Genomic DNA, 45,970 nt, shown 5'->3' on the forward strand with positions numbered 1-45,970 from the left:
CGGTTCAGCACCCTCGCATCGCAGAGGTCGTTGAGATCCTTGCGGATCGTTTGCGGGGTCACCGAAAAACGCTGGGCGAGTTCCTCGACGAGCACGCGCCCCTCTGTTTTTGCCAGTTCCAGAATTTCCGCTTGCCGCCCGCTGAGATACATTTCGGCTCCCCTGTTTTCGTTTTTTTTCATAATATGCAAAAACGAAAGCCATGCAATTTCAGAAGTCAGCGTTTTTTTAGGACATTGATTTCGCGGCAATCGCCGTCGCGCCGTGTTGCATTCCGGCGACGGATGGACGAGCTTGTTGGTCTGTCAGAGCGAGAGAAGGACGTTCAGGCGCTTTTTTCTCCTGCATTCTGCTCCAACTTTATAAATGTTGATCGCGCTGATGATCCGGACTGGTCCTGTCGGGGATCGTGGGTCAGAGGGGGAAGGCATGTTTCATCCGGCCTTGTTCAAGGGCACGAACGTGGTGGTGACCGGCGGCGGCCGGGGTATTGGGCTGGAGGTCGCGCGGCAATTCCTCGATTGCGGCGCGCGCGTCCTCGTCCACATGGGCAGGACAATTGCCCGCGAACATCACGATTTTCTCGAACTCGCCGCCACGGAGGGCAGGGCATTTCTTTACGCCGCCGATTTTCTCGCCGCCGGTGGTGTCGAAAGCCTCGCCGATGCCGTCCGGGAGCGGTTCGACAGCATCGATGTCCTCGTCAACAATGCCGGTACGATGGTCGGGCGCTTCCCCGCGGCCGACCTGACCGACGATGACTATCGCACTGTCGTGCAGCTCAATCAGACGTCGGTCGTCGAGATGACGCGGGCAATGCTGCCGCTCTTGCGTAAGGGCACGCATCCCGCGATCGTCAACACCGTGTCGATCTCGGCGTCGACAGGCGGCAGCTCCGGTTCGTCGATTTATTCCGCCACCAAGGCCTTCGTCGCGACCTATTCGAAGGCGCTGGCGCGTGAACTGGCGCCAGAGGGCATTCGCGTCAATTGCGTCTCCCCCGGCACGATCGCGACGGATTTCCATGAGCGCTATTCGTCGCCAGAGAAGCTGGATGCGACACGCAAATCGATCCCGCTGGCGCGGCTCGGCACCGCCGAGGATTGCGCCCCCGCCTATCTCTTCCTCGCGTCGCATGCGCTTTCGGGCTACATCACCGGTCAGGTGCTTGAGGTGAACGGCGGACAGTTGGTCTGCTAGAGTGGGGTGATGGAAAATATGCGCGGTTTCCAGCCCACGTGCCCTCATCCGCCTGCCGGCACCTTTTCCGCGGGGAAAAGGCACTAGCCGAGTGCCCCTCTCACTAGGTGCGGGAGAGGCCCAGGCTAAGGGCGACTTCAATCATCGCGATTCAAAGGCCCAGGAATGATCGACAAGTTGGAGTTCTTTCTCGCGCTCGCCCGCGAACGACACTTCGGAAGGGCGGCGGAGGAATGTGGCGTGACGCAACCGACGCTGTCGGCGGCGATCCGCCAGCTCGAGGATCAGCTCGGCGTCATGCTCGTCAATCGCGGGTCGCGTTACCAGGGCTTGACGCCCGAAGGCCAGCGGGTGCTCGAATGGGCGCGCCGCATCGTCAGCGATAGCCGCACCATGCGCGAGGAGATGCGGGCGGCGCGCAAGGGACTGTCGGGACATATCCGGCTTGCAGCAATCCCGACGACGCTCTCCATGGTGCCGATGATCACGGCGCCATTCCAGGAGAAACATCCGGACGTCACATTTTCGGTGCTTTCAACCACTTCGCTGCAGATCCTGGCGCTTCTCGAAAATCTCGAGATCGATGCCGGATTGACCTATCTCGAGAACGAGCCGCTTGGTCGCGTCACCAGCGTGCCGCTGCAAATCGAGCAATATCACCTCGTTACCGCCGCCGGTACGCCCCTGTCGGATCGCGAAAGCGTGACCTGGAAGGAAGTTAGCAACATTCGGCTTTGTCTATTGACGGCCGATATGCAGAACCGGCGCATCATCAATCAACACTTTGCCGAGGCCGGTGCTGTTGCTGCTCCGACGCTCGAATCGAACTCGATGATCGTGCTTTTCTCGCATGTCCGCACAGGGCGATGGGCCAGCATCATGCCTTTCAACGTCGCGAAATCATTCGGTTTTCATGAAGATATCCGGATGGTTCCAATCGTTGAGCCGGATGTCCGCCACACGGTCGGTCTGGTTGCCACGTACCGGGAACCCTTCACACCGCTGGTGTCGGCGCTGCTGCATGAGGCGCGCATTCTTGGCGAGCGCAACGTCGATCGATAGATTTTTTCTATCGATCGACGGGACAGCGTTATTGACCCTCCCGGCCTTAAGCGCGAAGCTTAGGGACTGTGGGCGAGGAGCGAAGAGGCTCCGATCCTCGTCCAAGCCGTTTTTGAGACATTCGGTGCGCCTGCCGCCGTGGGTCGAAGGCCCCCTTGGGAAGCGCGCCGCGAGCCGGGAGGGCTCCCCTAGTGAATATCCATCTGCCGCGTGCAGACGTGACCGAGCGAACGCTGAAGATTGTCGGCGAACTCAAGGAGCTCGAAGGCCCACTTCTTCCGATCCTGCATGAAATCCAGGAAGAGTTCGGCTATGTGCCTGAGGAGTGCCTGCCGGTGATCGCCCGCGAACTCAACCTGTCGCGCGCCGAAGTCTATGGTGTCGTCACCTTCTATCATGACTTCCGCAATCATCCCGCCGGGCGCCATGTGCTGAAGCTCTGTCGCGCCGAAGCTTGCCAGTCCATGGGCGGGGACCGGCTTGCCGAACGCGCCAAGGTGCTGCTCGGGATCGATTTCCATGAGACGACGCCGGACGGCGCCGTGACGCTTGAGCCTGTCTACTGTCTCGGGCTCTGTTCCTGCTCGCCGTCGGCGATGCTCGACGGCGAAGTACATGGCCGGGTCGATGACGCCGGGCTCGACGCGCTGGTCGCGGAGGCGCGCCGATGACCGTGAAGATTTACGTTCCGCGAGATGCCGCAGCGCTTGCGCTTGGCGCCGATCGGGTGGCCAGGGCAATGGCGGACGAGATCGCCGCGCGCGGGCTCGATGCCGTCATCGTCCGCAACGGTTCGCGCGGCATGCACTGGCTGGAGCCGCTGGTCGAAGTCGAAACCGCCGGGGGCCGTGTGGCCTACGGGCCGGTAAAGGCGGGTGACGTCGCCTCGCTTCTCGATGCCGGTCTTGTGTCCGGCGGCGAACACCCCCTCTCGCTCGGGAAGACCGAGGACATCCCGTTCCTGAAACAGCAGACCCGGCTGACCTTTGCCCGCTGCGGCATCGTCGATCCGCTGTCGCTCGACGACTATCGCGCCCATGGCGGTCTGCGTGGTCTCGAAAAAGCGGTCGCCATGCAGCCCGCGGCGATCGTCGCGGAAGTCACCGAGAGCGGACTTCGCGGGCGCGGCGGTGCCGGCTTCCCGACCGGGATCAAGTGGAAGACCGTTCTCGATGCGGCGGGTTCGCGCAAATACATCGTCTGCAATGCCGATGAGGGCGACAGCGGCACCTTTGCCGACCGGATGATCATGGAGGGCGACCCCTTCGTATTGATCGAGGGCATGGCGATCGCCGGCATCGCCACCGGTGCGACCAAGGGTTATGTCTACACGCGCTCCGAATATCCGCATGCGATCGCCGTCCTGACGGAGGCGATCGCGATCGCCCGCGCCGCCGGCGTGCTCGGCCCGTCGGTGCTCGGATCCGGCCGCGCTTTCGACATGGAGGTTCGCACCGGTGCCGGCGCCTATGTCTGCGGCGAGGAAACGGCGCTCCTCAACAGCCTCGAAGGCAAACGCGGTATCGTTCGCGCCAAGCCGCCGCTTCCCGCGCACAAGGGCCTGTTCGACCGTCCGACCGTCATCAACAACGTTATCTCGCTCGCGTCCGTGCCGATCATCCTGGATAAGGGCGCCGCCTTCTACCGCGACTTCGGCATGGGGCGGTCGCGCGGCACGATCCCGATCCAGATCGCCGGCAATGTCAAGCATAGCGGCCTCTACGAGACGGCGTTCGGCTTGCCGCTCGGCGAAATCGTCGATCGCATCGGTGGCGGCACGGCGAGCGGCCGCCCGGTCAAGGCGGTCCAGGTCGGCGGTCCGCTCGGCGCCTATTTCCCGCGCGCGCTGTTCGACACTCCGTTCGACTACGAAGCCTTCGCGGCGAAGGACGGCCTGATCGGCCATGCCGGCATAGTTGTCTTCGACGACACCGTCGACATGCTGAAGCAGGCACGCTTCGCCATGGAGTTCTGTGCGGTCGAAAGTTGCGGCAAGTGCACTCCCTGCCGTATCGGCTCGACACGCGGGGTCGAGGTCGCGGACAAGATCGCGGCGGGCATCGAGCCGCAGAAGAACCGCGACCTGCTCGCCGATCTCTGCAACACGATGAAATTCGGTTCGCTCTGCGCGCTTGGCGGCTTCACGCCCTATCCGGTGATGAGTGCCATGACGCATTTCCCGGACGATTTTTCGCCGGCGCCGGCGGTGGAGGCGGCGGAATGATGGAGTTCGCTGGAAGGCATTTTCTTCTCACACACGGCAGCGATGTACAGCGCGATGGGATGTATGTTGAAGTCAGCGAGCAAATTAGTGGCGGAACGCACGTAGTGCTCGAAGTGTTTTATTGGGACCAAGACGGTCGTATGACCTTCTCGGCCTTCTGCGAAGACCTGCCGCTAGAGCTTATCGAATTTGCTGCGCAGGCAGCGCGAGAACGATTGACCCCCAGTGTGGTCGGCATGGGAGCAGTGCAATGAATATGGTGCGTGAAGTCGACTACGGCACTCCTGCTTCGAAATCCGAAAAGCAGGTGACGCTCACCATCGACGGTCGTGAGATCACGGTACCGGAGGGCACCTCGATCATGCGGGCGGCGATGGAAGCCGGCATCGAGGTGCCGAAGCTCTGCGCCTCCGACATGATGGACGCCTTCGGCTCCTGCCGCCTCTGTCTCGTGGAAATCCAGGGACGCGCCGGCATGCCGGCCTCCTGCACAACGCCGGTGGCGCCGGGGATCGTGGTTTCGACGCAGACGCCGCGATTGAAGGATGTCCGACGCGGCGTGATGGAGCTCTATATCTCCGACCACCCGCTCGACTGCCTGACCTGCGCTGCCAACGGCGATTGCGAACTGCAGGACATGGCGGGTGCCGTAGGCCTGCGCGACGTGCGCTACGGCTATGATGGTTCCAACCACGTCAAGGCGCGCAACAATGGCGATGAGATCAACCTCAAATGGGCGCCGAAGGACGAATCGAATCCCTATTTCACCTACGATCCCGCCAAGTGCATCGTCTGCTCGCGCTGTGTCCGCGCCTGCGAGGAGGTGCAGGGCACCTTTGCGCTGACGATCGGCGGACGCGGCTTCGATTCACGCGTTGCGGCCGGCATGAACGAGGATTTCGTTTCGTCCGAATGCGTTTCCTGCGGCGCCTGCGTCCAGGCCTGCCCGACGGCGACGCTCACCGAGAAATCGGTGATCGAGATCGGCCAGCCGGAGCACTCGGTTGTGACCACCTGCGCCTATTGCGGCGTCGGCTGTTCCTTCAAGGCGGAAATGCGCGGCGAGGAACTGGTACGCATGGTGCCGTGGAAGGACGGCCAGGCAAACCGGGGCCATTCCTGCGTCAAGGGGCGTTTCGCCTATGGCTACTCGAGCCATAAGGATCGCATCCTCAATCCGATGATCCGCGAGAAGATCACCGACCCCTGGCGTGAAGTCACCTGGGAAGAGGCTTTCGCGCATGTCGCCTCCGAGTTCCGCCGTATCCAGTACCAGTACGGCCGCGATTCCGTCGGCGGCATCACCTCGTCGCGCTGCACCAATGAGGAGACTTATCTGGTGCAGAAGCTGGTGCGCGCCGGCTTCGGCAACAACAATGTCGACACCTGCGCCCGCGTCTGCCATTCGCCGACCGGCTATGGCCTCGGCCAGGCCTTCGGAACCTCGGCGGGCACGCAGGATTTCGACAGCGTCGAGCACACGGACGTCGCCGTCATCATCGGCGCCAATCCGACGGACGGTCACCCGGTCTTCGCCTCGCGGCTGAAGAAGCGGTTGCGCGAGGGCGCCAAGCTGATCGTCATCGATCCGCGTCGGATCGATCTCGTGCGCTCGGCCCATGTCGAGGCATCCTACCATCTGCCGTTGAAGCCCGGCACGAACGTCGCCATCCTGACAGCGCTGGCGCATGTCATCGTCACGGAGGGGCTCGCCAACGAAGCCTTCATTCGCGAGCGCTGCGACTGGTCGGAATTCGAGGACTGGGCAGCCTTCGTCTCCGAACCCTACCACAGCCCGGAAGCGACAGAAGCCTACACCGGCGTTCCGGCGGAACTGCTCCGCGGCGCCGCCCGTCTCTACGCCACCGGCGGCAACGGCGCGATCTATTACGGGCTCGGCGTCACCGAACACAGCCAAGGCTCGACGACGGTGATGGCGATCGCGAACCTGGCGATGGTCACCGGCAACATCGGGCGGCCGGGCGTGGGCGTCAATCCGCTGCGCGGCCAGAACAACGTGCAGGGCTCGTGCGATATGGGCTCGTTCCCGCATGAACTGCCCGGCTACCGGCACATTTCCGACGATGCGACGCGCGAGACTTTCGAAAAGCTCTGGGGCGTGGCGCTCAACAACGAGCCGGGTCTTCGCGTTCCCAACATGCTCGACGCCGCCGTGGAGGGCACTTTCAAGGCTCTCTACATCCAGGGCGAGGACATCCTGCAGTCGGATCCGGATACCAAGCATGTGGCCGCCGGGCTCGCCGCGATGGAATGCGTCGTCGTGCACGACTTGTTCCTCAACGAGACGGCCAACTACGCTCATGTCTTCCTGCCCGGCTCGACCTTCCTCGAAAAGGACGGCACCTTCACCAATGCAGAGCGGCGCATCAACCGCGTTCGCCGCGTCATGACGCCGAAGAACGGCTATGCCGACTGGGAGGTGACGCAGAAGCTCGCCCAGGCGATGGGGCTCGACTGGACTTATCGCCATCCGTCCGAGATCATGGATGAGATCGCCGCGACGACACCGAGCTTCGCGCTGGTCTCCTACGACTATCTCGACAAGATGGGCTCGGTGCAGTGGCCTTGCAACGAGAAGCATCCCGAAGGCTCGCCGATCATGCATGTCGACGGTTTCGTGCGCGGCAAGGGCAAGTTCATCCGCACCGAATATGTGGCAACTGACGAGAAGACCGGACCGCGCTTCCCGCTCTTGCTGACGACCGGCCGCATCCTCAGCCAGTACAATGTCGGCGCCCAGACGCGGCGTACCGAGAACGTCGTCTGGCACGCCGAGGACCGGTTGGAAATCCATCCGCACGATGCGGAGCAGCGCGGCATCCGCGACGGCGACTGGATCAGGCTTGCCAGCCGTGCAGGTGAGACGACGCTCAGGGCACTGATCACTGACCGCGTCGCACCGGGCGTGGTCTACACCACCTTCCATCACCCGACGACGCAGGCCAACGTCATCACGACGGACTTCTCCGACTGGGCAACCAACTGCCCGGAATACAAGGTGACCGCCGTGCAGGTCTCGCCCTCGAACGGCCCGTCCGACTGGCAGCGCGACTACGACGAGCAGGCCCGCCAATCGCGCCGCATCAGCGGCAAGCTGGAGGCGGCAGAGTAGGAGAGTGCGGGAGCACGGCGCATGACCGGTTTCAAGACAAGCGTGAAGGTCTCCGAATCCGCGCGCCGCGCCGGCACTCTTGTCGCCGGGTCACGGGTGGTGCCCGAGGAGACGCCGATCGCGTTCACCTATGGTGGCTCGACTCACGCGGTGATGATGGCGACACCCGGCGATTTCGAGGATTTTGCCGTTGGATTTAGCCTGACCGAAGGCATCATCACGGATCCGGACCAGATCGAGACCGTCGATGTCGTGACCGAGGACCGGGGCATCGACCTGCAGGTCACGCTCAAGGACGAAGAGAACGAAATGCTGCGCCAGCGTCGCCGCCACATGGCCGGTCCGGTCGGCTGCGGTCTTTGCGGCATCGAATCGATCGAGCAGGCTGTCCGCCACACCCCGGACGTTTCCGGGGCCACGCTCAGGCTTTCGCAGGCGGACGTCGTCAAGGCCGTTGCGCTTCTGAACGGTCAACAGCCGCTGCATTTCGAGACGCGCGCCGTGCATGGAGCAGCGTTTTACGTGCCGGGAAAGGGGCTGATCGCGGTCCGCGAGGATGTCGGACGCCACAATGCGCTCGACAAGCTCGTCGGCGCGGCGGCGCGTGCCGGGTTCAAGGGTGCCGAGGGCGCCGTCGTCGTCACCTCGCGCGTGTCGGTCGAGATGGTTCAGAAGACGGCGATTATCGGGAGCCCCGTGATCATTGCAATATCGGCGCCGACGGCGCTCGCCATCCGCACGGCCGAGGAGGCGGGCATGACGCTTATCGCGCTCGTGCGCGGCGACGAATTCGATATTTTCACCCATGCCTCACGCATACATTCCGGAGCTGTTGCCGATGTCGCCTGATACCAATGCCAAGCTCATCTACATGGCCAACCAGATCGCCACGTTCTTCAAGAGCCAACCGGCGGCGGAAGCAGCGGAGGGCGTTGCGACCCATATCAACAAATTTTGGGAGCCGCGCATGCGCCGCAAGCTCTTCGAGCACATCGATCATGGTGGCGGAGGGCTGAGCCCGCTGGTGATCGAGGCGGCTTCGAAAATCAAGCGCCCGGAAGCCGCGTAATATCCCTCGCAACAGGCGAGCGTGGCCATCCTAGCGTCTTGCTCACGCCTTTTGGCAAGATCCAAATTTCGGGAACAGTCGAGGGGAGGCGGCGACCGATCGGCCGGAAGCGGCGCCGAAGCTGAGCCGTCGTCCGGCGAATAGAAAAGCCGTTTTGCCGGCGGGCAAAACGGCCTTGTCGGATTCAGCTTCGACCGATGCTCAGGCGGCGAGTTCTTCCACGTCCCGTTCCTTGAACATGCGGGAAAGATTGAGGAAGCAGATCATGCCCGCTTCGTTGGCGATGATGCCTTCCGCAAAACTCTTGTCGAAGGAGGCAGTCACTTCCGGTACGGGCTGCACCTGGCTGCCCTGCACCGTGAGAATGTCGGAGACGCGATCGACGACGAGGCCGATGACCATGTTGTGCACTTCCGCGACGACGATGGCGCTGCGTTCGTTGGCGACGGTCGATTTCATTCCGAGCTTGTGGGCAAGATCGATGATCGGGATCACCGTGCCGCGCAGGTTCATCACGCCGATCACCTCCGGCGGCGAATGCGGAATGGGCGTCGATGGCGCCCAGCCGCGGATCTCGCGGATCGTCGTCGTCTTGACGCAAAATTCCTGATCGTGGAGACGGAACGCTATGATTTCCAGCGTTTCGCCGTCAAATCCGGCAGTTCTCAATGTACCTGTCATCGAAGGTCCCTCAGCTTTCCGATCGACGCCCGTGAGGCGCGACACCGCCAACTCGCGACGCCCCCTGCGGATGCTGCAGGCAAGCGCAGTTTCCCGTACAATCAGGAAGTGTCATTAGATCCGCCGACGACATTCGGCGCGGCGCAAGCCGCATCATGCGCGGAGGAACCCCGCCTTGCGCTTTGGGCTAATCTAGGCCGGGATTCGTTAAGACTTGCTTTGCGACGGCGATCCGCCTCCGTACTACAGCATCCCGTGTCATATCGGACGCGCAAAGGAGGCTGTAGCACTTTGCATGCAGCAGGCGGATCGCGAGAGGTATCAGGCGGAAGCGAGCACGGCGGCGAAATGTTCGACCGCCCAATCGACCTGGTCTTCGGTGATCACCAGCGGCGGAGCGATTCGGATCGTGTCGCCATGGGTGTCCTTGGCGAGGATGCCGCGTGCCTTGAGCGCCTCGCAATATTTCCGGGCGCCGCCGGCTTCCGGAACGAGTTCGACCGCGAGCATGAGACCGCGGCCGCGGACGTCCTTGATGATGTTGGAGCGGATATCGCGCAGGCCGGTCTGGAAACGCTCGCCCATGCGGGCGGAATTCTCGATCATGCCCTCTTCGGTGAGCGCTTTCAGCGCCGCCCTGGCGATCGCACAGGCGAGCGGATTGCCGCCGAAGGTCGAACCGTGCTGGCCAGGCTTCAGAACGCCCAGCACTTCCGAATTCGAAAGCACGGCGGAGACCGGGTAGAAGCCGCCCGACAGCGCCTTGCCGATCAGCGTCACGTCGGCCTCGATGCCTTCATGCTCTTCCGCAAGCAGCTTGCCCGTGCGCCCGAGCCCTGTCTGGATTTCGTCGAGAATGAGCGTGATGCCATACTTCGTGCAGAGCTCGCGGACGCCGGCAAAATATCCCGTAGGCGGCACGATCACGCCGGCCTCGCCCTGGATAGGCTCGACGAGGAAAGCGACCGTGTTCTCGGTGATCGCTTCGCGGAACGCGTCGATGTCGCCGAAGGGAACGACCTTGAAGCCCGGCGCGAAGGGCCCGAAGCCGGTGCGCGCGTCCGGATCGGTCGAAAAGCCGACGATGCCCATGGTGCGGCCATGGAAATTGTTCGAGCAGACGAGGATCTCGGCCTTTTCTTCGGTGACGCCTTTGACCTCGTATCCCCATTTGCGCACGGCCTTGATGGCGGTCTCGACCGCTTCAGCGCCGGAGTTCATCGGCAGCACCTTGTGCGAGCCGGTGAGTGCTGCGATCTCCTCGTAGAAATGCGCGAGCTGGTCGTTGCGGAAGGCGCGCGATGTCAGCGTCAACTTCTGCGCCTGCTCGATCATCGCCTTGAAGATCTTGGGATGACAATGACCCTGGTTGACGGCGGAATAGGCGGACAGGCAGTCAAGATAGCGATTGCCTTCCATATCCCAGACATAGACGCCTTCGCCGCGCGAAAGCACGACATCGAGCGGCTTGTAGTTGTGGGCGCCCAGCCGGTATTCGGTTTCAATCAGGGCCGCGGTTGTCGACATAAATGATCCTCCGGTTCGTATCCTGGCGCCGCGCTCCTCATGGGGTAAATGCGCGTGTCGCCGGCATATCTGCGTTACTTCAGGCGCTGCGGGTCGGCCGGTCCAGAATGCGGCGGCCGAAGAGGCTTGCCGTCAACTCGACCAGGATGCGGGCGCTCTTGCCGCGGTCGTCGAGGAAGGGATTGAGTTCGACGACGTCGAGCGACGAGACAAGGTCGCTGTCGCAGAGCATCTCCATGATGAGGTGGGCCTCACGGAACGTCGCTCCGCCCGGAACGGTGGTGCCGACACCGGGGGCAATTTCCGGATCCATGAAATCGACATCGAGGCTCACATGCAGCAGGCCGTTGGCGGCGCGAACCTCATCGAGGATCTGGCGCATGATGTGAGCCATGCCCATCTCGTCGACGGTGCGCATGTCGTAGACGTTGACGCCGTGCTCGGCGATTTCCTCGCGCTCGCGGGCATCGACTGAACGGATGCCGATCTGATAGACCCTCTTCGGGTCGACCAGCGGCCGATCGCTGGCGAGGATCGGCGCGAATTCCGCCTCGCCGCAGAAGAAGGCGACGGGCATGCCATGCATGTTGCCGGAGGGCGAAGTGGTCGGCGAGTTGAAATCGGCATGCGCATCGAGCCAGAGGACGAAGAGCGGCCGGCCGACGTCATCGGCGTGGCGCGCCATGCCCGAGACGCTGCCCATGGAAAGCGCATGGTCGCCGCCGAGAATGATTGGAACATGCCCCTTGCGCGCGGCGTCGTGCACGGCATCGTTCAGCGCGCGGGCGAAGGCGCCAACCATCTGCAGATTGTTGGCTTGCGGATGATGGGCGAGGTCACGGGCGGGCAACGGCCGGACGTCGCCTTCGTCATGAACCGTATGGCCGAGTTCGGCCAGAACCGTATCGATGCCGGCGATCCTCAGCGCCGTCGGCCCCATGGCCGCGCCGCGCCGTCCGGAGCCTTCTTCGATGGGTGCGCCGATCAAGGTGATGGTCTTCATTTCCGCCCTTTTCCTTCCTCTGAGTCCTGCGAGAATGAGGCGGATTATCGTCAAAAGGCATGACAGCAAAAAGATGGAAAACTGTCGATTGGAAGGCTAAAATCGGCATATTGGTAAGCCGAATTTGTCAACTTGCGAATCATGGACGATCTTGATCAAGCCCTCATCAGCGCGCTCAGACAGAATGCGCGCACACCGGTCTCGACGCTTTCGGCGATGACGGGCGTTTCGCGCGCAACCGTTGCCGCGCGTATTGATCGGCTGGTGGCAAACGGAACGATCGCGGCCTTCACGATCCGGACCGGCTCGGAAATTCCGGCGTCCGGCGTGCGCGCCGTCGTCATGATCGAAGTTCACGGCAAAATGGCCGATCGCGTTGCGGGTCAACTGCGCGGCTTGCCGCAGGTGCGGGCGCTGCACAGCACCAACGGGCGGTGGGATTTCATCGCAGAGCTCGAGGATCGCGACCTCGTCAGCTTCGACGAGACGCTCAGGCGCATTCGGCTCATCGACGGCATCACCGTGACCGAGACCAATATCCTTCTGAAGACCAGCAAGATGAGCGGGACGTTCTGACGCCGCTGCATGTTTCCTTACATCGTAGCCGATTTACGAAAGTGCTGCGGCGTCCTTTGGCGCGTCACATAAGACGCGCGGCGCTGTTGTGCGACCGTCGGTGCTGTCCGTCTTTCGTGGCCGCGAAGTGGTTTTTGTTCTTGATTTGTTCCGATTCCCTTGTAAGATGTTTCACCTCAGCAAAAAGCGAAGCATGAGGAAAGTACGCGGCGTCCGCCCGCATCCCGTTCTCATTCATTGGAAATGATCACGTTCATCGGTCCAGGGAGGTTGTCATGGCCACTTATAATGGCGGCCCGGCGCGGCAGATTTGCATAAAGCTGTTCGTCAGACATGGGGACGAGGAACGGGCGATTGCCTTCTACCGTGACGTCTTCGGCGCCGAGCTTCTCCAGCGTCATGAGTGGAGCGGCATCCTGACGAGTGCCGACCTTTGCATCGGCGATTCCATCTTCCGGGTGGCTGGCGCCAATCCGCGTCGGGATGCCGAGCCGCGGCTTGGCGGCCCGCGGTCGCCGCATGCGCTTGGGACGACGGCGGCGATCCTCGAGTTGCACGTCGACGACGTGGATCGCGTGCTCGGACGGGCGATCGGTGCCGGTGCGAGCCTGCGCAATGCCGCCGAAACGCTGCCGACGGGAGATCGGGTCGGCGCGCTCATCGACCCATTCGGGCACATCTGGGCGCTGTTCACCGGCATTGAGGACAGCGAGATCTTGGACGCGTTTGGGGTCGACCGAAATGCCGCTTGACCGATGACGGCATCGCTCCTTGTCTACGCTCCGCCTTGTGGAGAGGGTGGAGCAAAACCAGGTAAGCCACCGCGGAATATCCTGGCTTCGTCTAATATTCCCTCTCGAAGAAGATGCCGCCGGCAGCGGAGCCGTCACCGGCGGCTTCGCCCTTCAGCTTTACACCCCGTCCCACATCGAGATTGATCACGGCCTTGCTGGAGCCCGCGTCCTCGCCTTGCTGCAATTCGAGGTAGGTCCGGTCGTTCAGGTATTTGCCGGCGCGCACCTGCGCGCCGCCGCTCTCGTCGGTCGTTATGTCGAGATCGTCAACGCCGAGCTTGTTGCGCAGGCCGTCGAGCACGGACGTCGAGCCACCGCCGGCGAGTTGGCTGACGGCCGAGGCGAGCTGGGCGATCTGGAATGCCGACAGGTTGGAAAGCGACCGGTTGAAGATGAGCCGCGCCAGGATCTCGTCCTGGGGCAGTGCCGGGGAGGAGGAGAACGTCACCTGCGGATTGTTGGCAGGCCCGGCGACATTGACGGTGATGGTCGTCGAACCGGCGGTGGACGTGGCGTCGAGGTCGAGGATGGGGATCAGGTCGCCGCCGAAGCTGATCCGGCCGTTGGTGAAGGTCAGTCGCTTGGCGAGAATCTCGAGGCGTCCGCGCCGCATGTCGAACCCACCGGAAACGATCGGCTGGACGGCGGTGCCGCGGATCGTCAGGTCGCCGCCGAGCTCCGCGTCGATGCCGCGCCCGCGCACGAAGAACTGTCCCGGGGAACTGACGGCGAGATCGAAGGCGATGATGCCGCGGGCCTGGGCTCCGACCCCCGCGGAGGGATCTCTGCGCACGTCCCGTGCCATCTGCCGCACTCTGGCCGGCGCATTCCTGTGCTGGATATCGATCTCGGATAGAGAGGTGGGCAATTTTTCAGGAACGGTGATTGCCGCGCGGCGGACGGTCAGCCGGCCGCCGAGCACCGGTGTGGCGACGAGCGGACCTTTCAGCGTCAGATCGCCGGCAAGATTTGCGGTGAAGAGCGTGCCGTCGACATAGCTCGCATTGTTGAGCCGGATTCTCAGATCCGCGGGGAAACCGGAGTCGGCTGCGATCCCGATGGTCCCACTTGCCTCGATCGAGCCGCCGGTGGCGAGATTGGTGGAAAGCCTCGAAATCGTCGCCTGCCTGCCGTCGAGCGTGACATTTGCTGCCAGGTCGTTGAAGGCGAGATTGCGCCGCACGTCGACCAGTCGGCCGCCGGCGGTCCTGATCGTACCGCTTATTTGCGGCGCCTTCGCCGAGCCGGAAAGCGAGAGATCGACAGTCGCGGAGCCGGTAAGCGTGAAACCGTTTTCTGCCATGAGATTGGCAAGCAGCGCGAAGGGGACGTTGCCCGAGAATTTCATCGAAAGCGGCATGTTGCCGCCAAGCTCGACGGTTCCGCCGCCCCTGATGGAAAGCCCGGAAGCGCCCGACAATACGGCGTCGAGCGTGACGCGATTGTCGACGAGCCGACCTTTCGCGGTAATGTCGACCGCGCCGACGCCCGCCGAACGCACCTGCGCCACGGAAGCGCCGCTCCACCTGAGATCGTATGCGACCACCGGCGCGGCCGGAGTTCCGTCGATGTCGACCGTTCCGGCGACCGTGCCTTCCGCACCGACCGTGGGCGCGAAACTGTTGATAAGAGCGGCGGGCATAGCATTCAGTCGCGCCGAGAGATCGAGCTTTTCCCCCGCCGTGCCGGTGACCGTGATGGTGCCCCTCGACGCCTGGATGACGAGGTCCTTGAGACGCACGATGGTATCGTCGATCGCCACGACGGTCGGCTTGGCGAGTTTCAAGGGAATTTGCTTCGGCGTCGCCGAGAAGGAAGCAAGACGGACTTCCGTGCGGCCACCGCTGCTGGAAAGGTCGCCCTTTGCCGCGAGCGGTCCGCCGTCATATTTCCCGTCGATCGAGAAGCCCGTCCTGTCCCCCTGCTGCTCGAAAGCGAGATTGAGGCCGGAAACGCGGTTCTGCCCTTGCGCGATGCTTTCCGCCCTGACGCTGCCTCTGATCGCGAGGGCTGCGACGTCCGCGATGCTGATGTCCGCGACGGGTTTGGCGATCGTCAGGGCATCACGCTTGATACCGCTGCCGCTCGCCTTGAGCGAAACGGAGGTGACGCCGTTCGCAGTCCTAATCGTCGCCGAGCCGGCGAGATCGCCGGATGCCCTCTGGCCGGCTATCGCCGCCAGGAGGCCGAGATCGGGCACGTTGAAGTCGACCGATCCGTTTGGCTTGAAGTCGGGCGTCAGGTCGAGTGCGCCGGTCAGCCGGTTGTCGCCGACCTTCGCCTCCAGCGTCGGGATCGAGGTGCGGCCGTTCTCGGAAACGACGTCGGCCCGGATGTCGATCGCCTGGCCGCCGCGCGTCGAGCGAGAAGCCGGTTTTTCCCGCCTGCTGCTCGAAGGCGAGATTGAGGGCGGAGAGCCGGTTTTCTCCCTGCCCGAGGCTCTCCGCGCCGATGTTACCCCTGATTGCCAGCTTGGCGACATCCGCGATGCTGATGTCGGCGGTGGGCCTGGCGATCGTCAGCGCATCGCGGCTGATGCTGCCGCCGTTCGCCTTGAGCGCGATCGACGTGACGCCATCGGCGCTGCGCACCGTTGCGGAACCGGCAAGATCGCCGGATGCGGTCTGGCCGGCCATGGCGGCCAACAGGCCGAGGTTCGGCAGGTTGAAGTCGATCGTGCCGTTTGGCTTGAAGTCGGGCGTCAGGTCGAGCGCACCGGTCAGCCGGTTGTCGCCGACCTTCGCCTCCAGCGTCGGGATCGAGGTGCGGCCGTTCTCGGAAACGACGTCGGCCCGGATGTCGATCGCCTGGCCGCCGAGGGCGCCGGTCGCGGTCAGCTTCGCCTGCGGGCTGCCGGGTTTCGCCGTCGCATCGGCATTGATCGCCAGGTCCGTCAGCGTGCGCCCGGCAAGCGTCGCGCCGCTGGAAGTCATCTGCGCCTTCACGCCGAGTTCACTGAGCGGACCGGAGATCGCGGCACGGAACGCCGCCGCGCCTCTGGCGTCGGCGAGCAGCCTGCCGATATCGGGAAGGTTTCCTTCAATATCAGCGGTCAAGGTACCGTCGGTGAGCGTGGCGGTGCCCGAGGCATCCAGTATTCCGGATTTGACGTCAAGCCCGCTCAGCCTGACGCTGCCGTCTTCGCCGGTCGCGACGTTTCCTGTTGCCGCGATCGTATTTTCGAACTTTGCGGCGATACCGGGCGGCAGAACGCCAGGCATCGCGAACAGCTTGAACGCCGCCTCGACCGTGGTTTCGGCGCGGTTCAGACTGCCGGTGACGCTGCCGCCGATACTGGCGCTTTCGATCGTCAGCGGATCGAAGCGGATGTTCTCCGGCCCGACGACGATCGTGCCGTCGAGTTTCATGGGCGCTTTGATTGCCCGGTCGAGATCGGCGCTTGCAAAACGGCTCTCTCTGACCTCGACCGTCGTCTTCAGCGGTCCGGATTGTGTTTCCAGATTGAAGGCGTCACTTTGCGCGGATAGCCGAACCGCCGCAAGGTTCATCTCCGGAAGCGAGACGGAACGGAGATCGGCGGCGATGTCGAGGATCGCCGATTGTCCGTCGCCGATCAGGGACAGATTGGCGGTGTCGATCAGCGCGCGCAGCTCGCCTTCCCTCAGCGGCCAACGAAAGTCGATGGCGCCACTGGTGCCCGCAAGGCTTGCCTGAAGATTGTTCTCGCCCTTGCTGTTGACCGTACCGGATGCGTCGAGCGTCAATGCGCCGGTCGAAACCTTGCCGGCCTCGATCTGCACCATGCTCGATCCGTCGAAGCGGGCGGTGACATCGATGTTCGTCGTCCCCTCGAACAACGGCTTGAACCCCGCCGGCACGAGCGACACCAGGGCGCCGCCGCCGGTGACCGTCAGCCGATGCATGCCGTCGCCCGCCTGCATATGGCGTCCATCGAGCCGGAGGATTTCGTTGCCGCCGAGCGAAGCGGTGCCTGATCCGGCCCAATCTGAAAGCGGACCCTCGCCGGTCAAGGCGATGTCGACGGCAGGCTCGCCCGGGATGCGGAGTAGCTTGGCGAGAAGCCCTCCCTTCGGTTCGGTCACCTTCGCTTCCAGTTTCAATTGATTGCCGGCCGGATCGAAGACGACATCCGCGACCGCGCGCGCGTCCGGGCGGTCGCGCTCAGCGGCATCGAGGGCAAGAGCAATGCTCGAATTCGTGGCGTTGACCCTGCCGCGCGCGGTCAGGAACTGATCTTCGCCGGCGATCGCCTTGCCGATCATGATCTCCTTGAGATCGAAGGCGTCGATCTTGACGTCGACGGGCAGCGCGAAAGTCTCCCGTACTTCCTTGGTTTCGGCAGAGGGAATGGGCGTGCGTTCCACGCGGACGGAGCCCGCGGAAATCTGGCTCGCGTCGAACCGCATCGACAGGAGTTCGGCCGGCGACCAGTTCACCGAAAGGTCCCGGACTTCCGCATAGATCCCCTCTCCGTCGAAGAGGGTGACCGTGCCGGCGGTGAAATGCCCGGTGAGCAGGGCGCCCGGATCCGAGATGCGGACGATCTGGTCGGGGGTTGCGGCGTATTTTTCGATTGCCCAGGCGACGAGCCGCGCGCCGGGCGTCGTGAAGCCGACAAAGACGGCGAGCAGGAGGAGCAGGACCACAAGAGTGCCGAGGCCGGCAAAGAAATAGCGCAGCCCAGATCGAAGGAAGCGGATGACCTGATTCATATCCTACCCATAGACCAAGTTACGCCGTTTCGGAATCGGCAGGGAACCTGCGGAAATTATCTGCCTGAACTATCAACAAAATCAGGCGCAATTCAGAAGGACTGTCCGATGCCGGCATAGATGCCGTAGTCTGTCCCGCCGGGGTATTTGTTGAGCGGGACCGCAAAATCCAACCGGATCGGTCCGAAAGGAGTGGCATAGCGCAGACCGACGCCGGCGCCGGCGCGAATGTCGGAAAAATCGGGCGTCGTATTTTCCGAAACGGTTCCGGCATCGAGGAAGGGAACGATGCCGATCGTGTCGGTAATCGAGATGCGCGCTTCCAGCGAGCCGCTGACATAGGAGCGGCCGCCGGTGAGATCATTGTCCTCGTCGCGAGGACTGATCTCCTGAAAAGCATAGCCGCGCACCGAACCGCCGCCGCCGAGGAAGAAGCGCCGGGGCGCGGGTATGTCGACAAGTTCGTCGCCGCCGATGAGCATGCCGGCGCCAAGCTTGCCGGCAAGTACGAAACGCTCCTCCTCGCCCAGCGCGTAATAGCCGGAGGCGGAGGCCTCGAACGAGGTGAAGAAGGTCTGTCCTTCGATCTCATAGCTCGGTTTGGCATTGATCAGCGCCCGGTAGCCCTCGGTCGCGTTCAGCTTGTCGTCGCGGGTATCGCGGACATATTCGAGCGGGATGCTGGCGGTGAGATAGGAATTCTCTCCGAAGGCGTCGTCGACGTCGGCCCAGCTCAATTCAGCGCCGCCAGAGAATGTATCCTGTGGCGAAAGCTCGAAGGTCGCACCGGCTGCCGCGGTGATCATCTTCGCGCTGTAGGCGTCCGGATCGACGATGCTGGCTTTGACGCTCGCGGTGAAAGTCGACGCTGGCCCGAACGCGCCGGGCTTCGCGAACAGGATGCCGGCGGAATAGTCGAGGCCGCCGACGTCCGTGGTCTCGCCGATGCGGTCGACCGAGCCTTCTATTCGCAAGGATTCCGCGCGGCCGAAAAGGTTGCGGTGGCCCCAGTAGCCCTCTACGCCGACACCGTCGGTGGTCGAGACCTGGGCGCCGAAGCCGAAGTAGCGGTGCTTGCCCTCCGAGACCTCGATGTTCATCGGGATCTTGCCGTCCGGCGTGAGCGCGTCGGCTTCCTTGATGGTGACGCTCGAGAAAACGTTCAACTGACGCAGGCGCTCGGCGGCCTTGCGGATATTTTCCGGCGAATAGGGGCGGCCGTCGTTGAGGCGGGAGTAATCCCTGACGAAAACCGGATCGACGGTTTTCGTGCCGGTCACTGTGAGCTGTCCAACCGGAGCGACGGGTCCGCCGGCGGCACTGATCGTCACGTCGACGGTGGATGTGGCATGGTCCGCGACGACACTGCGTTCCGTCAGCTTCGCCAGGGGGCGGCTTTGTTCCTTCAGATCGTTCACGATCTGCTCGCCCGCTTTGATTATCAGCGTGGAGTCGGCGCGGGCGCCGCGCTTCAGATCGTAAGCGGCCGGATCGAACGCTGCGGCATCGCCTTCGAACCTCACCGAGCCCAGCGTGAACACCGGCCCGGGCGTGACGCTGACCGAAACGGGCACAGGCCTCCCGTCCGGAAAGGACGGATCGGGCGGCAGACTGTCGACATCCTGACCGTTGATCAGAACGCTGACTGTTCCGCCGTAGCGTGCTTTCTCATAGAGGCCCGCGAGAATGCGGTCCCGGTCGTCGCGCGCCTTGATTGCAAGCCCGAGATCGCCCGATACCGGTTCTTCCCGGTCCTGGAAAAGCATCGAACTGTTCTCGAGCGCCTCCCGGAGCTCCTTGTCGTCAGTGCCGGGCTCGAACGTCAGGGCGTAGTTGACCGGGTCGATGACCTGGACCTCTTCTTCCTCGCTTTCGAAGAAGCGCATACCGAAGAGCTCGAACGCCCGGGCCTGATCGAGGGAAAGCGGGCCGAACAGTGCCGAAGCCACAACTGCGAGCGCGGTTGCTGCCTTCCAGTGCACAATGCTCGACCGTGATGGAGACATCCCTCTCCGCATCCCGTTTCAGGCGACTCTCAACAAACTGCCTGCATATGCGGCAACCGCCACTATTGCATGGCAAAGTTTTCCATCTGTTAACGATCACGGCGTGCCGCATCCACCCCCGAAGCTCTGATTCGGGTCGGATTTTTGCAAAAAGGACTCATTATGTTGTCCTTCAGGCACAAAAGTCGCCATATGGCTGTGCGGCCGTCTTCGCAATCGCCCGCCGCGTTCAGCTCTTGAAACGAGCCGCCTCCTCGGAGCCGCTCGTGGCATCTCCCGCACTGTAGGAATGCGCGCCGGCGCCGGCGAGTTTGCCGCTGGCAACGATCAGATATTCCTCGCGGATCGGCTTGCCTTCGAACCAGCATTCCAGAATCTCTCGCGTGCCGGCGGCATAGCGCGCCTGTGCGGAGAGCGACGAACCCGAAATATGAGGCGTCATGCCGTGATGGGGCATCGACCGCCACGGGTGGTCCTTGGGCGCCGGCTGCGGGAACCACACATCGCCGGCATAGCCAGCGAGCTGGCCGCTTGCGAGCGCCCGCGCGACCGCATCGCGATTGCAGATCTTGCCGCGCGCCGTGTTCACCAGATAGGCACCGCGCTTCATGCTGGCGATCATCGCCTCGTCGAAGAGATTTTCCGTCTCCGGGTGAAGGGGCGCGTTGATGGTGACCACATCGCAGATAGGCACCATCTCCGCCGCGGTCTGGTGGAACCTGGCGCCGAGCTCCTTCTCGAGCGAGTCCGGGAGCCGGTGTCGGTCGGTGTAGTGCAGCCTGACGTCGAACGGCTTCAGCCGGCGCAGCACCGCGGTGCCGATCCGCCCGGCGCCGACCGTGCCGATCTCCATGCCCTCGATGTCGTAGGAGCGCGCGACGCAATCGGCGATGTTCCAGCCGCCCTTCATGACCCACTGGTAGGAGGGGATATAGTTCCGCGCGAGGCTGAGGATCATCATGACCACGTGCTCGGACACGCTGATCGAGTTGCAGTAGGTCACTTCGGCGACGGTGATGCCGTGGTCCATCGCGGCCTGCAGGTCGACATGGTCGGAGCCGATGCCGGCGGTGATCGCGAGCTTCAGCTTGCTCGCCTTGCCAATCCTTTCGGCGGTCAAATAGGCTGGCCAGAAAGGTTGCGAGATCACGATATCGGCGTCGACGAGCTCCCGTTCGAAGACGCTGTCGGGACCGTCCTTGTCCGAGGTGACGACGAGGCTATGCCCCTGACTTTCGAGAAATTTCCTCAAGCCGAGTTCGCCGGAGACGCTGCCCAGCAGTACACCCGGCTGAAAATCGATGGCTTTCGGGGTGGGAAGCGTCTGGCCGCCGGGATAATTTTCCAGTTTCGGCAGGCCATCCCGCGCATAGGCGGTCGGATATCCATCAACCGGATCGTCATAGAGGACGCAAACGACCTTTGCCATTTCCATCTCCCTTCAGTGAAACGAAGAGGAAGGCCGCGAGTCTTCAAGACTGCCGGTCAATGCGGACGAACATCAGGGCGATATGCTCTGTTGAATCTGTGGCCAGCAGGGTTGCTCCTGGCTCTCCCACGTTCGTAGAGTTGCTACTATTCCCAAGAAGGTGGAGGAGCCGGAGGCCGTTTCAAGTGGGCGGCCTTGCGCCTGGATGGTTCGCTACAGCGCCGTGCGTCTCTTCAGACGCACAAAGGTTGCCGTAAGAGTTTGAAATTCGGCATGTTTCCTTAAATCGGCCCCGACTTAAGGAAACATGCCGAAGCGTAGCTGGGGCCATTCCCCGCATCGGCACCCGCCCCGACAACACAAGAAAAAGCCCCGGATCGCTCCGGGGCCGTTCGCTTGCGGATCGCTGCGGCGATCAGCAACGGTCGATGTAACGGCGGCCGTAGCGGTCGCGGTAGTAGCATTGACCTGGCTGCTCGCTGACATGGCCGATCAACGCGCCGGATACACCGCCAATGGCCGCGCCGACCGCAGCGCCGCGTACGTTACCGGTGATCGCGCCACCGATGATCGCGCCCGATGCAGCACCGATGCCGGCGCCCTTTTCCGTCTGCGTGCAGCTTGCGACCGACAAGGCGACCAGCACAAGGGCTATGGCTTTTTTCATGTTGTCCTCTCCGATCTCTACGGATTTCAGCCTGTCGCTTCGTCCGTCCCTGGTTGGATGGCAGGTCGACCGAAACGTCGCCTTCCACTTGAACTTGCAATTCGGAAAATAACCCGCCGTCAGCGAATGTCTACTGGACCCCGGCGAATCTTCCGTCGCAAGATAATGCGATCCTTCCTGAACGGAACATGAAGGCGCTGTTCCCGACGTCACAGCCGCTGCGGAATTTTTTTGTCGTGCGCAGACCGAAACGGTTGCGACATTCCAAAAAAAAACAAATGATACAAAGCGCCGCGTCGGTCCGGGAGGAGCGGGCCACGGGCAGTGGGCATTGATATCAGTTGGCGCGTACTTCAGTCGCGTGAACGCATCTCACCCGAGTTGAAGCCGCGCTCAAGTTGGCACTGACCGACCCCGGAGGAGCGAAATGGCGAAAATAACGATGACGGTCAACGGCCGCCAGGTCAGCGGCACATGTGATGACCGCACGCTGCTGGTGCACTTTATCCGCGAAAATCTCGGACTAACCGGCACACATGTCGGCTGCGACACGTCGCAGTGCGGCGCCTGCGTCATCCATATGGACGGGCTGTCGGTCAAAAGCTGTTCCATCCTTGCGGTGCAGGCGGCAGGCTCGTCGATCACGACCATCGAAGGCTTGGCCAAAGACGGCGAACTTCATCCGGTCCAGGCAGCGTTCAAGGCGCATCACGGGCTGCAGTGCGGTTTTTGCACGCCCGGCATGGTGATGACGGCTGTCGACATGATCGCCCGGCACGGCAGCGGCCTCGACGAGGCGACGGTGCGCTCCGAGCTCGAGGGCAATATCTGTCGCTGTACCGGCTATCACAACATCGTCAAGGCGATTCTCGCCGCCGCGGCCGAAATGGGCGGCGCTCGCCAGGCGGCCGAATGATGCGCTTTCAGGGGGGCGAAGGAAAATCGTCCGCTACGGATTTCGTCGCAGCACTTTCACTGAATATCTCGGGAGGAGATAGGCAATGGGCGTTGAAGGAATTGGCGCGCGGGTGGCGCGCAAGGAAGACAAGCGCTTCCTGACCGGCAAGGGCCGCTACACGGACGATATGAGCGTGCCGGGCATGAAGTACGCGATCTTCGTGCGCAGCCCGCATGCGCATGCGAAGATCAGGAGCATCGATGCCACGGCGGCAAAAGAGATGCCCGGCGTCATCGACGTGCTCGACGGCAGGCAACTCACGGCAGACGGGATCGGCAACTTGATCTGCGGCTGGATGATTCACTCGAAGGATGGCTCGCCGATGAAGATGGGCGCCTGGCGGCCGCTCGCCGACCAGACGGTGCGCTATGTCGGTGATGCGGTGGCGGTGGTCGTCGCCGACAGCGTCGACGAAGCGCGCGATGCCGCCGAGGCGGTGGCCGTCGATTACGAGCTGCTGCCGGTGGTCACCGACCCGGTCAAGGCGATGGCCGACGGCCAGCCGCAGCTTCATCCGGAAGCTTCGAACAATCTGATCTTCGACTGGCAACTCGGCGATGCGGCGGCAACGGACGCGGCGATTACGGCGGCGGCGCATGTGACGGAGGTGAAAATCTTCAACAACCGCCTGTCACCGAATCCGATGGAGCCGCGCGCGGCCCTCGGCATCTATGACTCGGGCGACGATCACTATACCTGCTACACGACCAGCCAGAATCCGCATCTGGCGCGACTGGTGATGAGCGCCTTCTACAATGTCGCGCCTGAGAACAAGTTGAGAGTGATCGCGCCCGATGTCGGCGGCGGCTTTGGCTCGAAGATCTATATCTATCCGGAGGAGATCGTCTGTCTCTGGGCCTCGAAGCGGACCGGCGTGCCGGTGAAGTGGACGTGCGACCGCACCGAAGCCTTCCTGACCGACGCCCACGGCCGCGATCACATATCGACGGTGAAGATGGCGTTTGACAGTTCCAACCGGATCACCGCGCTGAAGGTCGACACGATCGCCAATCTCGGCGCCTACATGTCGCTCTTCTCCTCGTGCGTGCCGACATATCTCTATGCGACGCTGCTCTCGGGGCAATACGATATCCCGGCGATTCACGCCAATGTCCGCACCGTCTATACCAACACGGCGCCGGTCGACGCCTATCGCGGCGCGGGGCGGCCGGAGGCCACCTACCTCCTGGAGCGGACGATGGAGACCGCGGCGCGGGAACTCGGCATCTCGCCCGCTGAGCTGCGGCGCATCAACTTCATCCGCACCTTCCCCCATCAGACACCGGTGATCATGAACTACGACGCCGGGGACTACGAGGCGTCGTTGAACGCCGCGATGGCCGCGGCCGACTGGAACGGCTTTGCCGCCCGAAAGGCGGAAGCGGAGCGGCGCGGCATGAAGCGCGGCATCGGCATGAGCTGCTACATCGAGGCCTGTGGGCTTGCGCCCTCTTCCGCCGTCGGCTCGCTCGGCGCGGGTGTCGGCCTCTGGGAATCGGCGGAGGTCAGGGTCAATGCGGTCGGTACGATCGAAGTGATGACCGGCTCGCACAGCCACGGCCAGGGACATGAGACGACCTTTGCCCAACTCGTCGCAGACCGCTTCGGCGTGCCGATCGACAGCGTCAACATCGTCCATGGCGATACGGACAAGGTCCAGATGGGCATGGGAACCTATGGCTCCCGGTCGGGCGCCGTCGGCATGTCGGCGGTGGTCAAGGCCTTGGACAAGGTCGAGGCCAAGGCCAAGAAGATCGCCGCCCACCTGATGGAGGCGGACGAGAGCGACATCGTCATCGAAAACGGCGAGCTAAAGGTTGCCGGTACCGACAAGTCGGTCCCCTGGTTCCAGATGGCGCTCGCCGCCTACACCGCTCACAATCTGCCCTCCGGGATGGAGCCCGGCCTGAAGGAGGGCGCCTTCTACGATCCGTCGAATTTCACCTTTCCGGCCGGATGCTACATCTGCGAGGTGGAAGTCGATCCCGATACCGGCCGGACCGAGATCGTCCAGTTCGTGGCGGCGGACGATTTCGGCAACATCATCAACCCGATGATCGTCGAAGGCCAGGTGCATGGCGGGCTGGCGCAGGGTATCGGTCAGGCGCTGCTCGAAGGCGTTCATTACGACCCCGAAAGCGGCCAGCTGCTGACGGCGAGCTACATGGATTACGCCATGCCGCGCGCGGACGACCTGCCGTCCTTCAAGGTGTCGACCTCGAATACGCCCTGCCCGAACAACCCGCTCGGCGTCAAAGGGTGCGGGGAAGCGGGGGCGATCGGTTCGCCGCCGGCGCTGATCAATGCGATCACCGACGCGATCGGCAACAACACGCTCACCATGCCCGCGACGCCTGAGAAGGTCTGGGCGGCGGCACACGCCGCCAATTGATCGGAGGACGAGAGATGTATGAGACGAACTATCACAGAGCGTCCTCTGTTCAGGAGGCCGTGAAGCTGATCAGCGGGGCGGCCGAAGGCAAATATCTCGCCGGGGGCATGACGCTCATCGCCACGATGAAGCAGCGGCTTGCGGCGCCGAGTGATCTCGTGGACCTTCGGCACATCGCCGAAATGAAAGGGATCACCGTCAATGGCCGGTCCGTGCGGATCGGCGCGGCGACGACCCACCACGACGTCGCGTCGTCGGCCGAGCTCGAGGCGGTCTGTCCGGCGATCTGCGCGCTGGCCGGCCATATCGGCGACCCGCACGTCCGCCACATGGGGACGATCGGCGGCTCCATCGCCAACAATGATCCGGCAGCCGACTTTCCGGCGGCGATGCTGGCGCTCGATGCAACGATAGTCACCAACAGTCGCGAGATCGCGGCGGCGGACTTCTTCACCGGGCTCTTTGAAACGGCGTTGAACGATGACGAGATCATCACCGCCATCGCCTTCGAGGCGCCGGCGAAGGCGGCCTACCGGAAGTTTCCGAACCCGGCCTCGCGTTACGCCATGACCGGGGTCTTCGTCGTGCGCCGCGACAATGGCGATGTGCGTGTTGCCGTGACCGGGGCGGGTTCCAGCGGTGTCTTCCGCCACCGGGACATGGAGGCAGCACTTGCCCGCAACTGGTCGCCGGATGCGGTCGGCAATGTCTCCGTGGATGCATCGGATTTGATGACAGACCTTCATGCCAGCGCGGCCTATCGCGCCAACCTTATCAAGGTTATGACCAAGCGCGCCGTGGCCGCGGCTTGATGGGACTTAAGTATTGAAAAAGGGCGGCCTTGGCCGTCCTTTTTTGCAAAAGCTTGACTTCGATCAAAGTTGAGGGGATTGAGTTGCACTAGTCATTTTGGAATGGTTCAAAAGTAGAGGCCTTTTGCCGCAGGGGCAAAGCGGGGGCCTTTCCGGGGGTTGACCCCTGATCGCTTTGAATGAAGAAAGCGGCAGGGCACTGGAGATGATGATGGATTTCGAGAGTTTCTTCAAAAACGAGCTGGACGGGCTGCATCAGGAAGGCCGCTATCGGGTTTTCGCGGATCTCGCCCGCCATCGCGGTGACTTTCCGAGGGCGACGCGCCATACCGCCGATGGCACCCAGGAAGTGACCGTATGGTGCTCGAACGACTATCTCGGCATGGGCCAGTCTCCGGTCGTCACCGAAGCGATGAAGCGGGCGATCGACGAATGCGGCGCCGGCGCCGGCGGCACGCGCAACATCTCCGGCACCAATCACTACCACGTCCTGCTCGAGCGCGAGCTCGCCGATCTGCACGGCAAGGAATCCGCGCTCCTGTTCACCTCCGGCTATGTGTCGAACTGGGCCGCGCTCGGAACGCTCTGTTCCAAGATTCCCGGCATTATCGTCTTTTCGGACGCCGGGAATCACGCTTCGATGATCGAGGGGATTCGCCATTCGAAATGCGAACGCGTCATCTTCAAGCACAATTCGGTGGCCGATCTCGAAGCCAAGCTTGCGGCGGCCGATCCGCGTGCGCCCAAAATCATCGCCTTTGAATCCGTCTACTCGATGGATGGCGATATCGCGCCGATCAAGGAATTCTGCGATCTCGCCGACAAGTATGGCGCGATGACCTATCTCGACGAAGTGCACGCGGTCGGCATGTACGGCCCGCGCGGCGGCGGCATTGCCGAACGCGAAGGGCTGATGCACCGGCTGACGGTGATCGAGGGCACGCTCGGCAAGGCCTTCGGCGTCATGGGCGGCTACATCACCGGCTCGGCGGCACTTTGCGATTTCATCCGCTCGTTTGCGTCAGGCTTCATCTTCACGACGGCGTTGCCGCCGGCGCTTGCAGCCGGTGCGCTCGCCTCCATCCGGCATCTGAAGCGAAACCAGGTCGAACGTTTCGCGCATCAGGAGCGCGTACGGCGATTGCGCTCGCTGCTCGACCAGCGCGGCATCCCGCACATGGTCAATCCGAGCCATATCGTGCCGGTGATGGTGGGTGACGCCGCCAAGTGCAAGTGGATCTCCGACCTGCTGCTCGACAATTTCGGCGTCTATGTCCAGCCGATCAACTATCCGACGGTGCCGAAGAAGACCGAGCGCCTGCGCATCACGCCGACGCCGTTGCATTCGGATGCCGACATCGACCATCTGGTCGGCGCGCTGCATTCGCTCTGGTCGCGCTGTGCGCTGGCAAGGGCGGTGGCGTAAGCCTCTGCTTCCCGCAGTTGGCGCGGCAAATTCAGCCGAAACAGTGCGCTACTCGATCAGCCCGGCGGCCATCTGCCGGGCTTTTTCGTCCGCGGCGAAGACGTCGTCCATGCTCGATGCAGCCGGCAGGTCCGCGAGCTCGTCCATCACCTTTTCGACGATCTGGGCCATCGCCAAAAATCCGACCCGCCCCTTGATGAAGGCCTCGAGCGCGGTTTCCTTGGCGCCGTTCAACACGGCACCCTGGACGCCGCCGGCTTCCATGGCGCGTCGCGCGAGGCGCAATGCGGGAAAGCGGATTTCATCCGGCGCCTCGAAGTCGAGCCGCGAGAGTTTTGCGAAATCGAGCCGCTCGACCGGCAGATCGCATCGGCTCGGATAGGAGAGGGCATAGCCGATGGCGGTGCGCATGTCGGGGCAGCCGAGCTGCGCCAATACCGATCCGTCGCTGTAGCCGACCATCGAATGGATCACCGACTGCGGATGCACGATGACCTCGATCTGCTCCGGTCGCAGCCCGAAGAGATGGCGCGCCTCGATCATTTCGAGCGCCTTGTTGAACATCGAAGCGCTGTCGATCGAGATCTTCAGCCCCATCGACCAGTTCGGATGGGCGCGCGCTGTTTCGGCGGTCACGTGCCGCATCTCTTCAAGCGACTTGGTGCGGAACGGGCCGCCGGAGGCCGTCAGGATGATCCGCTCGACGGCGTGGCGCTGATCGTTTTCCAGCACCTGGAAGATCGCATTGTGCTCGCTGTCGACGGGCAACAGCCGGCCGCCGCCCTTTGCGACCGCCTCGACGAAGAGGCTGCCTGCGGAGACGAGGCATTCCTTGTTGGCAAGCGCAATATCGGCGCCGCGCTTTGCCGCGGCGAGCGTCGGGGCAAGACCGGCGTTGCCGACGATTGCCGCCATCACCCACCCGGCATCGCGTTCGGCCGCCTCGATCAGGCCGCTGCGGCCCGCGGCAACCGCGATGCCGCTACCGGCAAGCGCCGATTTGAGGTCCTGATAGAGATTGTCGTCCGCGGTGACGGCCAATTCTGCACCGAGACGGCGCGCCTGTTCGGCCAGAAGCGGGATATTGCCGTTTCCGGTCAGCGCGACGACGTCAAAGCGATCTCTCCCGCCCAGCCGGTCGATGACGTCGAGCGTGTTCGTTCCGATCGAGCCGGTGGAGCCCAATATCGTCAGACGGCGCTTCGTGCTGTCGCCGGATGCCATTGCCAAATCCCGTGTTCTTCTCATTTGTTCGTTAGGCTCTACAGCCGAAAGCCGCCGGCAACAAGGGCGACGGTCGCCGGTCTTCAATCTCAAGCGGCGCTCCGCTAAGAATTACCGATGGCAAGCGAAGACGCACGATCGGTGCGAAGGAGTTCCCGATGCTGAAGGCCCTGATCGCATTTTCCTGCGCTTGCGTGCTGATCGATCTTGCCTCGATGCAATCGGTCGCCGCCGAAAACGTGCCGAAGGAGCTTGTCGGCTCCTGGCTTGCCGAGGATATCGGCGGCGGAGGCGTGATCGATGACCTCCAGTCAGTGCTCGAGATCCGCGAAGACGGCACCTATGGCGGCATGGCCGGCTGCAACAGTTTTACTGGATCGTTCAGCATTTCGGACGCCAGCATCACATTTGGGCCTACCGCTGCGGCGCGCAAGATGTGCGCACCGGCAATCATGGACCAGGAGCAGAAGTTCTTCGACACATTGAGAAGCGAGCTGGCATGGAGAGTCGATGGAGCCAAGCTCACGCTGGCAAAAGCGGACGGTACGCCGGTCATGCGGCTTGTCTCGACGGACTCACGCGCCGGAGGCGCGGAAGTGACGCTGCGCATTCCCGATGCGGGCGCAGTCGATCGGCAGGCGGTCCGCTACAGTTGCGGCGGCGAGACGGTCGAAGCCGAATATATCAATGCCGGTCCCGTCTCGCTGGTCACTTTCTCGATCGGCGGCACCTACATCGTCGCTTCCGGTGTCATTTCCGGATCGGGCGCAAGATACGCGGGCGGCCGGTACATCTGGTGGACCGAGGGCGAGGAGGCGACGCTTTTCGACGTGACGAAGGGGGAGGAGGATCCGGGCGTTGTATGTGAGAAGCTGGAATAGCAAATGGTGATCCCGGCGCGATTCGAACGCGCGACCCCCAGATTAGGAATCTGATGCTCTATCCTGCTGAGCTACGGGACCACTCGGAATAGACCCATACAAAAGCAAGGCTCCTTCGCCAAGTGTTTTTGCGCGGCGCCCCGCCGATTTGCGGACCACCCGGAGTGCCGCTTTACACTTTTCCGTTTCCCACTTCACAGCGCCGCACGTCTTATCAGACGCGCAAAGGTCGCTGTAGGATTTGAATCGCTGCATAATTTTGTCCTTAAATCGAATAGGATTTAAGGAATTATGCAGTAGCATCTGCGACGCTGCGGATGCTAAGCAAGGCCGGCGGCGGCCGGAGGAGCGTCCTGCCGTTTCCTCGACATCCATCCTGAGATCTGATCCACACATGTTCATCGGAATTGATTGGGGCGGCACGAAAATGGAAGTCATCGCGCTTGATGGCGATGGCGAAACGCGCGCCCGGCACCGTGTCGCCACGCCGACGAGCGGCTACGACGACTGCATCCGCGCCGTGATCGACCTCGTGGCCGCGGCCGAACAGACGGCCGGCGCGCGCGGGACGATCGGCATCGGCATTCCCGGCAGCCCCAATCCGCGTACCGGCATCGTCCGCAATTCCAATGCCGTCCTTATCAACGGCAAGCCGCTCGGCCGTGATCTCGAAGCCGCCCTCGGCCGCGAGGTGCGGCTTGCCAACGACGCTAACTGCCTTGCCGTTTCCGAGGCGGTGGACGGTGCCGGCAAGGATGCCCGCGTCGTTTTCGGCGTGATCGTCGGGACTGGTCATGGTGGCGGGCTCGCGATCGAAAAAAAGGTTCATGCCGGCTACCAGGGGGTTGCCGCCGAAATCGGGCACTATCCGCTGCCCTGGATGACACGGGACGAATATCCCGGCCACAAGTGCTGGTGCGGCAAGCTCGGCTGTCTCGATATGTATGCCTGCGGCACGGGGCTGGAGCTCGATTATCGCACGACGACCGGCGTCGATCGCCGGGGCAGGGATATCATCGAGGCGAAGCGCGCGGGAGATCCGGTGGCGATCGGTGTTTATGAGCGCTTCGTCGATCGTCTTGCCCGCAGTCTGGCGCTTTTGACCAATGTGGTCGACCCGGACGTCTTCGTGCTCGGCGGCGGCATGTCCAATGTCGATGAAATCTACGGCGAACTGCCCGCGTTGATCACCAGATACATCTTCGGAGACAGTTTCGAGACGCCGATCCGCAAGGCGGTCCACGGCGACAGTTCCGGCGTGCGCGGCGCCGCCTGGCTCTGGAAGAGCTGATCCCTGACCTGAGAGCGAGGAGATATCATGAACATCGACAACGATCTGCGCCGCATCGCGCTGCAGGAGCGGGAACTGCAGTTCGAAAGCTTCAACCTCGATACGGCCTGGGAGCTCGGCTCGATCCTCCGGCGCATGGCGGCCGAGCGAAAGCTCGGCGTGGTCATCGACATCACGCTTTTTTCCATGCAGGTCTTCTACGCGGCGCTCGAAGGCGCGACGCCGGACAATCCCAGCTGGGTTCGCCGCAAGCGCAACACGGTCTTCCGGCTGTTCAAGAGCAGCTATGCTACCGGCCTCAGCCTGTTGAAGCAGCAGACGAACCTGCAGGCGAAGCTCGGCCTGCCGGATGCCGAATACGCCGCGCACGGCGGTAGCTTCCCGATCGTCGTCAAGGGAACGGGCTGCATCGGCGCCGTCACGGTTTCGGGATTGCCGCAACGCGACGACCATAATCTTGTCATCGAAGCAATGGTTGAATTGCTGAAGGCGGACCACACCGCGTTGAAGCTCGAGGACTGACAGGAACGGACACCGCATGAATATTCACTCGCAGGCGCGCGAACTCGCCGGCTGGCTTGCCGATGCCGCTTTGCCGCTTTGGCGGCAAAAGGGTTTCGACGATGCCAGCGGCGGTTTCGTCGAGACCATCGACATGCTGGGTGAGCCGACGCGGGCCAATCGTCGCTCGCGCGTGCAGCCGCGACAGGTCTATTGCTTCGCGGAGGCCGGGCGGCGCGGCTGGCCGGGAGACTGGCGCACCGTCGCCGAAGCAGGGCTTGCCTATTTCGATCGCGTCTATCGGCGACCAAGCGGCTTTTACGCCGCGCTTGCCGACGCCGACGGCCAGGTGATCGACCCGTCCTTCGATCTTTACAACCAAGCCTTCGCGCTGCTCGCCTTCGCCTATCTGGCGGAGGTCTTCCCGGAGCGGAGAGGCGAGATGGCCGAGCGCAGCAATGGTCTCAGGCGAAAGCTCGAGGCTCATTGCAAGCATCCGATCGCCGGCTTCGAGGAGGACAACCCACCACGCCTGCCGCTCGGTTCCAATCCGCACATGCATCTTTTCGAGGCGTGCCTGGCAAGCGAGGCGGTCGAAGGCTTCGACAAGGTGGCCTGGGCCAATCTTGCCGACGAGATCGCCCACTTGGCGATGGATCATTTCATCGATGCCGAAACCGGTTGCTTGCGCGAGTTCTTCGATCACGAGTGGGCGCCCTTTCCAGGCGAGAAGGGTCGCGTCGTCGAGCCGGGTCACCAGTTCGAATGGGCGTGGCTCCTGCTTCGCTGGGCGGAGCGGCGCGGCAGTGCCGAAGCCATCGTCAAGGCGCGGCAACTGTTCGAGATCGGTGAGGAACACGGCATCTGCCCGAAGCGCGACGTGGCGATCATGACGCTTCTCGACGACTTTTCGGTCGCCGATCCGGTGGCACGGCTCTGGCCGCAGACTGAATGGCTGAAGGCGGCAATCCGGTTCGCCGCCTTGACCGAGGGGGAGGAGCGCCAGCGTTATCTCGCCTCGGCAACTCGGGCGGCAGCAGCCCTCGAGCGCTTCCTTCAAACACCTATCCGCGGTCTCTGGCGCGACAAGCAGCAGGCGGATGGCGCGTTCGTCGAAGAGCCTGCGCCGGCGAGCAGCTTCTATCACATTGTCTGCGCGATCTATGAGTTGGAGGATTGCCTGAAGCGGGTATAGGGCGCGCACTTTACTGCGGCGTTCAGGTATCAGCCCCTCACCCTAGCCCTCTCCCCGCAGGCGGGGAGAGGGGACTTGGGGCAGTTGCCGCGAGTCTCCTTCGCCCCGCAGGCGGGGAGAAGGTGGCCGGCAGGCCGGATGAGGGGTGCACCCGGACGCTTCCGAGATTTTCGGACCATCAGTGATGGCCTGCCGCAGCCGCGGCGGGCCATTTTTATTTGACCACGGCGAAATTGTGATCGGTGCGTATGTTGACATAAAGATATGTTTATGTGAGTAAATCACTAATTATTTGTCGTTTTCAGAACGGGGGATTTCCCATGCCCGCCATCAACTCCCTTTTCGGCGATGTTTCGCCCAGGCCTGATGGTTCGGAAATCTTCCGCGCGCTCAGTCAGGCGGCTGCCGAACGCATCCTGATCATGGACGGCGCCATGGGGACCGAGATCCAGCAGTTGGGTTTCGTCGAGGATCATTTCCGCGGCGAGCGCTTCGGCGGCTGCTCCTGTCATCAGCAGGGTAACAACGACCTCCTGACGCTGACGCAGCCGAAGGCGATCGAGGACATCCATTACAATTACGCCATCGCGGGAGCCGACATCCTCGAAACCAACACCTTCTCATCGACCCGCATCGCCCAGGCCGACTACGGCATGGAGGATATGGTCTATGAGCTTAATCGCGACGGAGCACGGCTGGCGCGGCGCGCAGCAAGGCGCGCTGAGGCGGAAGACGGCAGGCGGCGTTTCGTCGCTGGCGCGCTCGGACCTACCAACCGTACCGCGTCGATTTCCCCTGATGTCAACAATCCCGGCTATCGCGCGGTCACCTTCGACGATCTGCGGCTTGCCTATGGCGAGCAGGTCCACGGCCTGATCGAGGGCGGCGCCGATATCATCCTGATCGAGACGATCTTCGACACGCTGAACGCCAAGGCGGCGATCTTCGCCACTGAGCAAGTCTTTACCGAGAAAGGGCTTCGCCTTCCGGTGATGATCTCCGGCACGATAACCGATCTTTCCGGCCGCACGCTTTCCGGGCAGACGCCGACCGCCTTCTGGTACTCAGTGCGCCATGCCGCACCCTTTACGATCGGGCTCAACTGCGCGCTCGGCGCAAGCGCTATGCGTGCCCATATCGACGAGCTATCGCTGGTCGCGGACACGCTCGTCTGCGCCTATCCGAATGCCGGCCTGCCAAATGAATTCGGCCGCTACGACGAAAGTCCCGAAGCGATGGCGGCTGAGATCGAGGGTTTCGCCCGTGACGGGCTCGTCAATATCGTCGGCGGCTGCTGTGGATCGACCCCCGCCCATATCCGCGCGATCGCCGAAGCCGTCGCCAAGTATCCGCCCCGGCAGATTCCGGAAGTGGAACGGCATATGCGCCTTTCTGGCCTGGAGCCGTTCACGCTTACCAAGGACATTCCCTTCGTCAATGTCGGCGAGCGCACCAATGTTACCGGCTCGGCCAAGTTCCGTAAGCTCATCACCGCCGGCGATTATGCGGCGGCGCTCGATGTGGCGCGCGATCAGGTCGCGAACGGCGCCCAGATCATCGACATCAACATGGACGAGGGCCTGATCGATTCGGCTCGCGCGATGGTCGAGTTCCTGAACCTCGTCGCATCCGAACCCGATATCGCGCGTGTTCCGGTGATGATCGATTCGTCCAAGTGGGAGGTGATCGAGGCGGGCCTCAAATGCGTGCAGGGAAAGGCGCTGGTGAACTCCATCTCGCTCAAGGAAGGCGAGGAGGCGTTCCTGCATCACGCGCGACTGGTGCGCGCCTATGGCGCGGCGGTCGTGGTGATGGCCTTCGACGAGAGCGGTCAGGCCGACACCAGGACCCGCAAGGTGGAGATCTGCAAGCGAGCCTTTCGGCTGCTCACAGAAAAGGTGGGTTTCCCGCCGGAGGACATCATCTTCGACCCGAACATTTTCGCGGTCGCGACGGGCATCGACGAGCACAACAATTACGGTGTCGATTTCATCGAGGCGGCGCGCGAGATCATCGGGACGCTGCCGCATGTCCATGTCTCCGGCGGCGTGTCGAACCTTTCCTTCTCCTTCCGCGGCAACGAGCCGGTGCGCGAGGCGATGCATGCCGTGTTCCTCTACCACGCAATCCAGGCGGGCATGGACATGGGCATCGTCAATGCCGGCCAGCTGGCCGTCTACGACACGATCGATCCGGAACTCCGCGAGGCCTGCGAGGATGTCGTGCTCAACCGCCGGCAGGACGCGACCGAGCGTATGCTGGAGCTTGCCGAGCGTTATCGCGGGCAGGGCGGGGCGCAGGGGAGGGAGAAGGATCTCGCCTGGCGCGAATGGGCGGTCAAAAAGCGGCTGGAACATGCGCTCGTCAACGGCATCACGGAATTCATCGAGGTGGACACGGAAGAGGCGCGGCTTGCCGCCGAGCGGCCGCTGCACGTTATCGAGGGGCCGCTGATGGCCGGCATGAACGTCGTCGGCGATCTCTTCGGCTCGGGCAAGATGTTCCTGCCGCAGGTGGTGAAGTCGGCGCGGGTGATGAAGCAGGCAGTCGCTGTGCTGCTGCCGTACATGGAAGCGGAGAAGCGCGCCAATGGCGGTGACGGAACGCGCGAGAGCGCCGGCAAGATCCTGATGGCGACGGTCAAGGGCGACGTGCATGACATCGGCAAGAACATCGTCGGCGTCGTGCTTGCCTGCAACAATTACGAGATCATCGATCTCGGCGTCATGGTGCCTTCGGCAAGGATCCTCGAAGTGGCGAAGGAGCGGAAGGTCGACATCATCGGGCTCTCCGGCCTCATCACGCCTTCGCTCGATGAAATGGTCCATGTCGCCTCGGAACTCGAGCGCGAAGGCCTCGACATCCCGCTGCTGATCGGCGGCGCCACGACGAGCCGCGTGCATACGGCCGTGAAGATCAATCCGCGCTACAGCCTGGGGCAGACGATCCATGTCAACGACGCCAGCCGCGCGGTCGGGGTCGTGTCCAGCCTGCTCTCGCCGGACGTGCGCAAGGGCTACATGGAGACGATCCGCGCCGAATACCACAAGGTCGCCGACGCGCACGCGCGCAATGAGGCGGAGAAGCGACGCCTGCCGCTGTCGCAGGCACGGGCCAACGCCCAGAAGCTCGATTGGACGACCTATCGACCGAAGGCGCCCTCCTTTCTCGGAACCCGCGTTTTCGAAGGCTGGGACCTGGCGGAGCTTGCCCACTACATCGACTGGACGCCATTCTTCCAGACCTGGGAACTGAAAGGCGTCTCCCCAAGGATCCTCGACGACGATAACCAGGGGCCGGCCGCGCGCCAGCTCTTCGACGACGCCCAGGCTATGCTCCAGAAGATCGTCGCCGAAAAATGGTTCGCGCCGAAGGCCGTGGTCGGGTTCTGGCCCGCCGGCACGGTCGGTGACGACATCCGGCTGTTCACCGATGAGGCGCGCGACGCGGAACTTGCGACCTTCTTCACCCTGCGACAGCAATTGGTGAAGCGTGACGGGCGGCCGAATGTTGCGCTTGCCGACTTCGTGGCGCCGGTCGACAGCGGCTCGAGAGACTATCTCGGCGGCTTCGTGGTGACCGCGGGCATCGAGGAGGTGGCGATCGCCGAGCGTTTCGAGCGCGCCAACGACGACTATTCCTCGATCATGGTCAAGGCGCTTGCCGACCGTTTCGCCGAGGCCTTTGCCGAGCGCATGCACGAATATGTGCGCATGGAGCTCTGGGGCTATGCTCCCGATGAAGTCTTCACGCCGCAGGACCTGATCGGCGAGCCTTATGCCGGCATCCGCCCGGCGCCCGGCTATCCGGCGCAACCGGATCACACGGAAAAGGAAACGCTTTTCCGCCTCCTTGATGCCGAGGCGGCGATCGGGGTCGCTCTCACGGAGAACTATGCGATGTGGCCGGGCTCGTCGGTTTCCGGCCTCTATATCGGCCATCCGGACGCCTATTATTTCGGTGTCGCCAAGATCGAGCGCGACCAGGTCGAGGACTATGCGGAGCGCAAGGCGATGGACGTTCGCGAGGTCGAGCGCTGGCTCTCGCCGATTCTGAATTACACGCCGATACCGGAGACGGAAGCGGCGGAGTAGGGATCCGAACCGACCATATACGGGTGCGGATACCCCTCTGCCCTGCCGGGCATCTCCCCCACGAGGGGAGATCGGCAAGCGGCGATGTCGTGCTCAACCCTACCGCGCGTTTTGTTGGCGACTTCCGCATTTGCGAGTCCCCGTTCAGGCAGGGCTCAGCTCCCGGCCAATCTCCTCCCTTGTGGGGGAGATACCCGGCAGGGCAGAGGGGGGTGTCGCTTCAGCAGCTCGCAGATTCTACTCCGCGTGATACCCGCTGTCGCCGCAACGAGCACAGCGCAGCGCTCACCCTTTGATGTACCAGCCCCAGGGTTCGTCGGCATCGAAGCTGGTGATCTGCTTCACCTCCAGATAGTTGGCGAGCCCCCAGTGGCCGAGTTCGCGGCCGATGCCGGATTGCTTGTAGCCGCCCCACGGTGCTTCGACGAATGTTGGCTGCGAGCAGTTGACCCAGACGATGCCGGCGCGCAACGCGCGGGCGACGCGTTCGCAGCGCGCCTTGTCCTCGGACATGACCGCGGCGGCAAGGCCGAAGCGGCTGTCGTTGGCAAGCCGGATCGCCTCCTCTTCGTCGCTGAACGGCATGACGCAGACGACAGGGCCGAAGATTTCTTCCCGCCAGACGAAGCTATCCTCTGACATGTCCGTCAGCACCGTTGGCTCGATGAAGTAGCCGCTGTTGAAGTCGGCCGGGCGACCGCCGCCAGCTGCCACCGTGACGCCGTCCTGCCGTGCATGTTCGATCGCGGCGAGAATCTTGCTGTATTGCCCTTTGGAGACGATCGGCCCGAGCAGCGTGCCCTCATCGAGGCCGTTGCCGATCTTGATCTTGGCCGTCTCCTCGGTTAGCCGCCTCAGGACCGCATCGTAGATAGGCTCTTCGACCAGCACGCGCGAGGTCGCGGAGCAGACTTGCCCCTGGTTCCAGAAGATGCCGAACATGATCCATTCGACCGCCTTCTCGATGTCGCTGTCGGCGAAGACGACGAAGGGCGACTTGCCGCCGAGTTCGAGGCTGATGTTCTTGATGTCCTGGGCGGCGGCCATCATGACCTTACGGCCGGTCGGCACAGAGCCGGTGAAGGCAAGCTTATCGACCAGTGGATGTTCTGTCAGCGGCTGGCCCGCGTCCACGCCGGTGCCGGTGACGATGTTGAGAACCCCGGACGGCAGGTCGATTTCTTCGGCGATCAGGCCGAGCTCGAGCGCCGTCAGCGGCGTGAGTTCGGAGGGCTTCAGGACTATGGTGCAGCCGGCGGCGAGCGCCGGCGCGACCTTCCAGGCGACCATAAGCAGAGGATAGTTCCAGGGCGTAATCGCGCCGACGACGCCAAGCGGCTCACGAACGGCTTTCGATGTGAAGCGGGTGTCTGCGACCGCGATCGGCTCCTCGGCATTGGTGTCGAGTTCTTCGGCAAGACCCGCATAATAGTTGAAGCAGCCGACAGCGTCGTCGATATCCCAGAGCGCCTCCGGCAGCGGCTTGCCGTTGTCCATGACTTCTAGTCTTGCAAGCGCGTTGCGTCGCTCATCGATCTTTCCAGCGATTGCCCGAAGATACCGGGCTCGCTCTGCGCCGGTCAGTTTCGGCCAGGGACCGCTGTCGAACGCGATGCGGGCCGCCTTCACGGCGCGATCGACATCGTCCGAGGTACCCGCCGGCGCCCTGCAGATCACCTCTTCCGTCGCCGGATTGACGACGTCGAACGACCCGCCCTTGCGCGGCTTCTCCCATTTTCCGTCAATGAAAAGCTTATCCAGCATACCCTTCCCCTTTACAGCAGGCCGAGTATTGCTCCTGTGGCCGCCATCGCGCCAGTCCCTCACGCGTTTTCGTGCAGCCCTTGCTTCATAGACACGGACCGGGAGGTGCCCGATGGCCGCGCTGGCCCGTCATCGCCTCTATCGGTTCGCCGCGGCTATCATTTCCGCCGCCTTTTCCGCGATCATGATCGTCGGCGAATTGGTGTTGCCGGAGGTGATCGTCGGCATGATCGAGGCGTCGGCGATGCGCAATCCCCTGATCCCGCGCAGGCGCAGTTCAGGATCGACGACGCTATCCGCGTCGGCGCCCATGCGGCAGGTGCCGACCGGGTGGAAGATCGTCGTGCCGATATCGCCGGCAGCGCGCGTCAGATCCTCGTCCGTTTCGTAAGCCGGACCTGGCTTGAACTCGATCGGATTGAAGCAGGCAAAGGACGGTTGCGAGACGATGTGGCGGGTGAGGCGGATCGCCTTGATGGCAACGTCACGATCGGCTTCGGCAGTCAGATAGCGCGGGCGGATGTCGGGTGCGGCAGCGAAGTCGGGCCCCTTCAGATGCACCGAGCCGCGGCTTTCCGGCCTCAAGTTGCAGACGCTGGCGGTGATTGCCGGGAACGGGTGAACCGGTTCACCGAATTTTTCGAGCGTTACTGGCTGAACGTGATACTGCAGGTCCGGCGTTTCCCTTTCCGGGCCGGACCGGGTGAAGATGCCGAGCTGGCTCGGTGCCATCGCCATCGGGCCGGAGCGGCGGGCGAGATATTCGAGGCCGATCGCCGCCTTGCCGAACAGCGAACTGGCCTTCTCGTTTAGCGTCGGAACGCCGGTGACCTTGTAGGCGAGCCGCAGTTGCAGGTGGTCCTGCAGGTTCTCGCCGACGCCGGTCAGCTCGTGGCGCACTTCGATGCCGTTTCGACGCAGGACATCGGGTTGGCCAATGCCCGAAAGCTCGAGAACATGCGGCGAGCCGATCGCGCCTGCCGAAAGCACGGTTTCGCGCCTGGCATCTGCGCGCTTGGTGACCCCGTCGTGCTGGAACTCGACGCCGGCAACGCGGCCTTCCTCGAGGATCAGCCTCTTCACGTGCGCCTTTGTGAGAATGACGAGATTGCGCCGATGTCGGGCAGGCTTCAGGAAGGCCTTGGCCGTGTTCCAGCGAATGCCGGAACGCTGGTTTACGTCGAAATAACCGGAGCCTTCATTGCTGCCGCGGTTGAAATCCTCCGTCTCGGGAATGCCCGCCTCGCTCGCCGCCTTTTGGAAGGCGTCGAGCACCGCCCAACGGACGCGGGCCTTCTCGACCCGCCACTCGCCGCCCGCGCCGTGCATGTCGTCCGCGCCGCGATAGTGGTCTTCGGATTTCCGGAAGAGCGGCAGCACATCCTCCCAGCTCCAGCCGGCACAGCCGAGCTGGCGCCAGAGATCGTAGTCGCGCGCCTGGCCGCGCATGTAGATCATGCCGTTGATCGAGGAGCAGCCGCCGAGCACCTTGCCGCGTGGGTAGCCGAGCGAGCGGCCGTTCAGGCCCTCCTCCGCCGCGGTCGTGAAACACCAGTCCGTGCGGGGATTGTTGATGCAGTAGAGATAGCCGACCGGAATGTGAATCCAGTGATAGTTGTCGCTGCCGCCGGCTTCGAGCAGCAGAACGCGGCGATCCGGATTCTCCGAGAGACGGTTTGCAAGCACGCAGCCGGCGCTACCCGCTCCGACGACGATGTAGTCGAACGTGTCCATGGGCTTTCTCTAATTTCGCGGCCCAGCGCTCTCGGCGCCGGGCTATAGGCGTCAGTGCTTGTGGCGATGCTCGAAGCCGAGTTTGCGGCCGAGGCGCGAGTTGTAGAACTCTCCGACAATGCCGCGGCGGAAGAGCAGCACACAGGCCATGAAGACAAGGCCGGTGATGATCGTGACCGGGAATTCCGACGTTGCCAGATAGTTCTGAAGCGTGACGACGAGGCCCGCGCCGAAGAGCGGCCCGATCAGCGTGCCGATGCCGCCGAGCAGGGTCATCAGGATGACCTCGCCCGACATCTGCCAGCCGACATCCGTCAAGGTGGCGAACTGGAAGACCAGCGCCTTCACACCACCGGCCAATCCGGTCAGCGCAGCCGACATGACGAAGGCCCCCAGCTTGTAGTTCCTCACCGAATAGCCGAGCGAGATGGCACGCGTCTCGTTCTCGCGGATCGACTTCAGGATCATGCCGAAGGGCGAGTTGATGATCCGCCAGATGATGGCGATGCCGATGACGAAGACCGCGAGTACGAAGTAATACATGTTCGTCGACTGCGAGAGATCGATGAAGCCGAAAAGATGGCCGCGCGGGACCGACTGGATGCCATCCTCGCCGTGGGTGAACTCGGCCTGCAGGCAGAAGAAATAGAACATCTGCGCCAGCGCCAGCGTAATCATCGCGAAATAGATGCCCTGACGGCGAATGGCGAAGAAGCCGATGACTGCTCCGAGGAGCGCTGCACCGACGACGCCAACGAGGATACCGAGTTCGGGCGGTACGCCCCATTGCTTGATGGCGTGCGCGGTGAAATAGGCCGCGCCGCCGAAGAAGGCGGCATGCCCGAAGGAGAGCAGTCCCGTGTAGCCGAGCAGCAGATTGAACGCGCAGGCGAAGAGCGCGAAGCACAGGATCTTCATCAGGAAGACCGGGTAGAAGAACAGGGGGGCAAGCAGCAGCAAGGCAAGGCCTACGCCGAGAAAGATCGTCTGGGCGACGACCGGCGAGCGTTCCTTCTGCTTCTCAAGTTCGAGTGTCAGCGTCATATCAAGCATCCCGGCCGAAGAGGCCTGCGGGTCTCAGCAGGAGAACAATGGCCATGATCACGAAGATCACGATATTGGAGGCCTCCGGATAGAAGACCTTGGTCAGCCCCTCGGCGACACCGAGCATATAGCCGGTGATGATCGCCCCCATGATCGAGCCCATGCCGCCAACGACGACGACGGCAAAGACGATGATGATGATGTTCGAACCCATCAGCGGCGAGACCTGATAGATCGGCGCGGCCAGCACGCCGGCGAGCGCCGCCAACGCCGCGCCGAGACCGTAGGTCAGCGTCAGCAGGAACGGCACGTTGATGCCGAAGGACTGTACGAGCACAGGGTTTTCTGTTGCCGCCCTGAGATACGACCCGAGTTTGGTCTTCTCGATCACGAGCCAGGTGCCGAGGCACACGGCGAGTGAGAAGGCGATGACCCAGCCCCGATAGATGGGCAGGAACATGAAGCCAAGATTGGTGCCGCCCGCAAGCAGCGCCGGCGTCGCATAGGGCTGGCCGGAGGCGCCGTAAAGATAGCGGAAGGTTCCCTCGACGGTCAAAGCCAGGCCGAATGTAAACAGCAGGCCGTAGAGCGGGTCGAGCGAATAAAGGCGCCTCAACATGGTGCGCTCAATGACCGCGCCGAGCAGGCCGACGAGGAGCGGCGCGAGGATAAGCGCCGGCCAATAGCCAATGCCGAAATGCGACAAGAGCAACCAAGCGGCAAAGGCGCCCAGCATATATTGCGCGCCATGGGCGAAGTTGATGACGCGCAGCAAGCCGAAGATGATCGCAAGGCCGAGGCTCAACAGTGCATAGAAGGAGCCGTTGATGAGCCCGATCAGAAGCTGCCCGAGAAAGGCCTGGAGCGGAATTCCGAAAATCGTGGTCATGACCTACACTCCGAGCACATCATGCAGCATGTCCATGCGTTCGGAAAGTTCCGAAACCGGAAACTCGCCGGCGACACGGCCATGGTCCATCAGATAGAAGCGGTCGGCGACCTTGCTGGCGAAGCGGAAATTCTGTTCGACGAGCAGCACGGTCATGCCGCGCTCCTTCAGTTTCTTCAAGACGTCGCCGATCCGCTGGACGATCACCGGGGCAAGCCCTTCGGTCGGCTCGTCGAGCAGCATCATCCGGACTCCGGTTCTAAGGATACGCGCAATCGCCAGCATCTGCTGTTCGCCGCCGGAAAGCTTGGTTCCCTGGCTGTTACGGCGCTCGTGCAGGTTCGGGAAAAGTTCGAAAATCTCGTCGATGGTCATGCCACCCTTGGCAACCGCCGGCGGCAGAAGCAGGTTTTCGTAGACGGACAGGGTCGAGAATATGCCGCGCTCTTCGGGAATGAAACCGAGACCGCGATGAGCGACGCGGTGGAGGGGCACGCGCAGCAGATCTTCGCCGGCGAAACTGATCGCGCCCTTTCGTTCGCGCACGATTCCCATGATGGCACGCAGTGTCGTCGTCTTGCCGACGCCGTTGCGGCCGAGCAGCGTGACCATCTCGCCCTCGCCGACAGTCATGTCGACACCGTGCAGAATATGGCTTTCGCCGTACCAGGCATTGAGGCCCGAGACCTTGAGCAGAGGTTTCATGTCAGGCTTCCTCCGTGCCCATATAGGCGGTGCGCACGCGCGGATCCTCCGACACGGCGGCATAATCGCCCTCGGCGAGAATTTCGCCGCGCTGCAGCACGGTGACATGGTGGCAGAGCGTCTCGACGACCGAGAGATTGTGCTCGACCATCAGGACGGCCCGCTCGCGGGCCACTTCGCGGATGATCTCGGCGACCATGCCGACGTCCTCGTGGCCCATGCCGGCCATCGGCTCGTCCAGCAAGAGCACCTTCGGATCGAGCGCCAGCGTCGTCGCGATCTCGAGCACGCGTTTGCGGCCATAGGAAAGATCGGCGGCGATCGCGTTGCGCTCCTTTTCGAGGCCGACGGAGCGGATCAGCTGATCGGCCTTGGCGTTCAAGGCCTCGAGTGCGGAAAGCGGCTTCCAGAACTGCGTTGCAAGGTTGTTTGGCCGCTGCAGGGCCACGCGCACATTGTCGAGCACCGACAGGTGCGGGAACACCGCCGAGATCTGGAACGAGCGGACGAGACCCATGCGCGCAACCTTGTCCGGGGCGGTTTTGGTGATGTCTTCCCCGAGCAGCGTGATCGTTCCATGCGTCGGCTGCAGGAACTTGGTCAGCAGGTTGAACACGGTGGTCTTGCCGGCCCCGTTCGGGCCGATCAGCGCATGCACGCGGGCATGATGGACGTCGAGATCGACATCCTTGACGGCGGTGAAGCCGCCGAAGTCACGGCGGAGACCGCGGGCGGACAATACCACCCGCGGCGCTCCATTCTGCGGAGACATGGCCTCGGTCATCGCGATCCGGCCGATCAGGACTTCACGAGATCGCAGCCGCTCTGGGCCGGATCGATGAAGGCGTCCTTCCCGGGAATGGTCGCGAGAACCTTGAAATAGTCCCAGGGTTCCTTGCTCTCGTCGGGCTTCTTGACCTCGAGAAGATACATGTCGTGGATCATCCGGCCGTTCGGCGCGACGGTGCCGTTTTTGGCGAAGACGTCGTTGACGGGGAGCGCATGCAGTTCCTTCGCGACCGCATCGGCCTCGTCGCTGCCGGCTTTTTCGATCGCCTTCAGATATTGCAGCACAGCCGAATAGGTGCCGGCGTGGACCATGTTCGGCATCTTGCCGGTGCGCTCCATGAAGCGTTTGCCGAATTTCGCGCTTTCCTCGTCGCGGTTCCAGTAAAAGCCTTCAGTCAACGTCAGCCCTTGAGCGGCGTCGAGCCCGAGGCCGTGGACCTCGGCGAGCGTGAACAGCAGCGCCGCCAGGCGCTGACCGCCCTGGACAATGCCGAACTCGGCGGCCTGCTTGATGGCGTTCGAGGTGTCGAGGCCGGCATTGGCAAGGCCGATCACCTTGGCGCCGGAGGACTGCGCCTGCAGCAGGAAGGAGGAGAAATCGGTGGTTGCCAGCGGATGGCGGACGGCGCCGACGACCGAGCCGCCGTTTTCCTTGACATAGTTGGCGGTGTTTTCCTCGAGCGAATAACCGAAGGCGTAGTCGGCCGTCAGGAAGAACCAGCTGTCACCGCCCTGTTTCACAAGCGCACCGCCCGTGCCAACGGCGAGCGAGTGAGTGTCATAGGCCCAATGGAAACCATAGGGGCTGCATTGCTTGCCGGTCAGCTCCGTCGTTGCCGCTCCCGTAACGATGTCGATCTTCTTCTTCTCCTTGGAAATCGCCTGAACCGCGAGCGCCACGGACGAAGTGGTCAATTCCATGATGCTGTCCACCTGCTCGGTGTCGTACCATTGCCGAGCGATATTGGAGGCGATGTCGGGCTTGTTCTGGTGGTCGGCTGTGACCACCTCGACCGGCACGCCGAGCACCTTGCCGCCAAAATCCTCGACCGCCATGAGCGCCGCCTCATAGGAGGACTTGCCGCCGAAATCGGCGTAGACGCCGGACTGGTCGTTGAGAATGCCGATCTTGACCTTGCCGTCCGACGCGTCGGCAAGTGCCGCCGTGCTGCTCGCGAGCACCATTGCAAGTGTGGCGATGAGTTTCTTGTGCATCATGTCTCCTCCCAGGACTGTCAGAGCTGAGCGGGCGAATCATCGCGAAAAACGCGCGACGGCTCCGATACGTCTTTCGGCACATCGGTGTTGGATTCGATCCGCTCGGCTCTGTTCAAAATTGGCCAGACATGCTCCTCAGATGTCGGCTCGATGCTTACAATCCCGAAAATTTTGCTTGGATGCAAGCGGGCCGAACCGTAAATTACAAACAGGGTCTGTTCATTTTCGAACAGAGGGGGCGGGCATGAATCCGAATTTCACCTGGGACGACCTGCAATTCTTCCTGGCGGTCGCGAGAACGGGACAACTGTCGACCGCCGCGCGGCGGCTCAGAACCAGCCACGCGACCGTGTCGCGCCGCATCGACCGGCTGGAATTCGCACTCAAGGTCAAGCTCTTCGAGCGCAATCCACGCGGTTACGTGCTGACGACCATGGGGCAACGCTTCGTCGAGACGGCCGAGCGCATCGAGCGGGAGACGGAGCAACTTCAGCTCGACATCAGCGACGGCATGACCGCACAACGCGGCGTCGTCCGGCTTTCCACGCTTGAGGGCTTCGGAAATTTCTTTCTGTCGGACCGGCTCGCAGCCTTCGCCGACAGCTATCCGAATATCTCGCTTGAACTGGTGGCGATCCAGCAGATCATGTCGCTGTCGCGCAAGGAGGCGGATATCGCCGTGGCGCTTGCGGCGCCCAAGGCCGGCCCATACCATTCCGAGGTGCTGACGCCCTACACGCTGCACGTCTATGGCGCGCGCAGCTATCTCGCCACCCATCCCCTGATCCGCAGCCGCAACGATCTCGGCTCCCACCGTTTCGTCGGTTATATCGAGGATATGATCTTCACGCCGGGGCTCGATTATCTCGGCGAAGTCCAGCCGGGCCTTCGCGCCCATTTCCAGAGTTCGAGCATACTGACGCAGCTGAAGGCCGCCCGACAGGGGCTGGGTCTCTGCGTATTGCCGCATTTCATGGCGCGCGACGAG

At 62.9% G+C, this 45,970-nt stretch carries 35 protein-coding genes, 1 tRNA gene and 1 pseudogene (2 of these 37 cut by a window edge); 20 read left to right on the top strand and 17 right to left on the bottom strand.

The genetic code is table 11. From position 1 onward, the window contains the following. Nucleotides 1-152: the beginning of a DeoR/GlpR family DNA-binding transcription regulator gene (locus ILFOPFJJ_RS01770; protein WP_173508867.1), read on the bottom strand. 631 nt of this gene lie to the left of the window's left edge; 152 of the gene's 783 nt are visible here — the first part of the coding sequence; the start codon lies at nt 150-152; its stop codon lies beyond the left edge, outside the window. A gap of 277 nt (nt 153-429) precedes the next feature. Here ILFOPFJJ_RS01770 and ILFOPFJJ_RS01775 point away from each other — a divergent pair, with 277 nt between their 5' ends. The 8 genes from ILFOPFJJ_RS01775 (at nt 430) to ILFOPFJJ_RS01810 (ending at nt 8,688) form a co-directional block, all read left to right on the top strand. Then, entirely contained in the window at nt 430-1,200 is a 771-nt protein-coding gene (locus ILFOPFJJ_RS01775; RefSeq protein ID WP_173508868.1) for an SDR family NAD(P)-dependent oxidoreductase, read from the top strand. 165 nt (nt 1,201-1,365) lie between these two features. Next, nucleotides 1,366-2,262: a LysR family transcriptional regulator gene (locus ILFOPFJJ_RS01780; RefSeq protein WP_173508869.1), complete on the top strand. Its 897-nt coding sequence runs from the start codon at nt 1,366-1,368 to the stop codon at nt 2,260-2,262. 191 nt (nt 2,263-2,453) lie between these two features. Beyond that, nucleotides 2,454-2,933 carry a formate dehydrogenase subunit gamma gene (locus tag ILFOPFJJ_RS01785; protein WP_173508870.1) on the top strand — a complete coding sequence of 160 codons (480 nt, stop codon included), beginning with the start codon at nt 2,454-2,456 and terminating at the stop codon, nt 2,931-2,933. Further along, a complete protein-coding gene (locus ILFOPFJJ_RS01790; protein ID WP_173508871.1) occupies nt 2,930-4,486 on the top strand; it encodes a formate dehydrogenase beta subunit in 1,557 nt (518 codons plus the stop codon). Before ILFOPFJJ_RS01785 ends, ILFOPFJJ_RS01790 begins: the two co-directional genes overlap by 4 nt. Continuing rightward, nucleotides 4,483-4,740 carry a hypothetical protein gene (locus tag ILFOPFJJ_RS01795; RefSeq protein WP_173508872.1) on the top strand — a complete coding sequence of 86 codons (258 nt, stop codon included), beginning with the start codon at nt 4,483-4,485 and terminating at the stop codon, nt 4,738-4,740. Before ILFOPFJJ_RS01790 ends, ILFOPFJJ_RS01795 begins: the two co-directional genes overlap by 4 nt. Next, nucleotides 4,737-7,619: a formate dehydrogenase subunit alpha gene (gene fdhF / locus ILFOPFJJ_RS01800; RefSeq protein ID WP_173508873.1), complete on the top strand. Its 2,883-nt coding sequence runs from the start codon at nt 4,737-4,739 to the stop codon at nt 7,617-7,619. The genes ILFOPFJJ_RS01795 and fdhF overlap by 4 nt, the downstream gene beginning before the upstream one ends. 21 nt (nt 7,620-7,640) lie before the next feature. Next, nucleotides 7,641-8,468: a formate dehydrogenase accessory sulfurtransferase FdhD gene (fdhD, locus tag ILFOPFJJ_RS01805; RefSeq protein WP_173508874.1), complete on the top strand. Its 828-nt coding sequence runs from the start codon at nt 7,641-7,643 to the stop codon at nt 8,466-8,468. After that, nucleotides 8,458-8,688: a formate dehydrogenase subunit delta gene (locus tag ILFOPFJJ_RS01810; protein ID WP_173508875.1), complete on the top strand. Its 231-nt coding sequence runs from the start codon at nt 8,458-8,460 to the stop codon at nt 8,686-8,688. The genes fdhD and ILFOPFJJ_RS01810 overlap by 11 nt, the downstream gene beginning before the upstream one ends. 201 nt (nt 8,689-8,889) lie before the next feature. Here the strand turns inward: ILFOPFJJ_RS01810 and ILFOPFJJ_RS01815 are convergent, their stop codons facing one another. The 3 genes from ILFOPFJJ_RS01815 to rocF form a co-directional block, all read right to left on the bottom strand. Then, nucleotides 8,890-9,369, bottom strand: a complete 480-nt coding sequence (locus ILFOPFJJ_RS01815) for a chemotaxis protein CheW (RefSeq protein ID WP_173508876.1) — start codon at nt 9,367-9,369, stop codon at nt 8,890-8,892. Nucleotides 9,370-9,690: 321 nt separating this feature from the next. After that, the gene (rocD, locus tag ILFOPFJJ_RS01820; RefSeq protein ID WP_173508877.1) at nt 9,691-10,896 is read right to left on the bottom strand and encodes an ornithine--oxo-acid transaminase; all 1,206 of its coding nucleotides are present in this window, start codon (nt 10,894-10,896) and stop codon (nt 9,691-9,693) included. Between the two features lie 79 nt (nt 10,897-10,975). Then, a complete protein-coding gene (gene rocF, locus ILFOPFJJ_RS01825; RefSeq protein ID WP_173508878.1) occupies nt 10,976-11,899 on the bottom strand; it encodes an arginase in 924 nt (307 codons plus the stop codon). A 141-nt stretch (nt 11,900-12,040) separates the two neighbouring features. Between rocF and ILFOPFJJ_RS01830 the strand changes: the two genes are divergently transcribed. Both ILFOPFJJ_RS01830 and ILFOPFJJ_RS01835 read left to right on the top strand, forming a co-directional pair. Further along, nucleotides 12,041-12,475, top strand: coding sequence for an Lrp/AsnC family transcriptional regulator (locus tag ILFOPFJJ_RS01830; RefSeq protein WP_173508879.1), 435 nt, complete (start codon nt 12,041-12,043; stop codon nt 12,473-12,475). 275 nt (nt 12,476-12,750) lie between these two features. Then, on the top strand, nt 12,751-13,227 hold the full coding sequence (locus ILFOPFJJ_RS01835; RefSeq protein WP_173508880.1) for a VOC family protein: 477 nt from the start codon (nt 12,751-12,753) through the stop codon (nt 13,225-13,227). Nucleotides 13,228-13,318: 91 nt separating this feature from the next. Here the strand turns inward: ILFOPFJJ_RS01835 and ILFOPFJJ_RS36165 are convergent. The 4 genes and pseudogenes from ILFOPFJJ_RS36165 to ILFOPFJJ_RS01855 all read right to left on the bottom strand — a co-directional run bounded on the left by ILFOPFJJ_RS36165 (nt 13,319) and on the right by ILFOPFJJ_RS01855 (nt 22,065). Continuing rightward, nucleotides 13,319-17,963, bottom strand: a pseudogene (locus ILFOPFJJ_RS36165) (translocation/assembly module TamB domain-containing protein). Nucleotides 17,964-18,055: 92 nt separating this feature from the next. Then, nucleotides 18,056-19,969: an autotransporter assembly complex protein TamA gene (locus tag ILFOPFJJ_RS01845; protein WP_173508881.1), complete on the bottom strand. Its 1,914-nt coding sequence runs from the start codon at nt 19,967-19,969 to the stop codon at nt 18,056-18,058. 229 nt (nt 19,970-20,198) lie between these two features. Further along, nucleotides 20,199-21,398, bottom strand: a complete 1,200-nt coding sequence (locus ILFOPFJJ_RS01850) for an NAD-dependent formate dehydrogenase (protein WP_173508882.1) — start codon at nt 21,396-21,398, stop codon at nt 20,199-20,201. A gap of 415 nt (nt 21,399-21,813) precedes the next feature. Then, nucleotides 21,814-22,065, bottom strand: a complete 252-nt coding sequence (locus ILFOPFJJ_RS01855; protein WP_153440661.1) for a YMGG-like glycine zipper-containing protein — start codon at nt 22,063-22,065, stop codon at nt 21,814-21,816. 427 nt (nt 22,066-22,492) lie between these two features. Between ILFOPFJJ_RS01855 and ILFOPFJJ_RS01860 the strand changes: the two genes are divergently transcribed. From ILFOPFJJ_RS01860 to hemA, 4 genes are all read left to right on the top strand, one after another. Beyond that, on the top strand, nt 22,493-22,981 hold the full coding sequence (locus ILFOPFJJ_RS01860; RefSeq protein ID WP_173508883.1) for a (2Fe-2S)-binding protein: 489 nt from the start codon (nt 22,493-22,495) through the stop codon (nt 22,979-22,981). A gap of 85 nt (nt 22,982-23,066) precedes the next feature. Continuing rightward, nucleotides 23,067-25,415, top strand: a complete 2,349-nt coding sequence (locus ILFOPFJJ_RS01865) for a xanthine dehydrogenase family protein molybdopterin-binding subunit (RefSeq protein WP_173508884.1) — start codon at nt 23,067-23,069, stop codon at nt 25,413-25,415. Between the two features lie 14 nt (nt 25,416-25,429). After that, a complete protein-coding gene (locus tag ILFOPFJJ_RS01870; RefSeq protein ID WP_173508885.1) occupies nt 25,430-26,227 on the top strand; it encodes an FAD binding domain-containing protein in 798 nt (265 codons plus the stop codon). A 211-nt stretch (nt 26,228-26,438) separates the two neighbouring features. Then, on the top strand, nt 26,439-27,653 hold the full coding sequence (gene hemA, locus ILFOPFJJ_RS01875; RefSeq protein ID WP_173508886.1) for a 5-aminolevulinate synthase: 1,215 nt from the start codon (nt 26,439-26,441) through the stop codon (nt 27,651-27,653). Between the two features lie 48 nt (nt 27,654-27,701). On the opposite strand, the gene ILFOPFJJ_RS01880 is transcribed toward hemA, so the two are convergent. After that, nucleotides 27,702-28,877 carry a 1-deoxy-D-xylulose-5-phosphate reductoisomerase gene (locus tag ILFOPFJJ_RS01880; protein WP_173508887.1) on the bottom strand — a complete coding sequence of 392 codons (1,176 nt, stop codon included), beginning with the start codon at nt 28,875-28,877 and terminating at the stop codon, nt 27,702-27,704. A gap of 158 nt (nt 28,878-29,035) precedes the next feature. Here ILFOPFJJ_RS01880 and ILFOPFJJ_RS01885 point away from each other — a divergent pair, with 158 nt between their 5' ends. After that, on the top strand, nt 29,036-29,758 hold the full coding sequence (locus ILFOPFJJ_RS01885) for an META domain-containing protein (protein WP_173508888.1): 723 nt from the start codon (nt 29,036-29,038) through the stop codon (nt 29,756-29,758). A gap of 4 nt (nt 29,759-29,762) precedes the next feature. On the opposite strand, the gene ILFOPFJJ_RS01890 is transcribed toward ILFOPFJJ_RS01885, so the two are convergent. Next, nucleotides 29,763-29,839 (bottom strand) — tRNA-Arg (locus ILFOPFJJ_RS01890). A 313-nt stretch (nt 29,840-30,152) separates the two neighbouring features. Between ILFOPFJJ_RS01890 and ILFOPFJJ_RS01895 the strand changes: the two genes are divergently transcribed. From ILFOPFJJ_RS01895 to metH, 4 genes are all read left to right on the top strand, one after another. Continuing rightward, nucleotides 30,153-31,049 (top strand): ROK family protein, encoded by an 897-nt coding sequence (locus tag ILFOPFJJ_RS01895; RefSeq protein WP_173508889.1) that lies wholly within the window; start codon nt 30,153-30,155, stop codon nt 31,047-31,049. Between the two features lie 27 nt (nt 31,050-31,076). Further along, the gene (locus ILFOPFJJ_RS01900) at nt 31,077-31,571 is read left to right on the top strand and encodes a heme-degrading domain-containing protein (protein WP_173508890.1); all 495 of its coding nucleotides are present in this window, start codon (nt 31,077-31,079) and stop codon (nt 31,569-31,571) included. A gap of 16 nt (nt 31,572-31,587) precedes the next feature. Next, nucleotides 31,588-32,745, top strand: a complete 1,158-nt coding sequence (gene pmi / locus ILFOPFJJ_RS01905; protein ID WP_173508891.1) for a mannose-6-phosphate isomerase Pmi — start codon at nt 31,588-31,590, stop codon at nt 32,743-32,745. 320 nt (nt 32,746-33,065) lie between these two features. Then, nucleotides 33,066-36,839: a methionine synthase gene (metH, locus tag ILFOPFJJ_RS01910; RefSeq protein ID WP_173508892.1), complete on the top strand. Its 3,774-nt coding sequence runs from the start codon at nt 33,066-33,068 to the stop codon at nt 36,837-36,839. Between the two features lie 285 nt (nt 36,840-37,124). Here the strand turns inward: metH and ILFOPFJJ_RS01915 are convergent, their stop codons facing one another. The 7 genes from ILFOPFJJ_RS01915 to ILFOPFJJ_RS01945 form a co-directional block, all read right to left on the bottom strand. Continuing rightward, nucleotides 37,125-38,603: an aldehyde dehydrogenase family protein gene (locus tag ILFOPFJJ_RS01915; RefSeq protein WP_173508893.1), complete on the bottom strand. Its 1,479-nt coding sequence runs from the start codon at nt 38,601-38,603 to the stop codon at nt 37,125-37,127. Between the two features lie 138 nt (nt 38,604-38,741). Next, complete coding sequence (locus ILFOPFJJ_RS01920; RefSeq protein WP_173508894.1) at nt 38,742-40,337, bottom strand: GMC family oxidoreductase; 1,596 nt, start codon at nt 40,335-40,337, stop codon at nt 38,742-38,744. Nucleotides 40,338-40,388: 51 nt separating this feature from the next. Continuing rightward, nucleotides 40,389-41,390, bottom strand: a complete 1,002-nt coding sequence (locus ILFOPFJJ_RS01925) for a branched-chain amino acid ABC transporter permease (protein WP_173508895.1) — start codon at nt 41,388-41,390, stop codon at nt 40,389-40,391. After that, complete coding sequence (locus tag ILFOPFJJ_RS01930; protein WP_173508896.1) at nt 41,383-42,270, bottom strand: branched-chain amino acid ABC transporter permease; 888 nt, start codon at nt 42,268-42,270, stop codon at nt 41,383-41,385. Before ILFOPFJJ_RS01930 ends, ILFOPFJJ_RS01925 begins: the two co-directional genes overlap by 8 nt. A gap of 3 nt (nt 42,271-42,273) precedes the next feature. Beyond that, on the bottom strand, nt 42,274-42,975 hold the full coding sequence (locus tag ILFOPFJJ_RS01935) for an ABC transporter ATP-binding protein (protein ID WP_173508897.1): 702 nt from the start codon (nt 42,973-42,975) through the stop codon (nt 42,274-42,276). Between the two features lies 1 nt (nt 42,976). Then, entirely contained in the window at nt 42,977-43,759 is a 783-nt protein-coding gene (locus tag ILFOPFJJ_RS01940) for an ABC transporter ATP-binding protein (protein ID WP_173508898.1), read from the bottom strand. Nucleotides 43,760-43,773: 14 nt separating this feature from the next. Next, nucleotides 43,774-44,979 carry a beta-hydroxybutyrate-binding protein gene (locus ILFOPFJJ_RS01945; protein WP_173508899.1) on the bottom strand — a complete coding sequence of 402 codons (1,206 nt, stop codon included), beginning with the start codon at nt 44,977-44,979 and terminating at the stop codon, nt 43,774-43,776. A gap of 247 nt (nt 44,980-45,226) precedes the next feature. Here ILFOPFJJ_RS01945 and ILFOPFJJ_RS01950 point away from each other — a divergent pair, with 247 nt between their 5' ends. Next, a protein-coding gene (locus ILFOPFJJ_RS01950; protein WP_173508900.1) for a LysR family transcriptional regulator crosses the window boundary here: on the top strand, nt 45,227-45,970 show its 5' portion. 204 nt of this gene lie beyond the right edge of the window; 744 of the gene's 948 nt are visible here — the first part of the coding sequence; its start codon is at nt 45,227-45,229; its stop codon lies off the right edge, out of view.

Source organism: Sinorhizobium psoraleae (assembly GCF_013283645.1).
GTDB lineage: Bacteria > Pseudomonadota > Alphaproteobacteria > Rhizobiales > Rhizobiaceae > Sinorhizobium > Sinorhizobium psoraleae.

Coding starts and splice junctions, on each gene's coding strand:
- ILFOPFJJ_RS01775 (WP_173508868.1), top strand. CDS start 430: ATGTTTCATCCGGCCTTGTTCAAGGGCACGAACGTGGTGGTGACCGGC.
- ILFOPFJJ_RS01780 (WP_173508869.1), top strand. CDS start 1,366: ATGATCGACAAGTTGGAGTTCTTTCTCGCGCTCGCCCGCGAACGACAC.
- ILFOPFJJ_RS01790 (WP_173508871.1), top strand. CDS start 2,930: ATGACCGTGAAGATTTACGTTCCGCGAGATGCCGCAGCGCTTGCGCTT.
- ILFOPFJJ_RS01795 (WP_173508872.1), top strand. CDS start 4,483: ATGATGGAGTTCGCTGGAAGGCATTTTCTTCTCACACACGGCAGCGAT.
- fdhF (WP_173508873.1), top strand. CDS start 4,737: ATGAATATGGTGCGTGAAGTCGACTACGGCACTCCTGCTTCGAAATCC.
- fdhD (WP_173508874.1), top strand. CDS start 7,641: ATGACCGGTTTCAAGACAAGCGTGAAGGTCTCCGAATCCGCGCGCCGC.
- ILFOPFJJ_RS01810 (WP_173508875.1), top strand. CDS start 8,458: ATGTCGCCTGATACCAATGCCAAGCTCATCTACATGGCCAACCAGATC.
- ILFOPFJJ_RS01815 (WP_173508876.1), bottom strand. CDS start 9,369: ATGACAGGTACATTGAGAACTGCCGGATTTGACGGCGAAACGCTGGAA.
- rocD (WP_173508877.1), bottom strand. CDS start 10,896: ATGTCGACAACCGCGGCCCTGATTGAAACCGAATACCGGCTGGGCGCC.
- rocF (WP_173508878.1), bottom strand. CDS start 11,899: ATGAAGACCATCACCTTGATCGGCGCACCCATCGAAGAAGGCTCCGGA.
- ILFOPFJJ_RS01830 (WP_173508879.1), top strand. CDS start 12,041: ATGGACGATCTTGATCAAGCCCTCATCAGCGCGCTCAGACAGAATGCG.
- ILFOPFJJ_RS01835 (WP_173508880.1), top strand. CDS start 12,751: ATGGCCACTTATAATGGCGGCCCGGCGCGGCAGATTTGCATAAAGCTG.
- ILFOPFJJ_RS01845 (WP_173508881.1), bottom strand. CDS start 19,969: ATGTCTCCATCACGGTCGAGCATTGTGCACTGGAAGGCAGCAACCGCG.
- ILFOPFJJ_RS01850 (WP_173508882.1), bottom strand. CDS start 21,398: ATGGCAAAGGTCGTTTGCGTCCTCTATGACGATCCGGTTGATGGATAT.
- ILFOPFJJ_RS01855 (WP_153440661.1), bottom strand. CDS start 22,065: ATGAAAAAAGCCATAGCCCTTGTGCTGGTCGCCTTGTCGGTCGCAAGC.
- ILFOPFJJ_RS01860 (WP_173508883.1), top strand. CDS start 22,493: ATGGCGAAAATAACGATGACGGTCAACGGCCGCCAGGTCAGCGGCACA.
- ILFOPFJJ_RS01865 (WP_173508884.1), top strand. CDS start 23,067: ATGGGCGTTGAAGGAATTGGCGCGCGGGTGGCGCGCAAGGAAGACAAG.
- ILFOPFJJ_RS01870 (WP_173508885.1), top strand. CDS start 25,430: ATGTATGAGACGAACTATCACAGAGCGTCCTCTGTTCAGGAGGCCGTG.
- hemA (WP_173508886.1), top strand. CDS start 26,439: ATGGATTTCGAGAGTTTCTTCAAAAACGAGCTGGACGGGCTGCATCAG.
- ILFOPFJJ_RS01880 (WP_173508887.1), bottom strand. CDS start 28,877: ATGGCATCCGGCGACAGCACGAAGCGCCGTCTGACGATATTGGGCTCC.
- ILFOPFJJ_RS01885 (WP_173508888.1), top strand. CDS start 29,036: ATGCTGAAGGCCCTGATCGCATTTTCCTGCGCTTGCGTGCTGATCGAT.
- ILFOPFJJ_RS01895 (WP_173508889.1), top strand. CDS start 30,153: ATGTTCATCGGAATTGATTGGGGCGGCACGAAAATGGAAGTCATCGCG.
- ILFOPFJJ_RS01900 (WP_173508890.1), top strand. CDS start 31,077: ATGAACATCGACAACGATCTGCGCCGCATCGCGCTGCAGGAGCGGGAA.
- pmi (WP_173508891.1), top strand. CDS start 31,588: ATGAATATTCACTCGCAGGCGCGCGAACTCGCCGGCTGGCTTGCCGAT.
- metH (WP_173508892.1), top strand. CDS start 33,066: ATGCCCGCCATCAACTCCCTTTTCGGCGATGTTTCGCCCAGGCCTGAT.
- ILFOPFJJ_RS01915 (WP_173508893.1), bottom strand. CDS start 38,603: ATGCTGGATAAGCTTTTCATTGACGGAAAATGGGAGAAGCCGCGCAAG.
- ILFOPFJJ_RS01920 (WP_173508894.1), bottom strand. CDS start 40,337: ATGGACACGTTCGACTACATCGTCGTCGGAGCGGGTAGCGCCGGCTGC.
- ILFOPFJJ_RS01925 (WP_173508895.1), bottom strand. CDS start 41,390: ATGCTTGATATGACGCTGACACTCGAACTTGAGAAGCAGAAGGAACGC.
- ILFOPFJJ_RS01930 (WP_173508896.1), bottom strand. CDS start 42,270: ATGACCACGATTTTCGGAATTCCGCTCCAGGCCTTTCTCGGGCAGCTT.
- ILFOPFJJ_RS01935 (WP_173508897.1), bottom strand. CDS start 42,975: ATGAAACCTCTGCTCAAGGTCTCGGGCCTCAATGCCTGGTACGGCGAA.
- ILFOPFJJ_RS01940 (WP_173508898.1), bottom strand. CDS start 43,759: ATGACCGAGGCCATGTCTCCGCAGAATGGAGCGCCGCGGGTGGTATTG.
- ILFOPFJJ_RS01945 (WP_173508899.1), bottom strand. CDS start 44,979: ATGCACAAGAAACTCATCGCCACACTTGCAATGGTGCTCGCGAGCAGC.